Source organism: Variovorax sp. Soil_C_26 (genome assembly GCF_057657075.1).
In genome coordinates this window covers 825,790-881,899 of the sequence record NZ_JBDGJC010000001.1, presented here as the reverse complement: position 1 = coordinate 881,899, position 56,110 = coordinate 825,790, and the positions used below count along the sequence as shown (strand labels likewise).

General features: G+C 68.7%; 51 protein-coding genes (2 of these 51 running past the window's edge). 27 read left to right on the top strand and 24 right to left on the bottom strand.

What is annotated here, in order from left to right; translation table 11 throughout:
* The 5 genes from AC3A6G_RS04230 to AC3A6G_RS04210 all read right to left on the bottom strand — a co-directional run.
* Positions 1-474, bottom strand: partial view of an alpha/beta fold hydrolase gene (locus AC3A6G_RS04230; protein WP_487858381.1) — the 5' portion only. It extends 411 nt beyond the left edge of the window; the window shows 474 of its 885 coding nt (coding positions 1-474); it begins with the start codon at positions 472-474; its stop codon lies beyond the left edge, outside the window.
* 61 nt (positions 475-535) lie between these two features.
* Positions 536-1,762, bottom strand: coding sequence for a M20 family metallopeptidase (locus AC3A6G_RS04225; RefSeq protein ID WP_487873144.1), 1,227 nt, complete (start codon positions 1,760-1,762; stop codon positions 536-538).
* Positions 1,763-1,782: 20 nt separating this feature from the next.
* A complete protein-coding gene (gene uraD, locus AC3A6G_RS04220; RefSeq protein ID WP_487873256.1) occupies positions 1,783-3,561 on the bottom strand; it encodes a 2-oxo-4-hydroxy-4-carboxy-5-ureidoimidazoline decarboxylase in 1,779 nt (592 codons plus the stop codon).
* Positions 3,561-4,511: an allantoinase PuuE gene (puuE, locus tag AC3A6G_RS04215; RefSeq protein WP_487864132.1), complete on the bottom strand. Its 951-nt coding sequence runs from the start codon at positions 4,509-4,511 to the stop codon at positions 3,561-3,563. The genes uraD and puuE overlap by 1 nt, the downstream gene beginning before the upstream one ends.
* On the bottom strand, positions 4,508-5,173 hold the full coding sequence (locus AC3A6G_RS04210; protein ID WP_487873143.1) for a GntR family transcriptional regulator: 666 nt from the start codon (positions 5,171-5,173) through the stop codon (positions 4,508-4,510). Before AC3A6G_RS04210 ends, puuE begins: the two co-directional genes overlap by 4 nt.
* A gap of 86 nt (positions 5,174-5,259) precedes the next feature.
* Here AC3A6G_RS04210 and uraH point away from each other — a divergent pair, with 86 nt between their 5' ends.
* On the top strand, positions 5,260-5,610 hold the full coding sequence (uraH, locus tag AC3A6G_RS04205) for a hydroxyisourate hydrolase (protein WP_487858377.1): 351 nt from the start codon (positions 5,260-5,262) through the stop codon (positions 5,608-5,610).
* Between the two features lie 125 nt (positions 5,611-5,735).
* Here uraH and AC3A6G_RS04200 read toward each other — a convergent pair whose 3' ends face one another.
* Entirely contained in the window at positions 5,736-6,233 is a 498-nt protein-coding gene (locus AC3A6G_RS04200; RefSeq protein ID WP_487873142.1) for a hypothetical protein, read from the bottom strand.
* A 53-nt stretch (positions 6,234-6,286) separates the two neighbouring features.
* On the opposite strand from AC3A6G_RS04200, the gene xdhC reads away from it, so the two are divergent.
* From xdhC to AC3A6G_RS04180, 4 genes are all read left to right on the top strand, one after another.
* On the top strand, positions 6,287-7,093 hold the full coding sequence (gene xdhC, locus AC3A6G_RS04195) for a xanthine dehydrogenase accessory protein XdhC (RefSeq protein WP_487873141.1): 807 nt from the start codon (positions 6,287-6,289) through the stop codon (positions 7,091-7,093).
* Positions 7,094-7,314: 221 nt separating this feature from the next.
* Positions 7,315-8,523 (top strand): urate hydroxylase PuuD, encoded by a 1,209-nt coding sequence (locus AC3A6G_RS04190; protein WP_487873140.1) that lies wholly within the window; start codon positions 7,315-7,317, stop codon positions 8,521-8,523.
* A 78-nt stretch (positions 8,524-8,601) separates the two neighbouring features.
* Positions 8,602-9,936, top strand: a complete 1,335-nt coding sequence (locus AC3A6G_RS04185) for a glycerate kinase type-2 family protein (RefSeq protein WP_487873139.1) — start codon at positions 8,602-8,604, stop codon at positions 9,934-9,936.
* Positions 9,937-10,096: 160 nt separating this feature from the next.
* A complete protein-coding gene (locus AC3A6G_RS04180; protein ID WP_487873138.1) occupies positions 10,097-11,539 on the top strand; it encodes an NAD-dependent succinate-semialdehyde dehydrogenase in 1,443 nt (480 codons plus the stop codon).
* A gap of 85 nt (positions 11,540-11,624) precedes the next feature.
* On the opposite strand, the gene AC3A6G_RS04175 is transcribed toward AC3A6G_RS04180, so the two are convergent.
* From AC3A6G_RS04175 to AC3A6G_RS04145, 7 genes are all read right to left on the bottom strand, one after another.
* On the bottom strand, positions 11,625-11,876 hold the full coding sequence (locus tag AC3A6G_RS04175) for a hypothetical protein (RefSeq protein ID WP_487858371.1): 252 nt from the start codon (positions 11,874-11,876) through the stop codon (positions 11,625-11,627).
* Positions 11,877-12,188: 312 nt separating this feature from the next.
* Positions 12,189-12,401 (bottom strand): hypothetical protein, encoded by a 213-nt coding sequence (locus AC3A6G_RS04170; RefSeq protein ID WP_487864128.1) that lies wholly within the window; start codon positions 12,399-12,401, stop codon positions 12,189-12,191.
* 9 nt (positions 12,402-12,410) lie between these two features.
* Positions 12,411-12,860, bottom strand: coding sequence for an acyl-CoA thioesterase (locus tag AC3A6G_RS04165; RefSeq protein WP_487858369.1), 450 nt, complete (start codon positions 12,858-12,860; stop codon positions 12,411-12,413).
* Entirely contained in the window at positions 12,857-14,035 is a 1,179-nt protein-coding gene (locus tag AC3A6G_RS04160; protein WP_487873137.1) for an alpha-hydroxy acid oxidase, read from the bottom strand. Before AC3A6G_RS04160 ends, AC3A6G_RS04165 begins: the two co-directional genes overlap by 4 nt.
* A complete protein-coding gene (locus tag AC3A6G_RS04155) occupies positions 14,035-15,018 on the bottom strand; it encodes a Bug family tripartite tricarboxylate transporter substrate binding protein (RefSeq protein WP_487873136.1) in 984 nt (327 codons plus the stop codon). The genes AC3A6G_RS04160 and AC3A6G_RS04155 overlap by 1 nt, the downstream gene beginning before the upstream one ends.
* Positions 15,019-15,041: 23 nt before the next feature.
* Complete coding sequence (locus AC3A6G_RS04150; RefSeq protein ID WP_487873135.1) at positions 15,042-16,652, bottom strand: indolepyruvate oxidoreductase subunit beta family protein; 1,611 nt, start codon at positions 16,650-16,652, stop codon at positions 15,042-15,044.
* Between the two features lie 11 nt (positions 16,653-16,663).
* The gene (locus tag AC3A6G_RS04145) at positions 16,664-18,823 is read right to left on the bottom strand and encodes a thiamine pyrophosphate-dependent enzyme (protein WP_487873134.1); all 2,160 of its coding nucleotides are present in this window, start codon (positions 18,821-18,823) and stop codon (positions 16,664-16,666) included.
* 127 nt (positions 18,824-18,950) lie between these two features.
* Here AC3A6G_RS04145 and AC3A6G_RS04140 point away from each other — a divergent pair, with 127 nt between their 5' ends.
* Positions 18,951-19,856: a LysR family transcriptional regulator gene (locus AC3A6G_RS04140; protein ID WP_487873133.1), complete on the top strand. Its 906-nt coding sequence runs from the start codon at positions 18,951-18,953 to the stop codon at positions 19,854-19,856.
* 10 nt (positions 19,857-19,866) lie between these two features.
* Here AC3A6G_RS04140 and AC3A6G_RS04135 read toward each other — a convergent pair whose 3' ends face one another.
* Entirely contained in the window at positions 19,867-20,607 is a 741-nt protein-coding gene (locus AC3A6G_RS04135; RefSeq protein ID WP_487858363.1) for a FadR/GntR family transcriptional regulator, read from the bottom strand.
* A 121-nt stretch (positions 20,608-20,728) separates the two neighbouring features.
* On the opposite strand from AC3A6G_RS04135, the gene AC3A6G_RS04130 reads away from it, so the two are divergent.
* The 3 genes from AC3A6G_RS04130 to araD are packed head-to-tail and all read left to right on the top strand — an operon-like array spanning position 20,729 to position 24,361.
* On the top strand, positions 20,729-21,724 hold the full coding sequence (locus AC3A6G_RS04130; protein WP_487858362.1) for a Bug family tripartite tricarboxylate transporter substrate binding protein: 996 nt from the start codon (positions 20,729-20,731) through the stop codon (positions 21,722-21,724).
* 23 nt (positions 21,725-21,747) lie between these two features.
* The gene (locus AC3A6G_RS04125; RefSeq protein WP_487858628.1) at positions 21,748-22,566 is read left to right on the top strand and encodes an HpcH/HpaI aldolase family protein; all 819 of its coding nucleotides are present in this window, start codon (positions 21,748-21,750) and stop codon (positions 22,564-22,566) included.
* Between the two features lie 16 nt (positions 22,567-22,582).
* Positions 22,583-24,361, top strand: a complete 1,779-nt coding sequence (araD, locus tag AC3A6G_RS04120) for an L-arabinonate dehydratase (RefSeq protein ID WP_487858361.1) — start codon at positions 22,583-22,585, stop codon at positions 24,359-24,361.
* A gap of 111 nt (positions 24,362-24,472) precedes the next feature.
* Here araD and AC3A6G_RS04115 read toward each other — a convergent pair whose 3' ends face one another.
* The 8 genes from AC3A6G_RS04115 to AC3A6G_RS04080 all read right to left on the bottom strand — a co-directional run bounded on the left by AC3A6G_RS04115 (position 24,473) and on the right by AC3A6G_RS04080 (position 32,589).
* The gene (locus AC3A6G_RS04115) at positions 24,473-25,525 is read right to left on the bottom strand and encodes a tagatose 1,6-diphosphate aldolase (protein WP_487858360.1); all 1,053 of its coding nucleotides are present in this window, start codon (positions 25,523-25,525) and stop codon (positions 24,473-24,475) included.
* A gap of 8 nt (positions 25,526-25,533) precedes the next feature.
* The gene (locus tag AC3A6G_RS04110) at positions 25,534-26,460 is read right to left on the bottom strand and encodes a PfkB family carbohydrate kinase (protein ID WP_487873132.1); all 927 of its coding nucleotides are present in this window, start codon (positions 26,458-26,460) and stop codon (positions 25,534-25,536) included.
* 300 nt (positions 26,461-26,760) lie between these two features.
* Positions 26,761-27,825 carry an ABC transporter ATP-binding protein gene (locus AC3A6G_RS04105; RefSeq protein WP_487858358.1) on the bottom strand — a complete coding sequence of 355 codons (1,065 nt, stop codon included), beginning with the start codon at positions 27,823-27,825 and terminating at the stop codon, positions 26,761-26,763.
* A gap of 13 nt (positions 27,826-27,838) precedes the next feature.
* The gene (locus AC3A6G_RS04100) at positions 27,839-28,813 is read right to left on the bottom strand and encodes an alcohol dehydrogenase catalytic domain-containing protein (protein ID WP_487873131.1); all 975 of its coding nucleotides are present in this window, start codon (positions 28,811-28,813) and stop codon (positions 27,839-27,841) included.
* Between the two features lie 10 nt (positions 28,814-28,823).
* Entirely contained in the window at positions 28,824-29,636 is an 813-nt protein-coding gene (locus tag AC3A6G_RS04095) for a carbohydrate ABC transporter permease (protein WP_487864119.1), read from the bottom strand.
* A gap of 16 nt (positions 29,637-29,652) precedes the next feature.
* Positions 29,653-30,522 (bottom strand): carbohydrate ABC transporter permease, encoded by an 870-nt coding sequence (locus tag AC3A6G_RS04090; protein ID WP_487873130.1) that lies wholly within the window; start codon positions 30,520-30,522, stop codon positions 29,653-29,655.
* Between the two features lie 4 nt (positions 30,523-30,526).
* Positions 30,527-31,270, bottom strand: coding sequence for an SDR family NAD(P)-dependent oxidoreductase (locus tag AC3A6G_RS04085; protein WP_487873129.1), 744 nt, complete (start codon positions 31,268-31,270; stop codon positions 30,527-30,529).
* The gene (locus AC3A6G_RS04080; protein ID WP_487873128.1) at positions 31,270-32,589 is read right to left on the bottom strand and encodes an ABC transporter substrate-binding protein; all 1,320 of its coding nucleotides are present in this window, start codon (positions 32,587-32,589) and stop codon (positions 31,270-31,272) included. The genes AC3A6G_RS04085 and AC3A6G_RS04080 overlap by 1 nt, the downstream gene beginning before the upstream one ends.
* Before the next feature lie 196 nt (positions 32,590-32,785).
* Here AC3A6G_RS04080 and AC3A6G_RS04075 point away from each other — a divergent pair, with 196 nt between their 5' ends.
* The 10 genes from AC3A6G_RS04075 to AC3A6G_RS04030 all read left to right on the top strand — a co-directional run bounded on the left by AC3A6G_RS04075 (position 32,786) and on the right by AC3A6G_RS04030 (position 46,451).
* Complete coding sequence (locus tag AC3A6G_RS04075) at positions 32,786-33,808, top strand: LacI family DNA-binding transcriptional regulator (RefSeq protein WP_487864116.1); 1,023 nt, start codon at positions 32,786-32,788, stop codon at positions 33,806-33,808.
* A gap of 182 nt (positions 33,809-33,990) precedes the next feature.
* The gene (xdhA, locus tag AC3A6G_RS04070; RefSeq protein ID WP_487873127.1) at positions 33,991-35,601 is read left to right on the top strand and encodes a xanthine dehydrogenase small subunit; all 1,611 of its coding nucleotides are present in this window, start codon (positions 33,991-33,993) and stop codon (positions 35,599-35,601) included.
* 2 nt (positions 35,602-35,603) lie between these two features.
* Positions 35,604-38,072 carry a xanthine dehydrogenase molybdopterin binding subunit gene (gene xdhB, locus AC3A6G_RS04065; RefSeq protein WP_487873126.1) on the top strand — a complete coding sequence of 823 codons (2,469 nt, stop codon included), beginning with the start codon at positions 35,604-35,606 and terminating at the stop codon, positions 38,070-38,072.
* Between the two features lie 63 nt (positions 38,073-38,135).
* Entirely contained in the window at positions 38,136-39,095 is a 960-nt protein-coding gene (locus tag AC3A6G_RS04060; RefSeq protein WP_487858349.1) for a LysR family transcriptional regulator, read from the top strand.
* Positions 39,096-39,183: 88 nt separating this feature from the next.
* Positions 39,184-40,563, top strand: coding sequence for an NCS2 family permease (locus AC3A6G_RS04055; protein WP_487858348.1), 1,380 nt, complete (start codon positions 39,184-39,186; stop codon positions 40,561-40,563).
* 104 nt (positions 40,564-40,667) lie between these two features.
* Positions 40,668-42,200 carry an ABC transporter ATP-binding protein gene (locus tag AC3A6G_RS04050; RefSeq protein ID WP_487873125.1) on the top strand — a complete coding sequence of 511 codons (1,533 nt, stop codon included), beginning with the start codon at positions 40,668-40,670 and terminating at the stop codon, positions 42,198-42,200.
* Complete coding sequence (locus tag AC3A6G_RS04045) at positions 42,187-43,335, top strand: ABC transporter permease (RefSeq protein WP_487858346.1); 1,149 nt, start codon at positions 42,187-42,189, stop codon at positions 43,333-43,335. Before AC3A6G_RS04050 ends, AC3A6G_RS04045 begins: the two co-directional genes overlap by 14 nt.
* Before the next feature lie 123 nt (positions 43,336-43,458).
* Positions 43,459-44,382: an ABC transporter permease gene (locus tag AC3A6G_RS04040; RefSeq protein WP_487873124.1), complete on the top strand. Its 924-nt coding sequence runs from the start codon at positions 43,459-43,461 to the stop codon at positions 44,380-44,382.
* Between the two features lie 49 nt (positions 44,383-44,431).
* Entirely contained in the window at positions 44,432-45,604 is a 1,173-nt protein-coding gene (locus AC3A6G_RS04035; protein WP_487858344.1) for a BMP family ABC transporter substrate-binding protein, read from the top strand.
* Between the two features lie 82 nt (positions 45,605-45,686).
* Positions 45,687-46,451, top strand: a complete 765-nt coding sequence (locus tag AC3A6G_RS04030; RefSeq protein WP_487873123.1) for a hypothetical protein — start codon at positions 45,687-45,689, stop codon at positions 46,449-46,451.
* A gap of 60 nt (positions 46,452-46,511) precedes the next feature.
* On the opposite strand, the gene AC3A6G_RS04025 is transcribed toward AC3A6G_RS04030, so the two are convergent.
* Positions 46,512-46,850, bottom strand: coding sequence for a hypothetical protein (locus AC3A6G_RS04025; protein ID WP_487858342.1), 339 nt, complete (start codon positions 46,848-46,850; stop codon positions 46,512-46,514).
* A gap of 200 nt (positions 46,851-47,050) precedes the next feature.
* Here AC3A6G_RS04025 and AC3A6G_RS04020 point away from each other — a divergent pair, with 200 nt between their 5' ends.
* The 7 genes from AC3A6G_RS04020 to AC3A6G_RS03990 all read left to right on the top strand — a co-directional run bounded on the left by AC3A6G_RS04020 (position 47,051) and on the right by AC3A6G_RS03990 (position 54,461).
* Complete coding sequence (locus AC3A6G_RS04020; RefSeq protein ID WP_487873122.1) at positions 47,051-48,124, top strand: adenosine deaminase; 1,074 nt, start codon at positions 47,051-47,053, stop codon at positions 48,122-48,124.
* A 12-nt stretch (positions 48,125-48,136) separates the two neighbouring features.
* Positions 48,137-48,529, top strand: coding sequence for a carboxymuconolactone decarboxylase family protein (locus AC3A6G_RS04015; protein ID WP_487873121.1), 393 nt, complete (start codon positions 48,137-48,139; stop codon positions 48,527-48,529).
* 109 nt (positions 48,530-48,638) lie between these two features.
* Positions 48,639-49,745, top strand: coding sequence for a BMP family ABC transporter substrate-binding protein (locus tag AC3A6G_RS04010; protein WP_487873120.1), 1,107 nt, complete (start codon positions 48,639-48,641; stop codon positions 49,743-49,745).
* 115 nt (positions 49,746-49,860) lie between these two features.
* Positions 49,861-51,150 (top strand): guanine deaminase, encoded by a 1,290-nt coding sequence (gene guaD, locus AC3A6G_RS04005; protein ID WP_487873119.1) that lies wholly within the window; start codon positions 49,861-49,863, stop codon positions 51,148-51,150.
* Positions 51,151-51,307: 157 nt separating this feature from the next.
* The gene (gene dcd, locus AC3A6G_RS04000; RefSeq protein WP_487858337.1) at positions 51,308-51,874 is read left to right on the top strand and encodes a dCTP deaminase; all 567 of its coding nucleotides are present in this window, start codon (positions 51,308-51,310) and stop codon (positions 51,872-51,874) included.
* A 100-nt stretch (positions 51,875-51,974) separates the two neighbouring features.
* Positions 51,975-52,859, top strand: a complete 885-nt coding sequence (gene ypfJ / locus AC3A6G_RS03995; RefSeq protein ID WP_487864108.1) for a KPN_02809 family neutral zinc metallopeptidase — start codon at positions 51,975-51,977, stop codon at positions 52,857-52,859.
* A gap of 129 nt (positions 52,860-52,988) precedes the next feature.
* On the top strand, positions 52,989-54,461 hold the full coding sequence (locus AC3A6G_RS03990; protein WP_487858335.1) for a DEAD/DEAH box helicase: 1,473 nt from the start codon (positions 52,989-52,991) through the stop codon (positions 54,459-54,461).
* A 27-nt stretch (positions 54,462-54,488) separates the two neighbouring features.
* On the opposite strand, the gene AC3A6G_RS03985 is transcribed toward AC3A6G_RS03990, so the two are convergent.
* Complete coding sequence (locus AC3A6G_RS03985) at positions 54,489-55,331, bottom strand: symmetrical bis(5'-nucleosyl)-tetraphosphatase (protein WP_487873118.1); 843 nt, start codon at positions 55,329-55,331, stop codon at positions 54,489-54,491.
* A gap of 23 nt (positions 55,332-55,354) precedes the next feature.
* Between AC3A6G_RS03985 and AC3A6G_RS03980 the strand changes: the two genes are divergently transcribed.
* Positions 55,355-56,110, top strand: partial view of a hemolysin family protein gene (locus AC3A6G_RS03980; protein WP_487858333.1) — the 5' portion only. The gene runs 543 nt beyond the window's last position; 756 of the gene's 1,299 nt are visible here — the first part of the coding sequence; it begins with the start codon at positions 55,355-55,357; its stop codon lies beyond the right edge, outside the window.

Genomic DNA, 56,110 nt, shown 5'->3' with positions numbered 1-56,110 from the left:
CTCGGGCGAGGGGTCGCGCCAGAACGCCTGGATGGCCTCGTACTTGGGGCCGAGCGTGTCTTCGTAGATGTCGCCGTTCTGGATGAGCAGCCCCCTGATGCGCGCGGGGTCGCGGATCGCAAGGCGCAGGCCGATCTGGGAGCCGTAGTCGTGCAGCCAAATCGCATGGTGGTCGATGCCGAGCCGGTCACGGAAGGCGTCGAGGAAGGCCGCATACGCATCGAAGTCGTAGCCGAAGCTGCGGGCGTCGGGCGTGTCGCTGAGCCCGAAGCCGGGAAAGTCGGGCGCCACCAGTCGCCGGCGGTCGGCCAGCGCCGGCATGAGGCGGCGGAACTGAAACGACGAGCACGGGTAGCCGTGCGGCAGCAGCAGCACCGGCGCGTCGCGCGGGCCAGCCTCGCGGTAGAAGATCCGCATGCCGTTCACCTCGGTGAAGCGGTGTGCGACCGGATGCGTGTCGGCGTGTTCGGTCATGCAGCCATGCTGCATGCCGGTGCGGGCGCGGTTGTAGGCGGTGTTTGACGCGCCGCGTCGGTCAGGCCAGAAGGTCGGCGAGCGTCCGCGCGATCACCTTGGTGGCGCGGCGCAGGTCCTCGAGCACCACGCGCTCGTCGCTGCGCTTGGCGTGCGATTCGAGCACCGTGCGCGGACCGGCGCCGTAGATCACGCCCGGGATGCCGGCCTCGCCGTAGAGGCGCACGTCGGTGTAGAGCGGCGTGCCCATGGCCCTGACCAGCTCACCGAACAGTTCGCCGCCGTGCTTCTGGATCGCGTCGACCAGCGGCTTGTTGCCCGCGAGCGGCTTCATCGAATTGGCGAGCAGCAGGCGCTTGATCTCGACCGTGATGCCTTCGCTCTCGGCCGCGGCATCGGCGATGACCTTGCGGATCGCGGCCTCGACCTCGACCGGGTTCTCTTCGGGGATCATGCGGCGGTCGAGCTTGAAGACCACCTTGCCGGGCACGACGTTGGTGTTGGTGCCGCCTTCGATGCGCCCGACATTGAGGTACGGGTGCGTGATGCCCTCGACCTTCGACGTGACCTGGCGGTAGAGCGCGTTCTGCGCGTAGAGCGCGTTGAGGATCTTCACGGCGCCCTGCAGCGCGTCGACGCCGGTGGCCGGAATGGCCGCATGGGCCATCTTGCCGTGCACCGTCACTTCCATCTGCAGGCAGCCGTTGTGGGCCGTGACCACTTCGTAGCTGAAGCCGGCCGCGATCATCAGGTCGGGCTTGGTGAGGCCGTTCTTGAGCAGCCAGCCCGGGCCGAGGATGCCGCCGAATTCCTCGTCGTAGGTGAAGTGCAGCTCGACGCTGCCCTTGGCGGGCCGGGCCACCGCCTCGAGGGCGCGCAGCGCGAAGGTGAAGCTCGCGAAGTCGCTCTTGCTGACCGCGGCGGCGCGGCCGTAGAGCGCGCCGCCTTCGATCTCGCCGCCGTAGGGGTCGTGCGTCCAGCCTTCGCCCGGCGGCACCACGTCGCCGTGCGCATTGAGCGCCACGGTGCGGCCACCGTCGCCGTAACGCCGGCGCACGATCAGGTTGGTGATCGATTCGAGGCCGTAGTCCTTCACTTCCTGCGCCGGCACGGCATGCTTCTCGGCCGCGAGGCCGAAGCCCTCGAGCAGCTCGGCGGTGCGCTCGGCATGCGGCGCGTTGTTGCCGGGTGGGGTGTCGGTCGGTACCTGCACCAGTTGCTGGAGGAACTTCACTTCCTCGTCGAAGTGGGCGTCGATCCAGGCGTCGAGCTTGGCGTAGTCGGTCATGTCGGTTCTTCTTCGGTGAATCAGTGGGGCTGTTCGGCGGCGAGGTTGTCCAGCAGGTTCTGGAACGCCCGCACGGCCAGCTCGATGTCGTCGTTGGTGCTCGATTCGAGCGGGTTGTGGCTGATGCCCGAATTGATGCCGCGCACGAACAGCATGGCCTGCGGCATCACCTCGTGCAGCTTCATCGCATCGTGGCCGGCGCCGCTGGGCATGCGGTAGAGCGGCACGCCGAGCGCAGCCACGGCCTCTTCCCAGCGCCGCTGCCATTCGGGCGCGCTCGGGGCGGCGGCGGCACGCATCGCCTCCTCGAGCGTGTAGCGCACGCCGCGGCGTTCGGCCACCTGCTGCAGCGCGTCGAGCACGTCGCGCACCACGGCGTCGCGCTGCGGGTCGTTGGGCGCGCGGATGTCGAGGCTGAACTTGCAGCGTCCGGGCACCACGTTGATCGAGCCGCCGGGCACCTCGAGCATGCCGACCGTGGCGACCGAGTCGCCGTCCTTCGCAGCGCGCTCCTCGGCGCGCAGGATCAGCTCGGCCACCGCGGCCGCGGCATCGTGGCGGCGGTCCATCGGCGTGGTGCCGGCGTGGCTGGCGGTGCCGATCACCTCGCCGACGTAGCGCACGCCGCCGTTGATCGAGGTGACGATGCCCAGCGGGATGTCGAGCTCGTTGAGCACCGGCCCCTGCTCGATGTGCACCTCGACGAAGCCGAGGTACTTCGAGGCATCGCGCCGGATCTTCGGGATGTCTTCCTCGCGCAGGCCCGCATGCAGGCGCGCCTCGCGCATCGTGATGCCGTCGGCGTCCTTCTGGTCGAGCCAGGCCGCATCGAAGTGGCCGATGAGCGCGCCCGAGCCGAGGAAGGTGGCCTTGTAGCGCTGGCCTTCCTCCTCGGCGAAGCCCACCACTTCAAAAGCGAACGGCAGGCGGCGGTTCTGGCGCTTGAGCTCGCGCACGCAGGCCATCGGCACGAAGATGCCGAGCCGGCCGTCGTACTTGCCGCCGTTGCGCACCGTGTCGTAGTGCGAGCCGGTCAGCAACGCCTTGGCGCCCGGGGTTGCGCCTTCGTAGCGGCCGACCACGTTGCCGACCGCGTCGATCTCGACCGAGTCGAAGCCGCAGTCGCGCATCTCGCGCGCGATCTGCGCGGCGCAGGCGCGGTGCGCGTCGGTCAGGTAGGTGACGGTGAGCTGGCCCTTCTCGGCATAGCCCGGATCGCTGTGCACTGCCAGCGCTTCGTGCCAGTCCCACACCATGTTGCCGATCTGGGGCTCGGTTGCGAACTTGTCGTTGAGCCGGATCTCGGCGATGCGGTGAATGTTGCGCAGCGCCTCGGCGAGTTCGAAGCCCGGATGGTTGTGCAGCCGGCGCTCGAAGGTCTCGATGATCTCGCGCTTGCCGAGGCCGGTGCCACGTGGGCCGCGCACCGCCAGGATGAACGGAAAGCCGAACTTGGTGTTGTAGTCGGCATTGAGCTGCTGGATCCTTGCGAACTCTTCGGGCGTGCAGTCGGTGAGCCCGGCCTTGCCTTGTTCGTTCGTCGATTCAGCGGTGAGCGTCTTGCTCACCATCGCCTTTCCGGCCAGCTCGGGGTGGGCGCGCACGAGGCCCAGCTTCTCGTCGCGCGTGGCACCGTTCACTGCCTGCGCGAGCGCATGCTTCAGGTGCGCGAGCGAGCGGAACGGCCGCGCCGCCATGGCCATGCGCGCGATCCACGGCGAATGCTCGTAGGTGCCGTCCAGCAGTGCGACGGCTTCGTCGGCCGTGGCCGCGTTGAGTTGGTCGATGGTGAGGCTCATCATGATGCGGCTCCGGATTCGAAGGGGTGCGCCTCTTTCCAGTGGCGCGCGATGTCGATGCGGCGGCAGACCCAGACGCGGTCGTGCTGCGCGATGTGGTCGAGAAAACGCTGCAGCGCCACGATGCGGCCCGGCCGGCCGAGCAGGCGGCAGTGCATGCCGATGCTCATCATCTTCGGCGCCTCGTCGCCTTCGGCATAGAGCGCGTCGAAGCTGTCCTTCAGGTATTGGAAGAACGGGTCGGCATGCGAATAGCCCTGCGGCAGCGCGAAGCGCATGTCGTTGCAGTCGAGCGTGTAGGGCACGATGAGTTGCGGCACCACGCTGCCGTCGGTCTTCTGCACCTTCATCCAGAACGGCAGGTCGTCGCCGTAGTAGTCGCTGTCGTACTCGAAGCCGCCGTAGTCGGCCACCAGGCGGCGCGTGCGCGGGCTGTCGCGGCCGGTGTACCAACCCAGGGCCCGCTCGCCCGTGAGCTTCTCGATCGCTTCCATGCCCAGGCGCATGTGTTCGCGCTCGGTGGCCTCGTCGATGTTCTGGTAATGGATCCAGCGCCAGCCGTGGCAGGCGATCTCGTGGCCCAGTTCCTTAAAGGCCGCGGTCAGCTCGGGGAAACGCTCGAGCGCCATGCCCACGCCGAACACCGTGAGCGGCAGGCCGCGCTTCTCGAACTCGCGCAGGATGCGCCACACGCCCACGCGCGAGCCGTACTCGTAGATGCCTTCCATGCTGATGTGGCGGTCCGGAAAGCTCGCCGGATTGAACATCTCGGAGAGGAACTGCTCGGAGCCCGCATCGCCGTGCAGCGTGGCGTTCTCGCCGCCTTCCTCGTAGTTGAGGACGAACTGCACCGCGACGCGCGCCTGGCCCGGCCATTGGGCGTGCGGCGGGTTGCGGCCATAGCCGACGAGGTCGCGCGGATAGGGCAGGGTGGTGTCGTAGACGGTCATGTGAGGGCGAGGGAAATGTCGTTGGTGGGAACCTTGCGGTCGAAGGTGAGGTTGGCCTCGACGTGCTCCAGGTGCTCGGTCATGAGGCGCACCGCGCGCTCCTCGTCGCGCGCGGCCAGCGCCTTCACGATGTCGGCATGCTCGTCGTTCGAATGGGCGGCCGCGCTGGTGCTCTGGTACATCAGCGTGATGAGCGCGCAGCGCGAGATCAGCTCGCCGAGGATCTGCGCCAGCACCTGGTTGCCCATGAGCTCGGCCATGCGCACGTGGAAGTCGCCGAGCAGCTCGTTGCGGCCCGAGACGTCATCGCCCGAGACGGCCGATTTCTCGAGCGCCACGTGTTCCTTGAGCGCCTTGATCTTGGCCGGCGTGACGGTGCGCACGAACTCGCGCGTCATCTCGGCCTCGAGCATGCGCCGCACCTTGAAGACCTGCCGCGCCTCGTCGACCGCGGGCGCGGCCACGAAGGCGCCGCGCGCGGGCTCGAGGCGGATCAGCTTGTTCTGCGACAGCTGGAACAGCGCCTGGCGCACCAGCGTGCGCGACACGCCGAAATGGTCGGCCAGCTTCTGCTCGGCCAGCTTGGTGCCGGGCTGCAGCCGGTGCTCGACGATCGCCTTGGTCAGCGCGTTGACGATCGAGCGGGTGGTGGAGGACTCCATGTTTTCATGATAGACCCAAAGACATTAACTGTATACACTTTTGTCCACCGGAATTTCCCGCAGCCTTTCTTTCCAAGGAGCCCCTCATGGGCCTGAGCACCCACGTACTGGACACGATGCACGGCGGCCCCGCGGCCGGGATGGACGTGGCGCTCTACACCACCGACGGCGACACCGCCACGCTGGTGAAGCGCTTCACGCTGAATTCGGACGGTCGCAGCGACGGTCCGCTCTACGACAACCAGTCGCTCCGGGCCGGCACCTACCGGCTGGTGTTCGACGTGGCGGGGTATTTCAAGGCGCGCGGCGTGCAGCTGCCCGAGCCGAACTTCCTCAACAAGGTGTCGCTGGACTTCGGCGTGGCGCATGCCGACCAGCACTACCACGTGCCGCTGCTGGTGAGCCCGTGGAGCTATTCCACCTACCGCGGCTCGTGAGTGCTTGTCTTTCTCCTTCCCCCGCTGGGGGAAGGCTGGGATGGGGGCAGCCCCGGCGCCCGATGGAAGCGCCGCGTGCCCCCACCCCAACCCTCCCTCGGAAGGGTTGGGAGCAAGGCCCGCAGCTACTGCGCGAGCTGGCCTTCGGTCAAAGTGTCGAGTTGGAAGCGCCCGCTCTTGTCCCACAGCCAGGTGTCGGTCCAGGTCACCGCGCCCAGGCGCGTGGCGGCCGGGAAGGGCGCGGCCTGGAGCACGGCGCGCTCGATCTCGGCGATGACCTCGGGTGCATGCTTCGGCGCGCGCAGCCAGTGCATCGAAACCACCTTGCCGCCGGCATCGAGGTTCACCTGCAGCGTGCCGACCGCATACAGCAGCGGCGGCAACTGGCCGCCGTAGACGCGCGAACGGTTGATCTCGTAGATGTGGCGCGCGGCGTCGCGGCGGTAGTCGCGCGCGCTCGATGCGCCCGATGCGCGCGGCGCGGGGCCGCCAGCGCTGCGCTCGGCGGTGGCGCTGCTCAACTGGCCAGGCACCGATCCGGTGGTGCCGCATCCGGCCAGCCAAAGGGCGCAAAGGGACGAGGCGAGCAGGGCAAGGCGGCGCGGCGTAAGCTGAAGATTCATCGCCGGGGTTATACCGTGACTCCCGCGGTGCCCCGCAACCGAAGGTATTTGCCATGAGCGGTACGCTCGATCCCCTGCTGGCCCGTCTTCAGCGCGAGGACGCGGTGCTCGTGCGGGTCGAATCGACGCAAGGCTCGGCGCCGCGCGAGGCCGGCACCTGGATGGCGGTCTGGGCCGACGCGATCGCGGGCACCATCGGCGGCGGGCAGCTCGAGTTCCAGGCGATCCAGGCCGCGCGCGACATGCTGGCCGGCGGGCCATCGATCGACGGCATCCGGCGCTATCCGCTCGGCCCGAGCCTGGGACAGTGCTGCGGCGGCGTGATGTTCCTGTCGTACCGCCGCATCACGGCGGCCGATGCGCCGGCCCTGCAGCGCGAACTCGTGGCGCAGATGCATCCGGTGGCGCTGTTCGGCGGCGGCCACGTGGGCGCCGCGCTCGCGCGGCTGCTCGCAGGCCTGCCGTTCCGGGTGCGCTGGATCGACAGCCGCGACGGCGTGTTTCCCGAGGCGCTGCCCGCGCAGGTCGAGACCGAGCATTCCGACCCGGTGCAGGATGCGGTGGCCGGGCTCGCGCCGGACAGCCGCGTGCTGATCATGAGTTTCAGCCATGCCGAGGACCTCGACATCGTGATCGCCTGCCTCAAGCGCCTGCGCGAACGCGGCGACCTGCCCTATGTCGGGCTGATCGGCAGCAAGACGAAATGGGCCACGTTTCGCCACCGGCTCGAGGCGCGCGGCTTCGGACCCGACGAACTCGCGCGCATCACCTGCCCGATCGGCGTGCCCGGCATCACCGGCAAGGAGCCCGAGGTGATCGCGGTGGCGGTGGCGGCACAGTTGTTGCAATCGCTCGGATGAACAGGGTTTTCCCGGCAGCGGGGCCCTCAAAAAATCGACCCGCCATCCGTCAAAACTGTATACACTTTCGGTCCACAAGTCCCCGCCGCAGCGGAGCGAGGCCCATCCGGAGCCTGCGTTCGCGGCACTTTCTCTGCTTACAGCGCCCGCAGTGGTGAGCAGGCTGAAGAAGAAACCCGTGCCCGGCGTGCCCCCGCGCCGAACGGGCTGAGAGAGCACCCATGGAAAGCTACTACCTCGACTGGGCCAACCTGCTGCTGCGCTGGGTCCACGTCATCACGGCCATCGCGTGGATCGGCGCGTCGTTCTACTTCGTGATGCTGGACAACAGCCTCGAGAAGCCGCAGGACGCCGAATCGCTCGACAAGGGCGTGGGCGGCGAGCAATGGGCCGTGCACGGCGGCGGCTTCTACAACATGCAGAAGTACGCGCTGGCACCGAAGAAGCTGCCGGACCACCTGCACTGGTCCTACTGGGAGAGCTACAGCACGTGGATCACGGGCTTCGCGCTCTTCACCATGTCGTACCTCTGGAACGCCAGCACCTACCTGATCGACAAGTCGAAGATGGACTGGCAGCCCGGCGCGGCCATCGGCGTGGCGCTGGCCTTCTTCGTCGTGTTCTGGATGGTCTACGACGGCATCTGCCAGGTCTTCGGCCGCCGCAAGAACGGCGACACCATCGTCGGCGTGCTGATCGCGCTGTTCATCGTGTTCGCGACCTGGCTCGCATGCCAGTGGTTCGCGGGCCGCGCGGCCTTCCTGCTGGTGGGCGCGATGATGGCCACCACGATGAGCGGCAACGTGTTCTTCTGGATCATCCCGGGCCAGCGCAAGAACGTCCAGGCGCTGCGCGAAGGCCGCCCGGTCGACCCGGTGCACGGCCAGCGCGGCAAGCAGCGCAGCGTGCACAACACCTACTTCACGCTGCCGGTGCTGTTCGCGATGCTGAGCAACCACTACAGCTTCACCTACACGCACGAGCACAACTGGATCGTGCTGCTGCTCATCATGCTGGGCGGCGCGGCGATTCGGCAGTTCTTCGTGGTGCGCCACCGCTTCAAGCTCGGCAATGCGCGCAACCCGCTGCCCTATGCGCTGATCGGCATCGTGGTGCTCGGCCTCACGATCGTGTGGATGAAGCCCAAGCCGGCGGCCGCCCCTGCCGCGGGCGCGGCCGCTGCGCCGGCCGTGGCGTTCCAGGACGTGCAGAAGGTGCTCGAGCAGCGCTGCTACATGTGCCACGGCGCCGGCGTGCAGATGAAGAACGTGCGCGTCGATACGCCCGACCAGGTGACCGCGCATGCGCAGGCGATCTACCAGCAGGTGACGGTCACGAAGATCATGCCGATGAACAACGCCACGGGCATGACCGACGAGGAGCGCGCGCTGATCGGCCGCTGGTTCCAGGCCGGCGCAAAAACCAAGTAAGCAGAAAAACGGCGAGCGCGGTCAAGAGCCCGGTTCGTGGTTCGCCGCACAATCACAGGCAGGAGACACAAGCCAAGCATGACCGCATCGACCCTGCCTGCCGCCCCCGATCCGCGCCAAGAACCGCGCGCCTTTCTTGAACATCTTTATCGCGTGGCCGTCGACCGCGCGCTGCCGCTGTCAACGCTCGGCGCGCACCTGCCGAAGCCGCCCAAGGGCCGAACGCTGGTGCTCGGCGCGGGCAAGGCCGGCGCCTCGATGGTGCAGGCGCTCGAGGCGCTGTGGCCGGCCGATGCTCCGCTCGCGGGCCTGGTCGTCACGCGCTATGGCCACATTCCGCCGCGCCCCGAAGGCGTGCCCGAGCGCATCGAGATCGTCGAGGCCGCGCACCCCGTGCCCGATGCGGCCGGGCAGCAGGCCGCGGCGCGCATCCTCGCGCTCGCCGAAGGGCTCACGGCCGACGACCTGGTGTTGTGCCTGATCTCGGGTGGCGGTTCGTCGCTGCTGGTGCTGCCGGCCGAGGGCCTCACGCTCGAGGACAAGCAGCGCATCAACAAGCAGCTGCTCGACAGCGGCGCGCACATCGGCGAGATGAACTGCGTGCGCAAGCACCTGTCGCGCATCAAGGGCGGGCGGCTGGCCGCGGCCTGCGCGCCGGCGCGCGTCGTCACGCTCACGATCAGCGACGTGCCCGGCGACGATCCGGCCGTGATCGCGAGCGGCCCCACCGTGCCCGACGCCACCACCTGCGCCGAGGCGCTGGCGATCCTCGACCGCTACCGCATCGAGGTGCCGCCGCCCGTGCGCGCACAGCTCGAAAGCGGCGAACTCGAGACGCCGAAGCCGGGCGACACGGTGTTCGCGGGCCACGAGGTCCACATGATCGCCACGCCGCAACAGTCGCTCGAAGCGGCCGCCGCGGCCGCGCGCGCGGCCGGCATAGAGGCCCACATCCTCAGCGACGAAATCGAGGGCGAATCGCGCGAGGTCGGCAAGGTGCATGCGGCACTGGCGCGCGCCGTGGCGCACCGCGGCCAGCCGTTCGCCCGGCCCTGCGTGCTGCTCTCGGGCGGCGAGACCACGGTCACGGTGCGTGCGCGCCAGCCCGGCCAGGCCAAGGGCCGCGGTGGGCGCGCGGGCGAACTCTGCATGGGGCTGGCCGGCGCGCTCATGGGCCAGCAACAGGTCTGGGCGCTGGCGGCCGACACCGACGGCATCGACGGCGTGGAGGACAACGCCGGCGCCTTCGTCACGCCCGACACGCTGGCGCGCGCAGCGGCGGCCGGCCGCAAGCTGTCGGACCACCTCGACCGCAACGACGCCTACGGCTACTTCGACGCCATCGGCGACCTGTTCGTCACCGGGCCGACGAACACCAACGTGAACGACTTCCGGGCGCTGCTCATTCTTTAAGCAGTGCGACCGCGCGGCCGGCGAGGTCGGCGAACTCGGGTTAATCTACGCCCTGGCGGTGCATTGCCGCCGCCGCCGCTGGCGCACCACGATGGTGCCGCATCGCGTATCCAGATTCATCCCCCGTTTTCATCATCCCGTCCCGAAGGAATAGCTCGTCATGACCGCCACCTACACCGACACCCGCCTGCTGATCGACAACGAATGGGTCGATGCCACCGGCGGCAAGACGCTGGACGTCGTGAACCCTGCCACCGGCAAGGCCATCGGCAAGGTGGCGCATGCCAGCATCGCCGACCTCGACCGCGCACTGGCTGCTGCACAGCGCGGCTTCGAAGCCTGGCGCAACACGCCGGCCCACGAGCGCGCCGCCGTCATGCGCCGCGCCGCCGGCCTGATTCGCGAGCGCGCCGGCGACATCGCCAAGCTGTTGACGCAGGAGCAGGGCAAGCCGCTCGCCGAAGCCAAGGGCGAGACCCTGGCCGCGGCCGACATCATCGAATGGTTCGCCGACGAAGGCCGCCGCGTCTACGGCCGCATCGTGCCCTCGCGCAACCTGGCCGCGCAGCAGCTCGTGATCAAGGAGCCGCTGGGCCCGGTCGCCGCGTTCACGCCGTGGAACTTCCCGATCAACCAGGTGGTGCGCAAGCTCGGCGCCGCGCTGGCCACCGGCTGCTCGTTCCTCGTGAAGGCACCCGAGGAAACCCCGGCCTCGCCCGCCGAACTGCTGCGCGCCTTCGTCGACGCCGGCATTCCGCCCGGCACCGTGGGCCTGGTGTTCGGCAACCCGGCCGAGATCTCGAACTACCTGATCGCGCACCCGATCATCCGCAAGGTCACCTTCACCGGCTCCACCCCGGTCGGCAAGCAGCTCGCCGCGCTGGCGGGCTCGCACATGAAGCGCGTGACGATGGAGCTGGGCGGCCATGCCCCCGTGATCGTGGCCGAGGACGCCGACGTGGCCCTGGCCGTCAAGGCCGCCGGTGCCGCCAAGTTCCGCAACGCGGGCCAGGTCTGCATCTCGCCCACGCGCTTCCTGGTGCACAACAGCGTGCGCGAGGAATTCGCCAAGGCCATGGTCAAGCATGCCGAGGGCCTGAAGCTCGGCGACGGCCTCGCCGAGGGCACCACGCTCGGCCCGCTCGCCAACGCACGCCGCCTCACTGCCATGGCCCACGTGCTCGAAGATGCGCGCAAGAAGGGCGCCACCGTGGCGACCGGCGGCGAACGCGTCGGCGACTCGGGCAACTTCTTCGCCCCCACGGTGCTGACTGACGTGCCGCTCGATGCCGACGTGTTCAATAACGAACCCTTCGGCCCGATCGCGGCGATCCGCGGCTTCGACACGCTCGACGAAGCCATCGCCGAAGCCAACCGCCTGCCGTTCGGCCTGGCCGGCTACGCCTTCACCAAGTCGATCAAGAACGCGCACCTGCTGAGCCAGAAGCTCGAGCTCGGCATGCTCTGGATCAACCAGCCGGCCACCCCGTCGCCCGAAATGCCGTTCGGCGGCGTGAAGGATTCGGGCTATGGCTCGGAAGGCGGCCCCGAGGCACTCGAGGCCTATCTCAACACCAAGGCGGTGTCGATCCTCGGCGTCTGAGACGCCGGCGCGGCATCCGTGCCGCGCTGAAAAAAAAAGCGGCACCGCTGTAACGCGGTGCCGCTTTTTCTATGGCATCTGGCACTCAGCGCTCGGAAGGCCCAGGCGAAGCATCGACCAGGCGCAGGTAGCTGCGGATGCGCCGCGTGGTCCACAGCGCGGCGGCCTGGTCCAGCGCGCCGCCCGCAGAGGGCGCCTCGCTGCCGGGAGGGGGCGCGGCACGACCTGGCGCACGCAGCTCTGCCGCCTGCACGTGCGGCCGCACCTGCTGCACGGCTTGTTGTTGTTGCTGCTGCTCTTGTTGCTGCTGCAACGGACGACGGTAAAACTGACGCATGACAAGGCTCCTTCGCGAAGAGGGAAACCTCGTGGCATGACCACGCAAGCTGACTTGAAACGTCAGCGACGAGAACGGGCGAAATCGGGGGGAGCCGCTTGCCATGAAAGGCAAGGGGCGCGCTGCGGGCACACAGGCTGCAGCGCGGGAGAAGCCTGCGCTAGAGAGCCGGGTGTGTCACGCCTGCCGAGGCACGCGTCTTGTCACTGATCCAACTGGCACTGTCCACGCACGAGGCTCCGAAGTGAAGATTTCACAATTGTTGCATTGCATCATGGGTGCGTCAACCCGAAGACCGGACATGAACGAAGGTCAGTCGCGCGTGCACTCGAACCGCACGCCCTGCTCGGCCTGCGCCCTGCCGAGCCATTTCGGCGTGGCGTTTCGCGCGCGGCAGTAGTCGTCGGCCTGCACATACGTCATGGCGCGCAAGACCCCGTCGCCAAGCGGCACCACTTCGTTGGGGGCCGCGCAACCGGCGGCGGCGAGCAATGCGAGCGGAAGGAGAAGAATGCGCCAGGTCATCCGGCCATTCTAAGCAGCCGGGGTGCCGGGCGCCTCGCACAGCGCCCGGATCTGCGGCGGGATCGGCACCGCGCGAATGCCGCCACCCTCGCGCTTCGCCGCAAAGATGCGCACTTCCTCGCACTCGAGGATCAGGTCGTCGCCGCGCGTCACGCGGTAGGCCTGCACGAAGCTCTTCTCGCGCCATTCGGTCACGCGCACCGCCACCTGCAGCGTGTCGCCGTAGCTCGCGGCCTTGACGAAGCGCGTGTGCGTGTCGACCAGCGGCGTGCCGATCACGCCGAGCGTCTTGGCGGTGTCTTCCCAGCGCGGCACGCCGCATTCGGCAAAGAAATGGCGCGAGGCCGCATCGATCCAGCGGAAGAAGTTGGGAAACCAGACGATGCCGGCGGGGTCGCAGTCGCCGAATTCGACGCGCACGGTGTAGACGATGGAGGGTGCGTTGCTGCTTGTTGTCATGCGGTCATTTTCGTTGGGAGCAAACGGGGCGCTGGCTCGGGCTTGTCGACGTGCCGCAGGCCGAGTTCGGCCACGCAGGCGGCGCCCACGAGGGTCATCGTCCGCTCGGTTTCGGCCGCGAGCAGCTGCAGCACGGCGCGCGCACCGTCTTCGCCGCCGCTCGCAAGGCCGAACAGCGGCGCCCGGCCCACCAGCGCCGCGCGCGCACCGAGCGCGAGCGCCTTCACGACGTCGCTGCCGCGCCGGATGCCGCCGTCCACCAGCACCGGGATGCGTCCGCCCACGGCGTCGAGGATGGCGGGCAGTGCGCCGATGCTGGCCGGGGCCGCATCGAGCTGGCGCCCGCCGTGGTTCGACACCACGATGCCGTCCGCGCCGTGTTGCAGCGCCCGCCGCGCATCCGCGGCACCCAGCAGGCCCTTGACCAGCAGCGGCCCGTCCCAGAGGCTGCGCAGCCAGCCCAGGCTTTCCCAGGTGAGGCCGCGGTCCATCGTGCGCGAGAGCAGCGCGGCCTGGGCCTGGGCGTCGACCGGCGCATCGCCGTCGGGCAGCAGGTTGACGAACTGCGGCGTGCCGCCGCGCGCCTGCCGCAGCAGCCACGCGGGGTGCAGCGCCATGTCGGCGAGCGTGCGCGGCGTCAGGCGCATCGGCACGCGAAATCCGTGGCGCAGGTCGCGCTCGCGCAGCCCGCCCACCGGCACGTCGACGGTGAGCACCAGTGCCTCGAAACCGGCCGCGCGGGCACGCCGCACCACGCGCTCGGCGATCGCGCGCTCGCCCATCACGTAGAGCTGCATCCAGAGCATGGCGTCGGGTGCGGCCGCGCGCACGTCCTCGATGCGGGTGTTCGACGCGGTCGAGAGGATGAAGGGCACGCCCGCGGCCTGCGCGGCGCGCGCCATCAGCGCATCCGCGCGCGGGCGCACCAGCCCCGCAAGGCCGATCGGCGCAACCGCGAAGGGCGCCTGCCATCGGCGCTCGAAGAGTTCGATGCCGATGTCCATCGCGCGGGTGTCGCGCAGGCATTCGGGCACCAGCGGCAGCGCCGCGAGCGCGTCGAGGTTGCGCTGCATGCAGCGTTCGTCTTCCGCGCCGCCGTCGACATAGTCGAACACCAGGCGCGGCAGCACCCGGCGCGCGCGGCGCCGGTGGTCGTCCACATTGAGCAGGGCCATCAGTCGGAGACGATCTTCCGCTCGCGGATCACTGCGCCGAAGCGCTCGGAATCGGCCGCGGCGCGTTGCTGGAACGCGGCCGGCGAACCGGGCAGCGCCTCGCCGCCGAGCGCCGCGATGCGCTCCTGCACGGCCGGCATCGCCAGTGTGCGGTTGATCTGCGTGTTGAGCAGCGCCACCACCTCGGGCGGCGTGCCGGCCGGCGCGTAGAAACCGAACACGGTGTCCGCGTCGAAGCCGCGCAGGCCGGCCTCGTCGAGCGTGGGCACCTGCGGGAAGAGCGCCGAGCGCTTGGGGCTGCCCACGGCGAGCAGCCGGAGCTTGCCCGCGCGCACCTGCCCGAGCGCGATGCCGGGGTCGAAGACATAGTCGATCTGCCCGGCCAGCAGGTCCTGCAGCGCCGGTGCGGCGCCGCGGTAGGGCACGTGCAGCGCGAATACGCCCGCCTGGCTCTTGAACATCTCGCCCGCGAGGTGCGGCGAGCTGCCGTTGCCGGGCGAGCCGTACGACAGCTTGCCGGGGTTGGCTTTCAGGTGCGCGATGAACTGCGCCACGTCCGTCGGCGGCAACGAGGGCCGCGCGACCAGGAACACCAGCACGCGCGCGGCCGCGGCCACCGGCGTCAGGTCCTTCGCCGGGTCGAAGCTCATGCGCTGGTAGATGTGCGGGTTCACCGACACCATGCCGCCCGAGCTCATGAGCAGCGTGTAGCCGTCGGCCGGCGCGCGCGCGACCACCTCGCCGCCGAGGTTGCCGTTGGCGCCGCCGCGGTTCTCGATCACCACGGGCTGCTTCAACAGCTCCTGCAGCGGCTGCGAGACGGCCCGCGCGATCTGGTCGGCCGCACCGCCGGCCGGGAAGTTGACGATCACCTTGATCGGCTTGGCCGGCCAGTCGGCGGCATGGGCCGGCGCCAACAGCGCGGCGGCGGCGAGCCACGGCAGGCCAAGGCGCCGCAGCAGGGGAGTGGGGTTGATGAACATCGTGTGTCTCCTTTTTTTTGGAATCAAACCTTGAGCGTCGGCGGGCGCTTCATCCAGCGGATGGGCTGCGCCTGCACCGGCCGCGGCGCCGCGCCATGGCGCACCAGCGCCGCGTCGAGCGCCTTGCCGCCCTCGTCCGCGAGCGCCGCTTCACGGGCCGCGGCAATGGCCTCGGCGCGGGCCGCAGCGGGCAGGCCCGGGCGGCCCGCGAGTTCGTCGATCACGTGCAGCAGGTTGTGCTTGCCGCGTTCGTTGGTGCTGCCGTAGCCCTTGATGAGCCGCCCGCACAGTGCCAGCTCGCGCCCGAGCGTCCAGCCCTCGCGCGTGCCGCGTTCCACGGCCGCGAGCCAGCGCTCGATCAGCGCCTGCTCCTCGGCGAAGCGGCTGCCGCGGCGGCGCAGCCACTTGAGCGAGGACAAGAGGCGCAGCGACGCCATGCCGAGCACCGAGTGGCTGCCGACCTTGAGCGGCATCGACCACGGTTCGCGCCCTCGCGCCTGCCGCTTCCGGTCCCACGCCGCCACGCGGCGCGCGAGCGCGGGCGGCAGCAGCGCCGCGAACTCGGCCGAGCCGGGCTTGAAGTGGTCGTAGACCTTCAGGATGTCGTCGCTGCCCGCACGCACCTCGGCGCGCACGCGCTCGGCGCGGCTCGCGCGGCCCTTGAGCGCCGCGACCCGAACGATGTCGTCGAAGGCCATCCACAGCGCGAGCCAGCGCGCGACCTCGCGCGTGATCGCGAAGCCCTGCGCGCCCGACGGATCGGCCGCGCGTTCGGCATCGAGCAGCTTCGCGAGCCGGTCGGCGTAGAGCGCTGCGTAGGCGGCGTCCTGGTAGTCGCACACGCGCGCGTGGCCGAGCGCGAGCATGTCGTGCACCGCGGGCGGAAAGCGCTGCGCGAGGTCGGCCGGCAGCGCGCGTGCCGGCGGTGGCGCCTCGCTGCCCTCGGCGGCGAGCACGCTGCTCACGAACGCAGCCTGCGCACGCGGCGCATGCACGGCGCCGAAGGCGGCAGCGAATCCGCGCAGGCTGGCGGCGGCCATCCTGCCGAGCTTCTCGGGTGCGCTGCCCCCGCGCACCACGTGCTCGTAGGCCTCGCGCGGAAACGGGAACAGTCCGCTGCCCGCGACGGCGCCGAGCATCACCGCGCTGACCACGGTGCCGGCTTCGCGCGCGATGGCGTTCATGTCGAACACATGGTGCTCGCGGCTGAAGGCCTTGACCACGTCGACCAGGCGCTCGGCGTCGGCGCGGCCGTCGCCGGGCACCATGCGCTCGGCCGTGGTGAGGATGCGCGCCGACGAGCTGATGACCAGCGTGCGCAGCGGCGCGCTCATGCCGTTGCCGATCTGGCGCGCGGTCTCGAGCAGCTCCGAGGAGACGATCGCATCGAGCGCGCCCGGCACCGGGCTCAGGCTGAACACCGGGCGCCGCCCGCCGAGCTGCGCGAGCGGCACAGGAAAGACCTCGATGTAGTAGGTGGTGGCACCGGTGCGCTGCGCGACGCCGGGAATCGAGGTGCTCTGCGCCGCGTAGCCCGCGTGGCGCGCGGTCTCGACCAGCCATTCGGTCAGCACGCCGCCGCCTTCGCCGCCGAGGGCGCAGACGAGCAGGGTGATGGGTTGTGCGTTGTTCATCGTCATGTCCTTCAGGCCGGTTGCAGCGCGCGCACCAAGGCACCGCGCACGCCGTGCAGCAGCCGCTCGTGCCACTTCGGGTTCTGCACCACCTCGGCGCGGTAGAAGCTCGGGCACAGCGTGGCCGCATGGGCGTTCTCGCCGCACAGGCCGCAGCCCACGCAGCCGTCGATCACCGTGGCCACCGGGTCGACCTTGAGCGGATCGGGGTTGTCCTTCAGCGTGAGCGTCGGGCAGCCCGACAGGCGGATGCAGGCGTGGTCGCCGTTGCACACGTCCTCGTCCACGCCGTACTTCACGCGCACCACCCGCTCGCCTTTCTTGAGCAAGCTCGCGATCCAGGGCTTGATGCGCCGCTGGCGCTCGAGCTGGCACTCGCCCTCGGCGATCACCACCTTCAGGCCGTTGAAGTCGCTCGTGAGCGCATCGGTCAGCGTCTTGCGCATGCGCTCCACTTCGTAGGTGGTGACGGTGCGCAGCCACTGCACGCCCAGGCCCTTGAGCGTGGACTCGATGGTCTGGTTCTTGTCGACCAGGCTCTGCTGCTTGTCGACCGCGCGTTCCTTCATCTCGTCGTCGGGCGTAGAGATGATGTCCTGCGTGCCGGTGGCCGAGGTGTAGCCGTTCTTGAAGATGACGAGCACCGCGTCGTCGCCGTTGAACAGCGCGCTCTGCACGCCCGTGAGCAGGCCGTTGTGCCAGAAGCCGCCGTCGCCCATGATCGACAGCGTGCGCCGGTTCATCATCGGCGCCACGCCGGCGCGGCTCGCGAGGCTCATGCCGTAGCCGAGGATCGAATGCCCCATCGAGAACGGCTCGAAGGTGCCGAAGGCATGGCAGCCGATGTCGGCAGCAATGTGCACTGGCCCCGTCTCCTGCTGCGCGAGCTTGAGGGCCGAGAACACCGGCCGCTCGGGGCAGCCCACGCAGAAGCTCGGCGGCCGCGCGGGCAGCGCCACCTCGAGCTGGCGCGCCACGGCCTCGCGGCGCTCGCGGTTGCCGGCCAGCCAGGCCTCGGCCGACGAAGCGACGTCGCTGGTGCCGAGGTACCGGGCCGCAAAGGTGCCAATGCCGCCCGACAGCACCTCGACGCCGTACTCGCCCGCCGCGGGCAGCATGTCCTTGCCGTGCAGCGGCGTCTGGATGTCCCGCCGGCGCAGCAGCGTCGCGATGTCCTGCTCGATGTACTCGGGCTGGCCTTCCTCGACCACCAGCACCGCGCGCTTGCCGACGCAGAAGTCGGCCACCTGCTCGGGCACCAGCGGATAGGTCACGTTGAGCACCAGGATCGGGATGTCGGTCTCGCCGAAGGCATCGGCCAGCCCCTGTTGCTGAAGGCTGCGCACCAGCGCGTTGTAGAGCCCGCCCTGCACCACGATGCCGAGGTCGGCATGGCGCCGGCCCGGCATCAGCTCGTTCAGGCCGCGCTCGACGATCTGCCGGCGCGCGGCCGGAATGCGTTCGTCGCCCTTGAGCTTCTCGTGGCGGAAGGTCACGGGCGGGTGCGCGAGGCGCATGTAGTCGAAGCCCGCGGGCTCGCTCATCAATGCGCGCGTCGAAATGGCGGGCGCGATGTTGTCCTTGCAGTCGAAGCTGCCGCGCACATGGCAGGTGCGGATGCGCAACTCCATGAGGCAGGGCATGTTCGAGGCCTCGGATAGAAGGAAGCCCTCTTCGACCATCCGCACCATCACGCCGAGGTCGGGCCGCGGGTCGACGAGGCACATGCTCGACTTGAGCGCATAGGCGTGCGTGCGCTCCTGGATCACGCTGGCGCCTTCGCCGTAGTCCTCGCCCACCACGACCAGCACGCCGCCCGTGACGCCCGGCGACGAGAGGTTGGACAGCGCATCGGCCGCCACGTTGGTGCCGACGATCGACTTCCACGTCACCGCGCCGCGCAGCGGATAGTGGATCGACGCGCCGAGCATCGCGGCGGCCGAGGCCTCGTTGGAGCAGGCCTCGACGTGGACGCCGAGCTCTTCCATGTAGTCCTTGCCCTGCACCATCACGTCCAGCAGGTGCGACACGGGCGCGCCCTGGTAGCCGCCGACATAGGAAACGCCCGACTGCAGCAGGCCCTTGGTGATCGCGAGGATGCCCTCGCCGTGGAAGGTGTCGCCGGCGCCCAGGCGCAGCATCTGCACTTCCTTGCTGAATGAAACTTCCAAGTGAATGACTCCGTGGGGTTGTCTGGCTTGTTCTGATCTCCGCCGGTGGCTTCGCGCGGCAGGCGCCAGTGTGCAAAGACACTGGCATCTCTTCAATAAAATGAGACAGCTAAGTAATATGCATGCCATGCATATTGAATCGATGGACCTGAACCTGCTGCGGCTGTTCGACGCGGTGTACCGCGCGCGCAGCGTGAGCCGCGCAGCCGAAGCGCTGGGCCTCACGCAGCCGGCCGCGAGCCACGGCCTCGGGCGCCTGCGCCTGCTGCTGAAGGACGCGCTCTTCACGCGGGCGCCGGGCGGCGTGGCGCCGACGCCGCGCGCCGACCGGCTGGCGGCGGCAGTGCAGGCCGCGCTCGGCACCCTCGAGGAAGCGCTCAGCGAACCCGACCGCTTCGAGCCGGCGGCCTCGCGAAAGTTGTTTCGCATCCACATGAGCGACATCGGCGAAGGCCGTTTCCTGCCCGCGCTGATGGCACGCCTGGGCGAACTGGCGCCCGGCGTGCGGCTGGAGACGCTGCCGCTTGCACTGGGCGACATCGCGCCCGCGCTCGACAGCGGCCGCATCGACTTCGCCTTCGGTTTTCTGCCCAAGGTGCGCGACACCCAGCGCAGGCACCTGCTCAAGGACCGCTACATCGTGCTGCTTCGCAAGGGCCATCCGTTCGCGCGCGGGCGGCGCAGCAGCCAGGCGTTGATCGAGGCGCTGCAGACGCTCGAGTACGTGGCGGTGCGCACGCATGCCGAGACGCTGCGCATCCTGCAGCTGCTCAACCTCGAAGAGCGCGTGCGGCTCACCACCGAGCACTTCATGGTGCTGCCGGCGATCGTGCGCGCCACCGATCTGGCCGTGGTGATGCCGCGCAACATCGCGCGCGGCTTTGCGGAGGAGGGCGGCTACGCCATCGTCGAGCCGGCGTTTCCGCTGCGCGACTTCACGGTCTCGCTGCACTGGAGCCGGCGCTTCGAGGCCGATCCGGCGAACCGGTGGCTGCGCGAGGTCATCACGGGGCTGTTCACCGAAGGCAGCTGAGGCGCTCCGATCAGCCGGGCGGTTTCGCGCCGCCGCGCTCGATGTTCGATTCGGTGATGCCGAGCAGCTCCTCCATCGCCCGCCGCGCCTGGGCAGGCTTGCGCGCCCAGATGGCCTCGAGCACTGCGCGGTGCAGCGGCAGGCTCTTGCGCGGCGCGCCGGGCTGGCGCGTCGAGAGCTCGAACGAGATGCGCAGCGCCGCTTCGATGGTGGCGCCGAACGCGACGAGGAACGGGTTGCCCGTGGCGTTCAGGATCGCGCGGTGGAATTCGAGGTCGGGGCCGGCGTAGGCGACGGCATCCATGCCGGCCGCGTCCATGCCGCGGTAGGCGCGCTCGATGGCGGCGATCGCGGCATCGGGTGCCGAAGCCGCCGCAAGCTCGCAGGCCGCGGGCTCGACGATGCGGCGCAGCTGCATCAGGTGCTGCGCCATCTGCACGCGGTCCTGGCCCGACCAGGTCCAGCGCAGCACGTCCTCGTCGAGCATGTTCCATTGGGTGCGCGGCAGCACGCGCGTGCCGGCCTTCTGGCGCGAAGCGACGAGCCCCTTGGCCTTGAGCCGCGTCAGCGCCTCGCGCACCGACGTGCGCGCCACGCCGAGCGCCTCGGCCAGTTCGAGCTCGGTCGGGAGCGCCGAGCCGTCGTCCCATTCGCCCGCGATCACGCGGCGCGCGAGCGCCTCGGTCACGGCCATCGGGCCGCGCTTGGTCGAGGCGGGCGGGGTTACTTCAGGATTTTTCAAGTCGGACATATTTATTGTTGCATCGAGCCTATCTGAGTGAAGAGCGCGAAAAAGCAAGGGTTTTCCAGAAGACATTTTGATTTATATGTCTGTCATATTCGCCAGAACACCCGAACCAGGAGACACCTCGATGAAATCCGTACTGCGACGCGCCGCACTCACCTTCGCAACGGCCGCATTGGCCGCCGTTCCCGCACTGGCGCAGGCCCAGCCCGCGGCGGCCACCTATCCGCAAAAGCCTGTCGTGCTCGTGGTGCCGCAGCCGCCGGGCGGCGCGGCCGACCAGTTCGCGCGCCCCTTCGCTCAGCTGCTGTCCCAGCGGCTGGGTCAGCCGGTGGTGGTCGACAACCGGCCCGGCGCCAACGGCAACATCGCGGCCGCGTACGTTGCGCGCAACCAGCCGGCCGACGGCTACACGGTCTTCTTCGGCTCGGTCAGCACGCTGGCCGTGAACCCGCACCTCTACAAGTCCACCGGCTTCGATCCGCTGAAGGACTTCCAGCCGATCACGCTGACCAACCAGACGCCCAACGTGCTGGTGGTGGGCGCGGGCACCCCGTACAAGACCGTGGCCGACGTGGTCGCTGCCGCGAAGAAGGAACCCGGCGCGCTGAGCTTCGGCTCGGCGGGCAACGGCAACACGATGCACCTCACGGGCCTGCAGTTCGAAGCCGCCACCGGCACCCAGCTGATCCACGTGCCGTACAAGGGCGGCCCGGCCGCGCTCAACGACGTGATGGGCGGGCAGATCCCGATGATGTTCCACAACCTCTCGGCCGTGCTGGCGCAGGAGAAGGGCGGCCGCGTGCGCGTGCTGGCCGTGGCCGACACGCAGCGCTCGAAGCTGCTGCCGAACGTGCCGACCATGGCCGAGGCCGGCGCGCCCGGCGTGGTGCAGCTCGCCTGGAGCGGCATGCTCGTGCGTGCGGGCACGCCCGCGCCGGTGGTCGAGCGGCTGCACAAGGAGATGCTCGATATCCTCAAGGACCCGGCATTCCGCAAGCCGCTCGAGGCGCAGGGCTTCGATATGCTGTCGTCGACGCCGCAGGGCTTCACGGACCGGCTGAAGGCCGACTACGCCAGGATGGGCGAAGTCATCAAGGCCGGCAAGGTGCAGATCGATTGAATGTCTCCCTCCCCACCATCAACATGCCCGCACGCAACACCTTCAAGCACGCCCTCGCGGCGAAGATCCCGCAGATCGGCATCTGGTCGACGCTGCCTGACCCGTACATCTCCGAGCTGCTCGCGGGCGCCGGCTTCGACTGGATGCTGCTCGACGCCGAGCACACGCCCGGCGACCCGACCACGATGCTGCGCCAGCTGCAGGCGGTGCAGGCCGAGCGCGACCGGCCCACCAGCGCCGTGGTGCGCCCGCCGTGGAACGACCCGGTGCTGATCAAGCAATACCTCGACATCGGCGCGCAGACGCTGCTGCTGCCTTTCGTGCAGACGCGCGAGGAGGCCGAGGCGGCCGTGGCCGCCACGCGTTATCCGCCGCACGGCATCCGCGGCATGGGCGGCACGGTGCGCGCCTCGCGCTTCGGCCGCGACACCAAGTACGTGGCCGAGGCCTCGAACGAGATCTGCGTGCTGGTGCAGGTGGAAACCGCCGAGGCGCTCGAGCAGCTCGAAGCGATCGCCAACGTCGACGGCATCGACGGCGTCTTCATCGGCCCCGGCGACCTGTCGGCCAGCATGGGCGTGGCGGGCCAGGTCAACCATCCCACGGTGCGCGCCGCGATCGACAAGGCCGTCGCGCGCATCCTGGCCTGCGGCAAGGCGCCCGGCATCCTCATGAACGACGAGCCGCGCGCGCAGGAACTGCTCGACCTCGGCGCGCTGTTCGTGGCCGTGGCCAACGACCAGCTGCTGCTGCGCAAGACCGCCGACGAGGTGGCCGCGCGCTTCCGCCAGCGTGGTGCGCCGCCTGCACCTTCCGCGCCGCCCGCCCCCGCGACCTACTGAAAAGAAACCCACCCGCATGTCCACCGAGAGCGCCCGCCCCCCGAAGAAGCACAACAAGACCATCGACGAACTGCGCAGCCAGCGTTGGTTCGCGAGCGACGACATCCGCGGCTTCGCGCACCGTCAGCGCATGCAGCAACAGGGCCTCGCGCGCGAGGCGTTCATGGGCCGCCCCGTGATCGGCATCATCAACACCTGGAGCGATCTCTCGCCCTGCCATGCGCATTTTCGCGAGCGCGCCGAGGCCGTGAAGCGCGGCGTGCTGCAGGCCGGGGGCTATCCGCTCGAACTGCCGGCGCTGAGCCTCGGCGAGGTGATGGTCAAGCCCACCACCATGATCTACCGCAACCTGCTGGCGATCGAATGCGAGGAGCTGCTGCGCAGCCTGCCGATCGACGGCGCCGTGCTCATGGGCGGCTGCGACAAGACCACGCCCGCGCTCATCATGGGCGCGCTGTCGATGGACATCCCGGCCATCTACATGCCCGCCGGCCCGATGCTCAACGACCGCTACAAGGGCCAGGCCGTGGGCGCGGGCACGCACACCAAGAAGTTCTGGGCCGAGCGCACCATCGGCAACGTGGGCGAGGCCGAGTGGATCCAGCTCGAATCGCACATGACGCGCACGCCCGGCACCTGCAACACCATGGGCACGGCCAGCACCATGACGGCCATCGCCGAGGCCATGGGCTTTTCGCTGCCGGGTGCGATGAGCATTCCGGCGGTCGATTCGGCGCACAGCCGCATGGCGTGGCGCACGGGCGAGCGCATCGTCTCCATGGTGTGGGAAGACTGGAAGCCCTCGCGCTTCGTCACCAAGGCCTCGTTCCTGAACGCCGTGGCCGCCTACATGGCGCTCGGCGGCTCGACCAATGCCGCGGTGCACCTGCCGGCCATGGCGGGGCGCGCGGGGCTCGCGCTCACCATCGACGAGCTCGACGCGATCGCGCGGCGCGTGCCGGTCATCGCCAACCTGTATCCCTCGGGCGAGAAGCTGATGGAAGACTTCCACTACGCGGGTGGCCTGCCGGCAGTGCTGAACAAGATCGCAGCGCACCTCGACCTGTCGGCGCGCACCGTCACCGGCCGCACGCTCGGCGAGGACATCGCGGGCCGCGTGGGCGAGGACGACGGCACCATCCTCGACCCGGCCACGCCCCTCAAGCAGGGCACGCCCGAATGCCCGGAAGCGGGTATTGCACTGGCCGTGCTGCGCGGCAACCTGTGCCCCGACGGCGCGGTCATCAAGCCCTCGGCCGCCACACCTGAACTGCTGCGCCACACCGGGCGCGCGCTGGTGTTCGACTCGAATGCAGAGATGCTCGCGGCCATGGCCGACGAGAACCTCGACTGCGACGCCTCGACCGTGCTGGTGCTGCGCAACGGCGGCCCGGTGGGCGGCCCCGGCATGCCCGAGTGGGGCAACCTGCCGATCCCGAAGAAGCTGCTGCGCGAGGGCGTGCGCGACATGCTGCGCATTTCCGATTCGCGCATGAGCGGCACGCACTACGGCACCTGCGTGCTGCACGTGTCGCCCGAATCGGCCGTCGGCGGGCCGCTGGCGCTGCTGAAGACCGGCGACACGGTGCAGCTCGACATCGGTGCGCGCAGCCTCGACATGCTCGTGAGCGACGAAGAACTGGCCGCACGCCGCGCCGCCTGGCAGCCACCGGCGCCGGCCTATGCGCGCGGCTACACGAAGATCTTCCAGCACGAGGTGACGCAGGCGCACCTCGGTTGTGATTTCGCGAGCCTGGCAGGCAACGCTGCGACGCCAGAGCCGCAAATTTACTGACGCCCCCCGAAGCGCCTTCGGCGCCTCCCCCCACTGGGGGGCGCACCCAGCGGCCCGGCCAAGCCGGTTCCGCGGGTGCCCACGGCTGAGCCTGTGGTTACCTGAAGGGCTTCAGGCGTAGGAAGAACAGAGTTCGCCTTCGGCCTTCATCGCGTCGAAAGCGCTGTAGTCGGCCTGCCAGGCATTGCCTTCGCGCAGCGTGAGCGCTTCGAGGTCGGCCAGCGTGGCCGCGCCGTCCTTCTTCAGTTGTTCGGCGCACTTGTCCAGGTCCGGAAAGTTCTGCAGCGCCTGCCACCACACCGCACGCCCGGCCAAAAAGCCGTGCGCGCCAGCGGCGTAGGCGTATTCCATCACGCGCAAAAACTGCTGCGAGGTCACGCCGGCCGAGAGCATCACCCACGGAATGTTCGCTCCCTTGCAGATCGCGCCCATCTGGTCGAACCAGCCTTGCGCAGCGGTGTGCGCGGCGCCGCCGTCGCGCGCGGGCAGCGTGGCGCCGGGCAGCGGGCTTTCGAGCTTGAACAGATCGACGCCGTACTCGGGCTTGGCGAACTCGCGCACGCTCTCGATGACGAGCTCGGGCATCTTCTCGGGCGACTCAATGTAGTCCACCGTGTGGCGCTCGCTCTTGGGAAACGGATAGACCAGAAGCTCGAGCACGAGCGGGATGTCCCACTGGCGGCACTCTTCACCGATCTTGCGCACGTAGTCCTTCTGGTGCGCGAGCACGTCGGGCTCGGCATCGGGGCGGTACCAGGCCAGCACTTTTACGCCGTCGCCGCCGGCGCGCTTGATCTTCTCGACGCTCCAGTCGTCGATGGAGTGCGACAGGCGGCCGCCGGGCGTGTCGCGGAAGCGATGGTCCTCGAGCGTCACCACGAGGCCGGTGTGCGCGGGCAGCTTCTGCAGCGCGGCGGGAAAGGCGTAGTTGGGGTCGAACAGCATCGCGCTGGCATGCGTGCCGAGCGTGTCGACGAGCGTGCGCTTGACGGCGACCATGTCTGCAAAGCTGACGTCGGCGGGCGCAATGCCGCGCTTGGCGCCGATCAGCTGCGCGATGGGCGGGCGCTGGTCGAGAGCGACCATGGTGAAGTGGCCCTGGGGCGTGGCCATGCGGCGCAGGCCCCAGTTCTTGCCGAGGTGGAGGGGGGGCTTCGTTGTCATGAGAGGGTTCACTCCTGAATGGAATCGACGAGAGACATCGCGGTGGCGAAATCGGGCACCCCGGCGCGTCCGCCGAGTCGTGTGCACTTGAGGGCCGCCACCGCGGCGGAAAACTGGAAGGCGCGGCGCACGGGCCAGCCAGCGCCGATGGCGAACGCGAACGCGCCATGGAACACGTCGCCGGCACCGGTGGTGTCGACGGCCTGCACTTCGAAAGCCGGCAGGGCATGCAGGCCGCCGGCATCGGCCCAGCGCAACCCGTGCTCGCCGAGCGTGACGGCCGCGAGGCGGCAGCCGCGCGAGAGCGCGAAGTTCAGCTGGTCGTCGACGGTGCGCGCATCGGGGGCATAGCCTGCGAGGCCGGGTTCGGAAAAAATGGCGTGGTCGGTGTGCGGCAGCAGCATGTCGAACACGGCGGCTTCGGCGACGTCGCCGTCGAGCACGGTGGGCAGCGCGTGCTGGCGCGCGGCGCCGAAGAGCGCCAGCGCGCCTTCGGGCCAGCGCGGGTCGGCGAGCACGGCGTCCGTGTCGGCCAGCGCGTCGAGCGGCAGCCAGGTCGGATCGGCCGGCAGGTCGGCGCCGCGAAAGTTGACGATCATGCGTTCGCCGCGCGCATCGACGACGATGCCCGAGACCGACGAGCGGCCGCCCGCGAACAGACGGAAGCGCGAGACGTCGACGCCCAAAGCGGTGAGCTGCGCCTTCATTTCATGGCCTGCGCTGTCTTCGCCCGCGCGGCCCCAGAACTGCACGGACGCGCCGAGCTTGGCCGCGGCGGCGGCTGCATTGGCCGCCATGCCGCCGCCGCCTTCTCGCAGGTCGCTGGCGCGCGTCTTGCCGCCGCCGTGGGGCAGCGTGTCGACCTGCCAGGTGACGTCGAGTGCGGAGAGGCCCAGGCAGACGATGCGGGGGGTGGGGCGTTGGCTTGTGTTCATTGCGAAGTCGAGTTTTTGTCCAGGGCGCGTGCACAGGCCACCGGGTACTCCCCTCCGCGAATGTCCCCCGGCCTGCGGCCTCCTCCTTTAATTCGCTGCGGGGAGCACCCGATACCCTGCGCACGCCAAGCGCAGCGCTTGTGCGGGCGGTGCGAGCGCTCTGGTTCCCGAGCACGCCGATGAGGTGCCTTGCGCAGCGAAATAAAGGGGGAGGGCGAAGCCCGGAGGACATTCGCGGAGCAAGGTACCCCGTCGGCGTGATCGCACCCCGAAGAGTGCCCAAAACAAAGACGTCCCATCTCAACCACGCAGCACGGCCCCATCGTTCTTGTCGAACAGATGGCATTTGTCCATGTCGAAGTCCAGTGTGACCGTGTCCTTCGGCCGCACCTGCAGCTCGGGCGCCACGCGCGCCACATGCCGCGTGCCGGCGCGGTCGAAGTACACCAGCGTGTCCGAGCCCAGCGGTTCCACCACGCTCACCTGCACGCGCAGGCCCGGTGCGTCGGGCGGTAGCACTCGCATGTGCTCGGGGCGCACGCCCAGCACCGCCGCGCCGGCCACGCCGCCGCAGCGCGGCGGCATGGCGAACAGCGTGCCGTCGTCCATGCGCACGTTGGTGCCTTCCGCGGTCACGTCGAAGAAGTTCATCGTCGGCGAGCCGATGAAGCCCGCCACGAACTGGTTCGCGGGCGACTTGTAGACCTCTTCGGGCGTGCCGAACTGCTGCACCACGCCGGCCTTCAGCACCACGATCCGGTCGGCCATGGTCATGGCCTCGACCTGGTCGTGCGTGACGAAGATCATCGTCGTCTTGAGCTGCTGCGACAGCGCCTTGATCTCGGTGCGCACCTCGCCGCGCAGCTTGGCGTCGAGGTTCGACAACGGCTCGTCGAACAGGAACACCTTCGGGTTGCGCACCATCGCGCGGCCCATGGCCACGCGCTGGCGCTGGCCGCCCGACAGCGCCTTGGGCTTGCGGTCGAGGTAGGGCTCGATGCGCAGCATGCCGGCGGCGCGGTCGACGCGGCGCGCGATCTCGTCCTTGGGCGTGTTGCGCATCTCCAGGCCGAAGCCCATGTTGTCGCGCACCGTCATGTGCGGATAGAGCGCGTAGTCCTGAAACACCATCGCGATGTCGCGCTGCGCCGGCGGCATGTCGTTCACGCGCGTGTCGCCGATGAAGAGATCGCCGCCGTCGATGGGCTCCAGGCCCGCGATGATGCGCAGCAGCGTCGACTTGCCGCAGCCCGAGGGGCCGACGAAGACCACGAACTCCTCGTCGCGGATCTCGAGGTCGAGCGAGGGGATCACGGCCACGTCGCCGAAGCGCTTGACCAGGCCGTTGATTCGAATGGAAGCCATGCGTCTTGATCCTTCAGGCGAACGCAAGCAATGGCTTGACCAGCTCGCCGGCCACGAAGCGGCCGAACATCTCGGGCAGCTGGTCGATGCCGAACTGCGCATCGACCAGCTTGCGGTAGCGCGCCTTCTCGGCGCGCAGCAGCTCGACGTTGAGCGCGAAGTCGCTCTTCGGGAAGTAGAAGGTGCGCACCATGTAGAAGTCCTTGCGACGGATCGCCTTGTTCTCCTGCACCGGCCAGGGCTTGTCGCTCTCGCCGATGAGGATGAGCACGCCGCGCGGCAGCACGATCTCCATGCCCAGGCTGCGCGCGGCATGCGCCCCGCTGCATTCGACGATGAGCTTGAAGCGCTTGCTCGCATCGCCCACGGGGTGCCGCTTGGCGCCGAACGACTCGGCCAGCTGCAGCCGCTCTTCCTTCAGGTCGGACACGTACACGTCGGTGTAGCCGATGTTCTGCAGCGCGATCAGCGCGCCGATGCCGACCGGGCCCGCGCCCGTCACCAGCACCGCGCCGGTGGTCTCGGGCGGCACCAGCGGCTTGACGAAGCGGATGCCGTGCGCGGCCGTGCCGATGGTGTCGAGCAGCAGCGGGGCGAGTTCGTCCTCGATGTCGTCTGGCACCGGCAGCAGGCACTGCTCGGGCACCGTGAGGTACTCGGCATAGCCGCCGGGGCGGTTCCAGCCGACCAGCACCGATTCGTTCAGGCACATCTGCGTGTCGCCCGCGCGGCAGGCGTCGCAGTGGCCGCAGTGCACCGGGATGTAGACCAGGCAGCGCCGGCCGTCGAGCGCATGGCCCGGCTGCTGCACCACGCCGAAGATCTCGTGGCCGGGCGTGAAGCTCGCGCCGTTGAACCACAGCTTGGTGTCGGAGCCGCAGAGCGCGGTGCGGCGCACGCGCAGCAGCACCTCGCCGGGGCCCGCGACGGGCATCGGAACCTCGCCGATGGTGATGTTCTTGTCGCCGTGAAAAGTGGCAGCTTGCATGGGATGTCTCCTAGCCTTTGACCGCACCCATCGCCAGCCCCGACACGAGCCGGCGCTGGACGATGAATGCAAGGATGAGCGGCGGCAGCGCGATCAACGTGGCGGCCGCCATCAGCGCGCCCCAGTTCGAGGCGCCTTCGCCGATGAAATTGAACGACGCCGCGATCAGCGTCTTGGTGTCGCCGTTCGACAGGACGAGCGCGAACAGGAAGTAGTTCCACGAGAAAACGAACGACAGGATCGACGCCACCACCACGCCCGGCATCACGAGCGGCAGCGCGATGCGCCACAGGATGCGCGGCACGCTGCAGCCGTCGACCTGCGCGCTTTCGAGCACGCTGCGCGGAATGTTGTCGAAGAAGGGCAGCAGCACCCAGATCACGATCGGCATGGTGATGGCCGCGTGCGTGAGGATCAGCGCCCAGTAGCTGCCGATCATTCCGGCCTCGCGGAACATCACGTACCACGGCAGCAGGAACAGCGTGCCCGGTGCCATGCGCGCGAGCAGCGTCACGGTGGCGGGCCAGGTGATGCGCGTCCACGAGACCGCGAACGCGGCCGGAATGCCCAGCAGCAGGCCGATGGCGGTCGAGCCCACGGTGATGACCGTGCTGTTCCAGGTGTACTGCAGGAACGGCGTGGTGCCGAAGAGCGTGCGGTAGTTCTCCAGCGTGGGCGAGAAGAACAGCTTGGGCGGGTAGGCCGTGACCTCGGCCGAGGGCTTGAAGGACGCGAGCGCCATCCAGGCAATGGGCAGCAAAATCAAGAGCGCCACGAAGGCGATCTGCAGCAGGTTCAGGCGTTGCACGAGCTTGTCGTTCATGGCTTGCATGCCTCCTTCACCACGCCACACGCTTGCGCGCCTGGGTGAGCACCATCACCGCGCCGAGCACGATGGCCGAGAGCGTGATCATCAGCGCGCTCGCATAGCCGATCTCGAACAGCTCGAAGCCCTTGCGGAAGCCGTAGATGTTGAGCGTGTTCGAGGCATTGCCCGGACCGCCCTGCGTGGTGATGTAGATGATGTCGAAGAAGCGCAGCAGGTCGACGCTGCGCAGGATGGCCGCCGTGACCAGCGTGGGCGCGAGCAGCGGCAGCGTGATGCGCCAGAAGGTCTTCCAGCGCGAGGCGCCGTCGATCTGCGCGGCCTCGTAGACGTTGGGCGGCAGCGACTGCAGGCCGCCCAGCACGATCAGCGCGACATACGGCGTCCATTGCCAGGTGTCGATCATCGCCACCGTGGGGATCACCCACATCGGCGACGCGAGCCAGTCGGAGCGCGGCAGCCCCGCGGAGGTCAGCAGGTAGTTGGCCGCACCGATGGACGGGTCGAGCACCACCAGCCACATCATGCCGACCACCACCGGCGGCAGCACGAAGGGCGAGATCATCAGCGTGCGCACGATGCCCGACAGCTTCTTGGAGCCGTGCAGCAGCAGCGCCACCCAGGTGCCCAGCACCAGCTGCAGCACCAGCGAGAGCACGTAGAGCACCAGCGTGATCCGGAGGCCGTTCCAGAACTCGCCGTCGCCGACCATCTCGACGTAATTCATGCCCCAGTTGAGCTTGGGTTTGCCGCCGAAGCTGAACTCGTGCAGGCTGAACCACACGGTGTAGGCGAACGGAAAGGCGATCATCGCGGTCGTGAAGATCACGGCCGGGAGCGAGAGAAACGCGAGCTGGCCGCGTGTGCCGATCGATTGGCTCATGGGTTCACCCTGCGAGAAAGCCGCCATCGACGGCCAGAACGGTGCCAGTGACGTAGTGCGCGGCGGGCGAGGCGAGGAACACCGCGCTGCCCGCGATGTCGCCGGGCTGCGCCCACTGGCCGAGCGGAATGCGCGAGCGGATGCGCTCGTAGTGCGCCGTGTCCTGCCGGCCGGCCGCGTTGATGGCGGTTTCCACATAGCCCGGCGCGATGGCGTTCACGCGCACCTTCTTCTCGGCCCAGGCCAGCGCGAGCGACTTGGTCAGCATGACCACGCCGCCCTTGCTGGCGCAGTAGGCCGGAATGAAGGGCAGCGCGACGAAGGCGTTCATCGAGGCCACGTTGACGATGCTGCCCCGGCTTTTTTCCAGCAGCGGCAGGCTCGCGTTGCACAGGCGGAAGGTGCCGGTGAGATTGACGTCGAGCACGCGCTGGAAGGTTTCTGTCTCGAACTCCTTGAAGCGCGAGAGGATGCCGGCGCAGTTGACCAGCGTGTCGAGCCCCTCGAGGTCGCCGACGAAGCCGGCGACCTGCGCATCGTCGGTCACGTCGAGCGTGCGCAGCGCGAGCCGGGGCGAGGACGCGCGCAACGGCGCGAGCGAACTGGCCGCGAGCGCGGCCTCGTCGACGCCGGTTGCAATGACCTCGCAGCCCATATCGAGGAACGACCGCGAGATCGCGGCGCCGATGTCGCCGGCGCCACCGACCACCAGCACGCGGTGGCCAGCGGGAAAGTCGAACACCGCCATCAGTCTTTGGCGATGAGGGCGTCGAGCTTCTTGTCCGCGTCGGCGCAGGCCTCGGCGGGCGACTTCTGGCCCAGCAGCAGCTCGGTCACGGCCTGGCCGATGTGGTCGCGCGATGCGGGGTTGGCCACGATCGGATAGCCCACTTCGGAGGTGCCGGTGCGCGCCAGTTCGTTGACCGCCGCGACCCATTCGACACGCACCGGCTGCTCGTCCATCCAGGCCTTGTAGCCGGGCGACTTGGCGACGGCCGAGCGCGGCGGCGCCACGCCGTCGAGCGCGAGCTTGGCCTGCACGGCCGGGCTGGTGGCCCACTGCACGAAGTACCAGGCGGCTTCCTTGTTCTTGCTGTGCGCCGAGACCGACATGGTCCAGCCGATCACCGTGGGGTGCGAGCCGCCGGGGCCGGCGGGCAGCACGGCCACGGCGGTGTCCTTCAGGCGCGCGCCGCCGTCCATCACGTTGCGCAGCTCGTTCGACGACTCGAACGCCATCGCCGCCTTGCCTTCGCGGTAGAGCGAGGAGATCTGATAGAAGCTGTAGTTCACCACGCCGGGCGGGCCGTAGTCCTTGAGCAGCTTGGCGTAGAGGCCCATCGAGGCCTGGCCTTCCTTGCTGCACAGCTGCGACTTGCCGTCCTTCATGTACTGCCCGCCCATGTTGTGCAGGAACACGCTGTAGGTGAAGGGCAGGGCGGGCTTCAGGCCGCGCGAGACGAAGGGCGTGACGCCCGGCTCGCAGGCCTTGAGCTTGGCGGCCACGGCCTCCAGCTCGGGCAGGTTCTTGGGCAGCGATACGCCGCACTTCTGGAACAGGTCCTTGCGGTAGTACAGCACCGGGCCCTCGACGTTCATCGGGATACCGGTGAGCTGCTTCTCGTAGGTGGCGTCCTTGAGCATGCCGGCGCTCAGGTCGGCGAAGTCGTAGTCGGTCGCGCTGGCGGTCTTCACCAGGCCCGACAGGTCGGCGTACCAGCCGGCCTTGGCGAACTGCATGCCCTCGCGCGAGGGCAGCGACATGAACACGTCGATCTCGTCGCTGCGCGAATTCATCACCGTGACCAGGCGCTGGCGCATCTGCTGTTCCTGATACGAGTCGACCTTGAGCTTCATGCCGGTCTGCTGCTCGAAGTCGTCCTTGTGCTTGAGCAGCGCATTCGCGACCGGGTTGTTGTTGGCCAGGAAGGTCACGGTCTTGCCCTGGTGCTTCTTCCAGTCGAAGGCCTGGGCAGCTGCCGTGCCGGCGCAGGCGGCGGCGGCGACGAGCACCGCGATGGCGCGAACGTGCGGGCGAAGGGCGGGGCGGCGGAAGGGGGTGTGCATGTCTTGTGTCTCCTTTGACGTGTTGAAGGCGGGGTCACCGAGGTCGGCGATTCGCTTGTAACCGTTTACAGGATTTTCGGAATCGTGCGCCGCGGTGTCAACCCGAAAAGAACGCTTCAGCAGGGAAAAGGCTAGGGGATTTCCCCGAAAAATTGCTGTGATCGGCAACGTATCGTTTCCTGTAAACTGTTTCATCATGAAGCCGAAATCCGTGGGAATCCGTGACGTCGCCAAGCATGTGGGCGTGTCCACGGCCTCGATTTCGCGCACGATCAACAACCCCGAATCGGTGCGCCCCGACCTGCGCAAGCGCATCGATGCGGCGATCGCCGAGCTCGGCTACATCCCCGACGCCGCGGCGCGCGCGCTCTCCTCGCGCCGCACGCGCACGATCGGCGCGATCATCCCGACGGTGGACAACGCCATGTTCGCGCGCGGCATCGAGGCGCTGCAGAGCTACCTGTCGCTGCAGGGCTACCTGCTGCTGCTGTCCACCAGCGGCTACGACCCCGAGACCGAGGCGCGGCAGGCGCAGAACATGGCGAGCCGCGGCATCGACGGGCTGATCCTGCGCGGCGACACCCACACCGACGCACTGCGCCGGCTCTTGGCCTCGCAGCGCATCCCGTTCGTGAACGTGGGCGTGTACCACCCCGACAAGCCCTATGCCTCGGTGGGCGGCAACAACGAGGCCGCGGCCTACCGCGCTTGCCGCTACCTGATCGAGCTGGGCCACACGCGCATCGGCATGGTGGCGGCCATCTCGTCGAACAACGACCGCGCCACGGCGCGCGTCTCGGGTGTGCGGCGCGCGCTGGCCGAGAGCGGCCTCGCGCTCAGGCCCGAGTGGTACATCGAGGTGCCCTACCACCTCGACGATGCGCGGCAGGGCGCGCGGGTGCTGCTGTCGCCGCCGTGCGAACAGTGGCCCACGGCCGTGGTCTGCGGCAACGACGTGATCGCCTACGGCGTGCTGCTCGAGGCCGAGCGCCGCGGCCTGCACGTGCCCGGCGACCTGTCGGTGATGGGCTTCGACGACCTCGAATGGAGCCGCCACCTGCGCCCCAGCCTCACCACCATGCATGTGCCGACCGACGAGGTCTGGACGCGGGCCGGCGAATACCTCGTGAAGTCGCTCGCGGGCAAGGCCGCCGCGCTGCACCACGAGGTCGACGTGTCGCTGGTGGTGCGCGAATCGACCGGGCGGCCGCGCGCATAGAAGCTCGTCGGGCGCGCCGCCTCCCCGATGGCGCGAGAATTGCTCAGCCCGCCCAAGGGTTTCCCCGTACGCGCCATACCGGCGCCCGCATACGCGTTATGGGCGCCCCCGTATGCAACCTCGCGGACAAGCCGCTAACGTCCATGACTGGCCCGCCACGGGCCGCCCACGAGCCAAAAAGCATGAGCACCGACAGCAGCCACAGCAGCCAGATTCGTCCGATCCGCTTCTTCCACCGCGGCAAGATCGTGGAGGTGAGCGGCGTCCACCCGACCCGTTCGGTGCTCGACTGGCTGCGCGAGGACGCGCACTGCACCGGCACCAAGGAAGGCTGCAACGAAGGCGACTGCGGCGCCTGCACGGTGGTGGTCGGCGAACTGGCCGAGGGCGACGACGCCCAGGCGCCCGGCACGATCGGCGGGCTCCGGCTGCAGACGGTCAATGCCTGCATCCAGTTCTTGCCGACGCTGCATGGCAAGGCGCTGTTCACCGTCGAGGACCTGAAGTCGCAGTGCGCGACCGCGGCGCCACCCAAGGGTGTCAAGCACCCCGTCCACACGCTGCACCCGGTGCAGCAGGCGCTGGTCGACTGCCACGGCTCGCAGTGCGGCTTCTGCACGCCGGGCTTCGTGATGTCGCTGTGGTCGAGCTACGAGCACCATCAGGCCCGCGGCACGCAGCCCACGCGCCAGCAACTGGCCGACGAACTGTCGGGCAACCTGTGCCGCTGCACCGGCTACCGGCCGATCCTCGACGCGGGCCAGCGCATGTTCGACCTGCCCGGCGTGCGGCTCGACACCAAGCCGGTGGTGGCCGCGCTCGCTTCGCTGCAGGACGGCGACGGGCTCGAATATGCCGCGCCGCTCGGTGCGCGCACCGACCGCTTCCATGCGCCGAAGACGCTGGCGCAACTGGCCACGCTGCGTGAGCGCAAGCCCGGTGCACAGCTGCTCGCGGGCTCGACCGATGTCGGCCTCTGGGTCAACAAGCAGTTCCGCGACCTCGGCGACATCATCTACGTGGGCGACGTGGCCGAACTCAAGACGATCGAAGTGCGCGAGGACGCGCTCTACATCGGCGCCGGCGCCTCGCTCGAAGCCGCCTTCGCGGCGCTGGTGCAGCGCGTGCCGAGCCTGGAGGACGTGTGGCTGCGCTTTGCCTCGCCGCCGATCCGCCATGCCGGCACCATGGGCGGCAACGTGGCCAACGGCTCGCCGATCGGCGATTCGCCGCCGGTGCTGATGGCGCTCGACGCCGAGATCGAACTGCGCCGCGGCGAGGCGGTGCGCCGCATGCCGCTCGCGGACTTCTACGTCGACTACATGAAGAACCAGCTGCAGCCCGGCGAGTTCGTGCAGGGGCTGGCCGTTCCGCTCGCGGCCATGCGCCGCCAGGTGCGCGCCTACAAGATCAGCAAGCGCTTCGACTGCGACATCTCGGCGCTGTGCGCGGGCTTCGCGCTCGAGCTCGAGGCCGATGGCGAGACCGTGAAGGCCGTGCGCCTCGCCTTCGGCGGCATGGCCGCGACCGTCAGGCGTGCCGCGAAAGCCGAGGCCGCGCTCGTCGGCCGGCCCTGGCGCCAGGCCAGCGTCGAGGCCGCCAAGCGCGCACTCGCCGAAGACTTCAAGCCGCTCTCCGACATGCGCGCGTCGGCCGACTACCGCATGCAGGTGGCGCAGAACCTGATCCAGCGCCTGTGGCTCGAAACGCGTGCCGACGATCCGCTCGCGACCGAAGAAACCAGCGTCTGGAGCGTGATGCCGCATGCGGCTGCCGCCGCGGAAGGATCCTGACCATGAACAAACCGATCGACCCCCGGCTGCTGCAACCCGCAGAGGCCTTCGCGAACTACCTGAAGAACACGGCCGCGCGCATCGACCAGGGCGCCGAGAAGCAGGCGCACGCGCAGGGCGCGCGCGTCGGCATCAGCCGTCCGCACGAGTCGGCGCACCTGCATGTGGCCGGCGAAGCGACCTACATCGACGACATTCCCGAGCTCGTGGGCACGCTGCATTGCGCGCTGGGCCTGTCGCCGGCGGCCAGCGGCCGCATCACGGCGCTGTCGCTCGATGCGATCCGCGCGATGCCCGGCGTGGTGGCCGTGCTCTCGGCCGACGACATCCCGGGCAGCAACGACTGCGGCTCGATCGTGCATGACGACCCGATCCTGCTGCCGGTGAACGCGGGCGGCGAGATCCGCTACCTCGGCCAACCCGTGTTCGCGGTGATCGCCGAGACGCGCGATGCCGCGCGCCGCGCCGCGGCCAGGGCGAAGGATGCGATCACGCTCGAGGCCGAGCCGCCGGTCCTCACGCCGCAAGAAGCGCATGCGCGCGGCCAGTACGTGGTGCCGCCGATGCACATCGTGCGCAGCAGCGGCGCGGCCAACGAAGGCGACGAGGCCGCGGTACGCGCGGCCATTGCCGGTGCACCGCACCGCCACAAGGCGAGCTTCGACGTCGGCGGCCAGGAGCAGTTCTACCTCGAAGGCCAGATCAGCTACGCCATTCCCAAGGAAGGCGGCGCGCTGCACATCCACTGCTCGACCCAGCACCCGAGCGAGATGCAGCACCTGGTGGCGCATGCGCTGCACCTGCAGTCGAACGAGGTGCATGTCGAATGCCGGCGCATGGGCGGCGGCTTCGGCGGCAAGGAATCGCAGTCGGCGCTCTTTGCCTGCGTGGCCGCCATCGCGGCGCGGCAGCTGCAGCGCCCCGTGAAGCTGCGGCTCGACCGCGACGACGATTTCATGATCACCGGCCGACGCCACTGCTTCTGGTACGAGTACGACGTGGGTTACGACGACGAGGGCCGCATTCTCGGCGCGGAGATCACCATGGTCTCGCGCGCCGGCCATTCGGCCGACCTCTCGGGCCCGGTGATGACGCGCGCGCTGTGCCACTTCGACAACGCCTACTGGCTGCCGAACGTGGCGATGCACGGCTACTCGGGCAAGACCAACACGCAGAGCAACACCGCGTTCCGCGGCTTCGGCGGGCCGCAGGGCGCGATCGCGGTCGAGAACATCCTCGACTCGGTGGCGCGTGCGCTGGGCCGCGATCCGCTCGACGTGCGGCGCGTCAACTTCTACGGCAAGACGGAGAACAACGTCACGCCCTACCGCCAGACCGTGACCGACAACATCGTGCACGAGCTCGTCGCCGAACTCGAAGCCACCAGCGACTACCGCGCGCGGCGCGAGGAGATCGCCGCCTTCAACGCGAAGAGCCCGGTGCTCAAGCGCGGCCTGGCGCTGGCGCCGCTGAAGTTCGGCATCTCCTTCAACGTGAAGCACTTCAACCAGGCCGGCGCGCTGGTGCATGTGTACACCGACGGCTCCATCCTCGTGAACCACGGCGGCACGGAAATGGGACAGGGCCTCAACACCAAGGTGGCGCAGGTGGTGGCGCACGAGCTGGGCGTGAGCTTCGATCGCGTGCGCGTGACGGCCACCGACACCACCAAGGTGGCCAACACCTCGGCCACGGCCGCCTCGACGGGCGCCGACCTCAACGGCAAGGCCGCGCAGGACGCCGCGCGCCAGATCCGCGAGCGCCTGGCGGCGTGCGCGGCCGAGCGCCACGGCGGCGACGCGGCCGCGGTGCGCTTCGCGAACGACCAGGTCGAGGTCAACGGCCGCACGCTGGCCTTCAGCACCGTGGTGGGCGAGGCCTACCTCGACCGCAAGCAGCTCTGGTCGGACGGCTTCTACGCCACGCCGGGCCTGAGCTGGGACAAGGACAGGATGCAGGGCCGCCCGTTCTACTACTTCGCCTATGGCGCGGCGGTGAGCGAGGTGGTGGTGGACACGCTCACCGGCGAATGGAAGCTCCTGCGCGCCGACATCCTGCACGACGCGGGCAAGTCGCTCAACCCGGCCGTGGACATCGGCCAGGTCGAAGGTGCTTTCATCCAGGGCATGGGCTGGCTCACCACCGAGGAACTCGTGTGGCATCCGCAGAGCGGCAAGCTCACCACGCATGCGCCGAGCACCTACAAGATCCCCACCGCCAACGACTGCCCGCCGGTGTTCAACGTGCGCCTGTTCGACGGCCAGAACGCGGAAGATTCCATCCACCGCAGCAAGGCCGTGGGCGAGCCGCCGCTGTTGCTGCCGTTCTCGGTGTTCTTCGCGATCCGCGACGCGGTGTCGGCCGCGGGCGGGCACCGCGTCGATCCGCCGCTCAAGGCGCCCGCGACGAGCGAGGCGATCCTGCGCGCGGTCACGGCAGTGACCGCCGCGACCGCTGCGCAGGCGGGATGACCGCCGGCGCCTCGATCCCCGGCGTATAACCGCTCGCACCGTCCACTACCGTACGAGCGGCCCATGCGCGACCAGGCTCTTTTCGACAAGATCGATCTTCACCTCATCCGGGTGCTCCACACCGTGCTGACCGACCGCAGCGTCTCGCGCGCCGCCATCCGCCTGGGCATGTACCAGCCGGCCGTGTCGGCGGCGCTCAAGCGGCTGCGCGAGCTCTCGGGCGATCCGCTCCTGGTGCGCTCGGGCTCGGGCATGGTGCCCACCGACGCGGGGCTGCGCATGATCGAACCGGCCGCGAGCATCCTGCGCGCCGCCGAGATGCTGTTCTCCGATGCGCGCGGCTTCGAGCCGCAGTCGGCGGCCACCACCTTCCGGATCGCCGCGAGCGACTACATGGACCCGCTGTTCCTGCCGATGCTCGTGGCGCAGGTCAAGCGCGAGGCGCCGTTGTGCCACATCGAGATCCACGCGCTCTCGCCCGACTCCGACTACCACGGCCATCTGTCGCTCGGCCAGGTCGACCTGGTGATCGGCAACTGGCTGAAGCCGCCCGAAGACCTGCACATGGCGCGGCTCTTCGGCGACGAGGTGGTGTCGCTCGTCAACCAGGACCACCCGGCGGTGCGCCGCGGCTGGGACCTCGAAACCTGGCTCGCGGCCGAGCACATCGCGCCCACGCCGATGCATCCCGGCGGGCGCGGCATCATCGACCAGATGCTCGACGAGCTCGGGCGGCAGCGCAATATCACGGCGCGTTGCGCGCACTTCGGGCTCATCCCCGACATGGTCGCCTCCAGCCTGCTGGTGCTGACCACGGGCCGCCAGTACTGCGAGCGCTTCGCGGCGCGGCTGCCGGTGAAGATCCTCGACTGCCCGGTGGCCCTGCCGCGGCTCATGTACTACCAGCTCTGGCACGAGCGCACCCATTCGTCGAGTTCCGCGCGCTGGCTGCGCGACTGCATCAAGGGCGTGGCGGCATCGCTGCGGCCCCCGCACGCCCCCGACAGCCCCGATCCGCCCTGAGCGGTGAGCCCCCGGTCGCGCCGGCGTCGCGCCCGGAAAGGCACGATGAAACAACGACCGCCCAATACAACAGCTGGAGACAAGCGAAATGAACAGGTTTGAAGAGGTGCCCAAGCTCACCGATCCCGCCGCACCGGTGGCGGCCGCGCGCGGCGTGCCGCACGGCGGAGGCTGGCTCGAGCGCATGTTCGGCCTGGCCGAGCACAACACGACGGTGCGCACCGAGGTCATCGCCGGCCTCACCACCTTCCTGACGATGGCCTACATCATCTTCGTCAACCCGTCGATCCTCGGCGACGCGGGCATGCCGAAGGGCGCGGTGTTCGTGGCCACCTGCCTGATCGCGGCGCTGGGCACGCTGATCATGGGCCTGTATGCCAACTACCCGATCGCGATGGCGCCGGGCATGGGGCTGAACGCCTACTTCTCGTACGTGGTGGTGCTGGGCATGGGCTACACGTGGCAGGTGGCGCTCGGCGCGGTGTTCATCTCGGGCTGCCTGTTCCTCGTGGTGACGGTCACGGGGCTGCGGGAGCTGTTCATCCGGGGCATACCGCAGTCGCTCAGAACCGCGATCACGGTGGGCATCGGCATGTTCCTCGCGCTCATCGCGCTCAAGAGCGCCGGCGTGGTGGCCGCCTCGCCCGCCACCTTCGTGACGCTCGGCAACCTGCATTCGCCGCCGGTGATCCTGGCCACGCTGGGTTTCCTGATCATCGTGGTGCTCGACCGGCTCAAGGTTCGCGGCGCGATCCTGGTCGGCATCATGGTGGTGACGGTACTGTCGTTCTTCTTCGGCGGCAACAAGTTCAACGGCATCTTCGCCGCGCCGCCGTCGGTCATGCCCACCTTCCTCGAGCTCGACATCATGGGCGCGCTCCAGGGCGGCATCCTCAACGTGGTGCTGGTGTTCTTCCTGGTCGAGATGTTCGACGCCACCGGCACGCTGATGGGCGTGGCCAAGCGCGCCGGGCTGCTGGTGCCCGGCAAGATGGAGCGGATGAACAAGGCGCTCCTGGCCGACAGCGGCGCGATCTTCGCGGGCTCGCTGCTCGGCACCTCGAGCACCACGGCCTACGTCGAGAGCGCGGCCGGCGTGCAGGCGGGCGGGCGCACCGGCCTCACCGCGGTGGTGGTCGCCGTGCTGTTCCTGGCCTGCCTCATGATCTCGCCGCTCGCGGGCTCGGTGCCGGCCTATGCCACCGCGCCGGCGCTTCTGTTCGTGGGCTGCCTGATGCTGCGCGACCTGGTCGAGCTCGACTGGGAAGACACCACCGAGGTGATCCCCGCGGTGGTCACCGCGCTGGCGATGCCCTTCACCTATTCGATCGCCAACGGGCTGGCCTTCGGCTTCATCACGTATGCGGTGCTCAAGCTGTTCACCGGCCGGGCACGGGAAGTGCATGTGATGGTCTGGGTGATCGCGGCGATCTTCCTGTTCAAGTTCGCCTACATCGGCGGGCACTGACCGGGAGCGCCCGCCGGGGGCGCCGATTTCGGGCGGGGCGCTATTAAACTAATAGCTGCCCCGCTTTGTTTGCTGTTGAACGAGACAAACCCACGAAACCCGGCATGACCACTCCCAGACTCCAGCTCGCCAACATCACGAAGCGCTATCCGGCGGTGGTGGCGAACAGCGACATCTCGCTGGCCGTCGCCCCCGGCGAGATCCATGCCGTGCTCGGCGAGAACGGCGCCGGCAAGTCGACGCTGATGAAGATCATCTACGGCTCGGTCAAGCCCGACGAGGGCACCGTGGGTTTCGACGGCGAGCCCGTGCAACTGCGCAACCCGCAGCAGGCGAGGGCGCTGGGCATCAGCATGGTGTTTCAGCACTTCAGTCTGTTCGACACGCTCACCGTGGCCGAGAACGTGTGGCTCGGCCTGGACAAGTCGCTGGCGCTCGCCGAAGTGGCGCGCAGCATCTCGGCCAAGGCGAGCGAGTACGGCCTGGACATCGACCCTTCGCGGCCGGTGCACACGCTGTCGGTCGGTGAGATGCAGCGCGTGGAGATCATCCGCGCGCTGCTCACCAACCCCCGGCTCCTGATCCTCGACGAGCCGACCTCGGTGCTCACGCCGCAGGCGGTGGGCAAGTTGTTCGCAGTGCTCAACAAGCTGGCGTCCGAAGGCTGCAGCATCCTCTACATCAGCCACAAGCTGCACGAGATCCGCGAACTCTGCACCGCCTGCACGGTGCTGCGCGGCGGCAAGGTCACGGGCGTGTGCGACCCGCGGCAGGAAAGCAACGAGTCGCTGTCGCGGCTGATGATCGGCTCCGAGCCGCCGCCGCTCACGCACCGGCCGGTGCATGCGGGCGCGGTGGCGCTCGCCGTCGAGCGCCTCACGCTGGCGCGCGAGGACCAGTTCGGCGTCGACCTCGACGCAATCTCGTTCGAGGTGCGCGCGGGCGAGGTGGTCGGCATCGCGGGCGTCTCGGGCAATGGCCAGAAGGAGCTGCTCTACGCGCTCTCGGGCGAGGACGTGCGCGCCGGCGCCGCCATGGTGCGGGTGTTCGACCGGCCCGCCGGACGGCTTGCGCCGCGCGCGCGGCGGGCGCTCGGCCTGCATTTCGTGCCCGAGGAGCGGCTGGGCCGCGGCGCGGTGCCCACGCTCGGGCTCGCGCACAACCTGCTGCTCACGCGCGGCAATGCCGTGGGCCGGGGCGGCTGGATCCGCACCGCGGCGCTCGAGAAGCATGCCAAGGCCATCATTGCGCGCTTCAACGTCAAGGCCGGCGGCCCGCATGCGGCGGCGCGCTCGCTGTCGGGCGGCAACCTGCAGAAATACATCGTCGGGCGCGAGATCGATGCCGACCCGAAGCTCTTCATCGTCTCGCAGCCGACCTGGGGCGTGGACGTGGGCGCCGCCGCGCTGATCCGCGGCGAGATCCTCGCGCTGCGCGACGCGGGCTGCGCGGTGCTGGTGGTCAGTGAAGAACTCGACGAGCTGTTCGACATCAGCGATCGCCTGCACGTGATCGCCAAGGGGCGGCTGTCGCCCTCGGTCGACCGCGCGGCAGCCACGCTGCCGCAGATCGGCGAATGGATGAGCGGGCTCTGGCAGGCGAACGGCGGCAAGGAGGCGGCGCATGCTCAAGCTTGAAGCGCGTCCGGAGCTTTCGCGCTTCTGGACTTTTGCCTCGCCGATCCTGGCGCTGCTGGTCACCGTGCTGATCGGCGTGGCGCTGTTCGCCGCGCTCGGCAAGGACCCCGTCAAGGGCCTGCTGGTGTTCTTCTACGAGCCCATCAAGAACGGCTACGCGATCGGCGAACTCACGATCAAGGCCACGCCGCTGCTGATCATCGCGCTCGGCCTGGCGGTGTGCTTCCGTTCGAACGTCTGGAACATCGGCGCCGAGGGCCAGTTCGTGTTCGGCGCCATCGCAGCGGGCGGCGTGGCGCTGATGGCCGACAAGACCACCGGTTCGTGGATCGTCGGGGCGATTCTCGTGGCGGGCACGCTCGGCGGCATGGTGTGGGCCGGCATCGTGGCGTTCCTGCGCGACCGCTTCAACGCCAATGAAATTCTCGTGAGCCTGATGCTGGTGTACGTGGCGACGCTGCTCTTGAGCTACATGGTGTTCGGCCCCTGGAAAGATCCGCAGGGCTACAACTTCCCGCAGTCGAAGACCTTCGAGGCCGTGACGCAGATTCCGCGGCTCTTCAAGGGCTCGCGCGTGAGCATCGGGCTGATCATCGCGCTGGTAGGCGTGGGCGTGCTCTGGGTCTTTCTTTTCCGCACGCGTGCCGGTTTCGCACAGCAGGTCGGCGGACTGGCACCGGCGGCGGCGCGCTACGCGGGCTTCTCGGCGCGGCGCGCGGTGTGGACAGCGCTGCTGGTCTCGGGCGGCGCGGCGGGCCTAGCCGGTGCGCTCGAAGTCGCCGGCCCGCTGGGCCAACTGACGCCGTACGTGCCCGCAGGCTACGGCTTCGCCGCGATCATCGTGGCCTTCGTGGGGCGACTGCATCCGGTCGGCATGGTGTTCTCGGCCATCCTCATGAGCATGTTCTATATCGGCGGTGAGCTCGCGCAGTCGCGCCTGGGCCTGCCCAAGTCGCTCACGGGCGTGTTCCAGGGGCTGCTGCTGTTCACGCTGCTGGCCTGCGACACGTTGATCGCCTACCGCATCCGCCGAAAGGCCGCTGCGAAAGCGGCGGGGCCCACGTTGACGACAGGCTCGCTGCAAGCCAGCACGCCTTTGACCGCGCCGATCGTGCGTTCCACGGAGTCCACATGAAGCACACGATGAATTCACTTCCAGGAACACCGCGGAACCGGCTTTGCCGGGCCGCTGGTGTTGCCCCCGGTAGGGGGTTGGCGGAGCGGACACGCAGTGCCGCGCAGCTTGGGGGCGAGCAACATGTTTGACAGCTACGCACTCCTTTTGGGCTCCACACTTAGCGCCGGCACCGTGCTCGCGATCGCGGCGCTGGGCCTCTTGATCAACGAGAAGGCCGGCATCGTCAACCTCGGCGCCGAGGGCATGATGCTCTGCGCCGCCATCGCAGGCTTCGCGACCGTCGTCACCACCCACAACCCCTGGCTCGGCTTCCTGGCCGGCATGGCCGCCGGCGCACTGCTCGCGGCCTTCTTCGGTGTGCTGGTGATCTGGCTCAACACCAACCAGTACGCCACCGGGCTCGCGCTGAGCCTGTTCGGCGTCGGCTTTTCGGCCTTCGTCGGCATCAACTTCGTGCAGGCGCGGCTGCCGGAGAGCGTGTCGTACGCCATACCGTGGCTCAGCGAGATTCCCCTCGTCGGCCCCGCGCTGTTCCGCCACCACCCGATGGTGTACATCGCGGTGTTGTTGACGGTCGGGCTCATCTGGTTTCTCTACCGCACGCGCGCCGGCCTCGTGCTGCGCTCGGTCGGCGAATCGCCTGAATCGGCGCATGCGCTCGGCTACCCGGTGCGCCGCATCCGCTTCATGGCCGTGGTCGCTGGCGGTGCTCTCTGCGGGCTTGCGGGCGCGTACCTCTCGACCGTCTACACGCCGCTGTGGGTCGAGGGCATGGTCGCGGGCCGCGGCTGGATCGCGCTCGCGCTCACCACCTTCGCCACCTGGCGGCCCATGCGCGTGCTGCTGGGCGCCTACCTGTTCGGCGGCGTGTCGATGCTGGGCTTCCATTTGCAGAGCAGCGGCGTCGACGTGCCCGCCCAGTTCCTCAGCATGCTGCAGTACATCGCGCCCATCGTGGTGCTGGCGCTGATCTCGCGCAATCCGGCGTTCATCCGCATCAACATGCCGGCCTCGATCGGAAAGCCGTTCTACCCCGGCTCATAATCTCGCTTTTCGTTTTTCCGCCAACCGTCCTTTTTTTAGGATTCCGACAATGAATGACCTGAACAAGCGCTCCCTGCTCAAGCTCGCCGCCCTGACCGCGGTGGCTTCGGCGGCCCTGATCGGCTGCGGCAAGACGGAGGAGCCGGCTGCACCCGCCGCGGCGCCGACGCCCGCACCGGCGCCCGCCGCCGCGGCACCGGCACCCGCAGCGCCGCTCAACATCGCGTTCGCCTACATCGGTCCGGTCGGCGATGGCGGCTGGACCTTTGCGCACGACAACGGCCGCAAGGCGCTCGAGAAGGAGTTCGGCGACAAGATCAAGACCACCTTCGTGGAGAGCGTGCCCGAGGGCGCCGACGCCGAGCGCGTGTTCCGCGACCTGGTCGGCCAGGGCAACAAGCTGATCTTCGGTACCACCTTCGGCTACATGGAGCCGATGCTCAAGGTGGCCAACGACAGCAAGGACGTCAAGTTCGAGCATGCCACCGGCTACAAGACGGCCGAGAACATGCGCACCTACGACAGCCGCACCTACGAAGGCGCGTACATGGCCGGCATCATTGCCGGCGCCATGACCAAGAGCAACACGCTCGGCGTGGTGGGCTCGGTGCCGATCCCCGAGGTGCTGCGCAACATCAACAGCTTCACCATGGGCGCGCAGTCGGTCAACCCGAAGATCACCACCAAGGTCGTGTGGGTCAACGAATGGTTCAGCCCGCCCAAGGAGACCGAGGCCGCCACCGCCCTCATCAACGGCGGCGCCGACGTCCTGTTCCAGAACACCGACTCGCCGGCCGTGCTCAAGACCGCGCAGGAAAAAGGCAAGCGCGCCTTCGGCTGGGATTCGGACATGACCGCCTACGGCCCCAAGGCCCACCTCGCGTCGGCCACCATCAACTGGGCGCCGTACTACATCAAGGCCACGCAGGACGCGATCGACGGCAAGTGGACCACCGGCCAGAGCTGGTGGGGCGTGAAGGAAGGCGCGATCGACATCGTCTCGATCGCCGAAGACGTGCCGGCTGAAACCAAGGCCAAGGTCGAGGAAGTGAAGAAGGGCCTGAAGGACGGCAGCTTCTCGATCTGGAAAGGCCCCATCCTGGGCCAGGACGGCAAGGAACTGGTCGCCAAGGACGCGGTGGCCGACGACAAGTTCCTGTCGGGCGTGAACTTCTACGTCAAGGGCGTGGAAGGCAAGGTGCCGGGCGGGGACAAGAAGTAAGACACAGCGCCGGATCATCAACGGGCCATGCCTTCAGGGGCATGGCCCGTTGTCGTTTCATCCGTTTCAACTGGAGCCATCGATGCGCAACCCACTCGACTTCACCTCCTGGCAAGGCCTTGTCTCCACGCTCCTCGGACTGGTGCTGGTCTCGATCGTGGCGGTCGGCATCCGCATCGTGGTGATGCTCAGCGTGCAGCAACGGCGGGAGCGGCAGAACCGGCAGATCAATGAGCGGCTGAAGACGTTGATCGCGGCCTACAAGGTGCTCGGCGGGTCGTTCACCGGTGAACTGGCGGTGGACCCGAGCCACTTGCGCGACCTGCGGGAACGGCGGTCTCAGGCGCGGGCCGGCGGGCAAGCCGCGATTGCAGGTGAAGCCACCGAGGGCGCGGACGAGGACGGACTTCCGGCATCGGACCGGCGCCGCCGCATCCGCGACGCGGTCGAGGGCGCGCTGTCCGACGTGATCCTGCTGGGCACCGAGGCGCAGGTCCGGCTGGCGGCGCAGGCGGCCAGCGACATGGCGGCGGGACGCAGCGTGGAAACGGCCGAACTGGTGGTCTCGCTGCGCACCTTCATCCGCGAGGTGCTCGACCTGGCACCGGTGCCGCCGGAACTCGGCATTCCGAAGCAGGGACCGCTGCGCACCAAGGGCACGCCGACACGCAGCGACCGCGCGGGTGGCGGCGCGGGCGGAGGCGGCGGCGCGAGAGGTGGTGGCAGCGGTGCGGGCATGGGCATGGGCGCCGGACTCGGCGCCGGCGTCGGCGTCGGCCTGCACCATGGCGCGGCCGATGCAAGCCCGGCGCCCGCGGCGGGGCTGCCGCGCGACACGGAACCCTGACTCTTCGTGGCTCACGGCCCGCGCCACAATCGCCCGCGCGGCCGCGCTGCCCTGGACGTGCTATTGGTCGACGCTCGAAAACGCCTTGAGCACGGCCACGCCCCTGAAGGCCCGCCAGAGTCCGAAGGGCACCAGCAGCGCGCCGGCCAGCCGATGCAGCGGCGGCTCCAGGGACAGCGCGGCCCAGATACCGAGCGCGGCGATGAGCAGGCCACCGACGATGTTCACCACGCCGCCGCTGAGCCACTGCAACTGGAGGATCCGCGCCGTCAGCGACAGCATGCGATCGGCCACCTTGAGTCCGAGGCGGTCGGCCAGCACATAGAGCCCGAGCAGCAGCAGCGGCGCCACGGCGATGCCGATCAGGAGATACGCCGCGATGCTGATCAAGGTGTGCATGCTTGCCAGCTTATCAAGCGGGCCGCCGGCTCAGGCGAATCGATCGAGCAGTCTGTACGAGGCCACGCCCGCCGCGATGTAGAAGCGCTGCAATCCAGGCCATACGGTTTTGCGCATCGCGGTGGCGTCGCGAGCCTTTATGCTGTGCGCGAACACGCTGCCACTTTTCGCATTCCCACATCCCCGCGCAAGACCCCGCCATGACCGACTTCCGCCCCACCTTCGACCAGCGCTTCGATAGCATCCCGGCCGCGCGCCTGCCCGAACTGCTGTGCGCCATGCCCAAGGCCGAGCTGCACATGCACATCGAAGGCTCGCTCGAACCCGAGCTGATCTTCGCGCTCGCCGGGCGCAACGGCGTGGCCCTTCCCTACGCGAGCGTGGAGGAACTGCGCCGCGCCTACGCCTTCACCAACCTGCAGAGCTTCCTCGACATCTACTACGCCGGCGCGAGCGTGCTGCTGAAGGCGCAGGACTTCCACGACATGGCCTGGGCTTACCTAGAGCGCGCCGCGGCCGACAACGTGGTCCACACCGAGATGTTCTTCGACCCTCAGACGCACACCGCGCGCGGCGTGGCGATGGAGACCGTCATCGAGGGCCTGTACAGCGCCTGCACCGCGGCGGGGCCGAAGCTCGGCGTGAGTGCATCGCTGATCCTGTGCTTCCTGCGCCACCTGAGCGAGGAAGAGGCTTTCGAGACGCTCGAACAGGCGCTGCCTTTTCGCGACAAGTTCATCGGCGTGGGGCTCGACTCGAGCGAGGTGGGCCATCCGCCCGAGAAGTTCGCGCGCGTGTTCGCGCGCTGCCGCGAGCTGGGATTGCATCTGGTCGCGCATGCCGGCGAGGAGGGCCCGCCCGAGTACGTCTGGAGTGCGCTCGACGTGCTGAAGGTCGAGCGCGTCGACCATGGCGTGCAGAGCGTGAAGGATCCGGCGCTGATGCAGCGGCTCGCGCAAGACCGCATTCCGCTCACCGTGTGCCCGCTGTCGAACCTCAAGCTCTGCGTGTTCCCCGACCTCGCGCAGCACAACCTCGGCGCGCTGCTCGATGCGGGGCTGGTCGCCACCGTCAACTCGGACGACCCGGCCTACTTCGGCGGCTACATGAACCAGAACTTCCTGCAGACCTTCGCGGCCACGGGGCTCGGCGTGCGGCATGCGTGGCAGCTCGCGGCCAACAGCTTCGAGGGCAGCTTCATCGACGAAGCGGCCAGGCGCGACTACCTGACGCGGCTCGACGCCGTCTTCGCGCGCTTCTCTGCCGACGCCTGAACTGGAGCCCCCATGAAACCCCAACCGATCGACTACGCGGACGCGCCCGACGAGGTGAAGGCCGTGTTCGACGACATCAAGGCCGTGCGCAACGTGCCCGACGTCAACAACTTCTGGAAGTACCTCGCGAACGATCCTGCGACGCTGCGGCGCACCTGGGCCAGCCTCAAGGAGGTGATGGCGCCGGGTGCGCTCGATCCGGTGGTCAAGGAGATGGTGTACCTCGCGGTGAGCGTGAGCAACGGCTGCGGCTATTGCACCGCAAGCCATCACGCGGGCGCCGAGAAGGCCGGCATGACGCCCGCGATGTTCGCCGAGCTGATGGCGGTCGTCGGCATGGCCAACGAGACGAACCGGCTCGTCAACGGCTACAGGGTGCCAATCGATCCCGCCTTCGACGCGTAAGGCAAGCCCGACAAGCCCGACAGCCTCCTAGGTAGAATCCCCAGCCCCGCAGCCGGCGTCCCGGCGGCTGCGGGGCTTTTGTTTTTCCGGGGCCATGTAGAGGAACACCATGTACAAAAACCTCGCGGGCCGCGCCGTTCTGGCGTGGGCAGCCGCTTGCTTTTTATCTCCCGCCTTCTCGCAACAGCCGCAGGCGCCGAAAGGGCCGCCGTTGAAGATCGGCTTCGTCTACGTCACGCCCGTCACCGACGCCGGCTGGGTGCGCCAGCACGAAGAGGGCCGCAAGGCCGTCGAAGCGGCGCTGGGCGACAGGGTCAAGACCAGCTTCGTCGAGAACGTGCCCGAAGGCGCCGATGCCGAGCGCGTGATCCGGGATCTGGCGCAACAGGGCCATGGGCTGATCTTCACGCCGAGCTTCGGCTACATGGAGCCCACGCTCAAGGTGGCGCGCGACTTTCCGGACGTGAAGTTCGAGTCGGTCACGGGCTACAAGACCGCGCCCAATGTCGCGACATCGAACGCGCGCTACTACGAAGGGCGCTACCTTGCGGGCATTGCCGCAGGCCGCATGACGAAGACGAACATCGCCGGCTACGTGGCGGGCTTTCCGATCCCGGAGGTGCTGCAGGGCATCAATGCCTTCACGCTCGGCTTGCGCTCGGTGAACCCGCAGGCAAAAGTGGCGGTGGTGTGGCTCAACGAATGGTTCGATCCGCCGAAGGAGCGCGACGCCGCGATGGCGCTCTTCAACCAGAACGCCGACGTGCTGGCCTTCCACACCGGCTCGACCGCAGTGATGGCCGCGGCGCAGGAGCGCGGCAAGATGGCCGTGGCCTACCACTCCGACATGCGCAAGACGGCCCCCGACGCGCAGATCGTCGCCGTCACGCACCAGTGGGGCGGCTATTACACCGCCCGGGCCAAGGCCGTGCTCGACGGCACCTGGAAGAGCGGCAATCTCTGGGGCGGTGTGAAGGAAGGCCTGATCCGCGTCGGCGACTTCGGCGCGAAGGTGCCCAAGGCGGTGCAGGACGAAGTGCTGGCGCGGCAGAAGGACATCGCGTCGGGCAAGCTGCAGCCGTTTCGCGCGGTGGCCGCCGACGTGCGCGACAACGAAGGACGCACCGTCATTGCCAAGGGCGCGCAGCTGACCGACGAGCAGATCCTCAAGATGAACTGGCTCGCCGAGGGCGTGCAGGGGCGGGTGGGGCGCTGAGGCACTGGGCCGTGGGAGCGCCGACGCGCCGGCGCGCGAGTGGCCTGGGCATATAGCATTCATACACGCAGGGAAATTGCGCCGGCGCAGGGCTGGTTTACCCTCCGCAGCCACGATGAAAAAAGCCTACCGCGCCTCCCTCCTGCGTTTCGACGCTGCCGGCCAGCCCGTTTTCGACGAGGACGGCCTGCTGGTCGTCGCGCCCGATGGGGCCGGCCGACAGCGCGTGCTCGACGCGGGCAGCCATGCGGCCGTGTCGCCGCGCCATCCCGACGCCGAACTCACCACACTGCCGGGCCGCATCCTCGCGCCGGGCTTCGTGGACATGCACATCCACTTTCCGCAGACCGACATCATCGGCTCGCCGTCGCCGGGCCTCTTGCCCTGGCTCGAGAACTACACCTTCCCCGCGGAAGCGAAGTTCGCCGACCCCGCGCATTCGAACGAAGTCGCCGAGGTGTTCTTCGACGAGCTGCTGCGCAACGGCGTGACGACGGCGCTGACCTTCGCGACCTCGCACGTGGCCTCGGTCGATGCTTTCTTCGAGGCCGCGCAGCAACGGGGCCTGCGCATGATCTCGGGCAAGGTGCTGCAGGACCGCCATTCGCCCGACGGCGTGCGCGATGAGACCGCGCAGAGCCTGGTCGATTCCGAGGCCCTGATCCGCAAGTGGCACGGCACCGATCGCCTGGGCTACGCGATCACGCCGCGCTTCGCGCCCGCGAGCACCGACGCCCAGATGCGCGGCGCCGGCGAGCTGGCCGCGAAGTACTCCGACACCTGGATCCAGTCGCACGTGGCCGAGAACCGCGACGAGGTGGCCTGGGTGCGCGAGCTCTATCCGCAATCGCGTTCCTACCTCGACGTGTACGCGGGTTTCGGCCTGATGCGCGAGCGGGCCGTGTACGCGCACTGCATCTACCTCGACGACACCGACCGCGCGCTGATGCGCGACACGAAGACCGCGGCCGCCGTGAGCCCGACCAGCAACCTGTTCCTCGGCAGCGGCTTCTTCGACTTCGGGGCGGCCGACCGCACCGGGTTTCCGTACGGCCTCGCGAGCGACGTGGGCGGCGGCACCAGCTTCAGCCCCTTCCACACGATGATGGCGGCCTACTACGTCGGCCGCGAGGGCCAGACCAAGCCCGGCCTGAGCATTGCGCCGTCCGAGCTCTGGTGGCGCCACACCGGCGGCGCGGCGCGCGCCCTGGGGCTCGACGGCGTGATCGGCAACCTGCAGCCCGGCTGCGAGGCCGACTTCCTGGTGCTCAACCCGCAGCAGGCCACGCCGCTGCTCGCGCGCAAGGCCGTGCGCGCCGAGAACCTCGAGGAACTGCTGTTCGCGATGATCGTGCTTGGCGACGACCGGCTGATCGAGCGCACGGTGATTTCGCAGGCGGGGTGAGCGGACGCGCAGTTCGCCCATGCCACAATCGCCGACCTAGCGGCGCAGCGGGTACCTTCGGGAAACGCCGCGGAACCGGCTTTGCCGGGCCGCTGGTGTTGCCCCCTTGAGGGGGTTGGCGAAGCGACACGAAGTGCGCGAAGACTGGGGGTGTTTTATGTCTATCAAGAGCGACAAATGGATTCGGCGCATGGCCGAGCAGCACGGCATGATCGAGCCCTTCGAGCCCGGGCAGGTGCGCGAGGCCGCGGGCCACAGGATCATCAGCTACGGCACCTCGAGCTACGGCTACGACATCCGCTGCGCGCCTGAATTCAAGGTTTTCACCAACATCCACAGCACCGTGGTCGACCCGAAGAACTTCGACGAGAAGAGCTTCGTCGACATGCACGGCGATTACTGCATCATCCCGCCCAACAGCTTCGCGCTGGCGCGCACGGTCGAGTACTTCCGCATCCCGCGCAACGTGCTCACCATCTGCCTCGGCAAGAGCACCTACGCGCGCTGCGGGATCATCGTGAACGTGACGCCCTTCGAGCCCGAATGGGAAGGCTACGTGACGCTCGAGTTCAGCAACACCACGCCGCTGCCCGCCAAGATCTATGCGGGCGAGGGCTGTGCCCAGGTGCTGTTCTTCGAGAGCGACGAGGTCTGCGAGACCAGCTACAAGGACCGCGGCGGCAAGTACCAGGGCCAGCGCGGCGTCACACTGCCCAAGACCTGAGGCCTTCGGCGCGCTGACCCCCGGTTACGCAGCCAGCGGCCGGGCCCATTACCATCCGCTCACGATCCGGCCCACTTCGACAGCCGGCAAGGAGCGCGCGATGAGATGGGAAGGCAACGAACAATCCGACAACGTCGAAGACCGCCGCAGCGGCGGGGGCGGTGGCGGCGGCTTCATCGGTGGGCGGAGCATCGGCATCGGCACCATCGCGGTCGCGCTGATCGCGGGCTGGATCTTCGGCATCAACCCGCTCACGGTGCTGAGCCTGCTGAGCGGGGGCGGCCCGGAACAGGCGCAGGTGCAGCAACAGCAACAAGGCCCCGCGCCGAAGCCGCCGGCCGCCGACCGCGAGGCGGCCTTCGTCTCGACCGTGCTGCGCAACACCGAGGTGGTGTGGAGCGACATCTTCCGCCAGAACGGCGGCACCTACCAGGCGCCGCGGCTGGTGCTGTTCCGCGGCGCCACGCCCACCGCCTGCGGCACTGGCGAGTCGGCCATGGGCCCGTTCTACTGCCCCGGCGACAAGAAGGTCTACATCGACCTGTCGTTCTACGACACGCTCAAGAATCAGCTCGGCGCGCCGGGCGAATTTGCGCAGGCCTACGTGATCGCGCATGAGGTCGGCCACCACGTGCAGGACGAGCTCGGCATCACCGCCAAGGTCGACGGCATGCGGCGGCGAATGAGCCAGTCGCAGAACAACGCCCTGAGCGTGCGCGTCGAGCTGCAGGCCGACTGTTTCGCGGGCATCTGGGCCCACCATTCGCAAGAGTCGAAGAAGTGGCTCGATCCCGGCGACATCGAGGCCGCGATGAACGCTGCGCAGAAGATCGGCGACGACGCGCTGCAGCGCTCGGCGGGCCGCGCGGTGGTGCCCGACAGCTTCACGCACGGCTCCAGCGCGCAGCGCCAGAAGTGGTTCGGCACCGGTTTCCAGACCGGTGATGTGAAGTCGTGCGACACCTTCAATGCCCGGACGCTTTGATCGAAGCGGCGTAAAGGTGCATCAACACTTGGTATAACGCTATGAAATAAATAGCAACGCGCGCCTTGCGGGCGTTGTCACCGAGTCTTCACTGCCATTTTTTGCGGCAATGCGACAATAGCGGGCTTAATGACAAGCTCCTTCTCCAACCTCATGCTGGCGGATTCGCTGGCGCGCGCCGTAGCCGAAATGGGCTACGAGACCATGACCCCGATCCAGGAACAGGCCATTCCGGTCGTGCTTTCAGGCCAGGACGTGATGGGTGCTGCGCAAACCGGCACCGGCAAGACCGCTGCGTTCACGCTGCCCTTGCTGCAGCGCATGCTCAAGCACGAGAACGCGTCCACCTCGCCCGCACGGCATCCGGTGCGTGCGCTGGTGCTGCTGCCCACGCGCGAACTCGCCGACCAGGTGGCCCAGCAGGTCAAGCTGTACGCCAAGTACACCAACCTGCGCAGCACGGTGGTGTTCGGCGGCATCGACATGAAGCCGCAGACGCTCGAGCTCAAGAAGGGCGTCGAGGTGCTGGTGGCCACGCCGGGCCGGTTGCTCGACCACATCGAGGCCAAGAACACGGTGCTCAACCAGGTCGAGTACGTGGTGCTCGACGAGGCCGACCGCATGCTCGACATCGGCTTTCTGCCCGACCTGCAGCGCATCCTGAGCTACCTGCCCAAGCAGCGCACCACGCTGCTGTTCTCGGCCACCTTCTCGCCCGAGATCAAGCGGCTCGCCGGCAGCTACCTGCAGAACCCCGTCACCATCGAGGTGGCGCGGCCGAACGAAACAGCGTCGACCGTCGAGCAGCGCTTCTTCAGCGTGAGCGACGACGACAAGCGCCGCGCGCTCAAGCAGATCGTGAAGCAGCGCGGCATCACGCAGGCCTTCGTGTTCGTCAACAGCAAGCTCGGCTGTGCGCGCCTGGCCCGTTCGCTCGAACGCGATGGCCTTCGCACCACCGCGCTGCACGGCGACAAGAGCCAGGACGAGCGCCTGAAGGCGCTGGCTTCGTTCAAGGCCGGCGAGGTCGACCTGCTGGTGTGCACCGACGTCGCGGCGCGCGGCCTCGACATCAAGGACGTGCCGGCGGTGTTCAACTTCGACATCCCGTTCAACGCCGAAGACTACGTGCACCGCATCGGCCGCACCGGCCGTGCCGGCGCGTCGGGCCTGGCAGTCAGCTTTGCAAGCGGCGGCAACGATGCGCGCCTGGTGGCCGACATCGAGAAGCTGATCAAGAAGAAGATCGAACTCGAGGCGATGGAGTTCGAGGAAGACCATCCACGCGGCCGCATCAACGACGGCCGCCGCCACTGGCGCGAAGAGGGCGAGGCCGGCGATGCACGCGACGTGCTCGACCAGCCGCGCGAACAACGCAGCAGCACCCTCGGAGGCGATGCACGCCGCGGCGGCGCTGGCCGTCCGCACCGCGCGTCTGCACCGCGCGATCCGTTCTTCGACAAGCCCTACGAACCGGGCGAGCGCGAGGCCGCACCCGCCTGGGAAGCGGCCGCCAAGGCCGCACCGTCGCGCGGCATCTCGAGCAACATCAAGTCCAAGCGCAAGGTGCCGGCGCTGTTCAAGAGCGCCGAGCCGAGCTGAGCGCGAGCAGCCGGCCCCGCTGCCGGCTCAACCGGGCTTCTGCGCCTGTTCGCACTTCACCTGGATCAGCTCGCGCTCGTCCAGCGTGGCACCGATCCGCACCGCGCTGAGGCAGCCGCCCCAGACGCAGCCGGTGTCGGTGGAAAGCAGGTCGGGTCGCGACAGCCAGCCCAGCGTCGACCAATGGCCGAATGCGATCGTCACATCGGCGGTCTTGCGCCCCGGCACGTCGAACCACGGCATGAGGCCCTCGGGCGCGGAGGCCGCGTTGTCGGCGCTCTCGAAATCCATCATGCCGTCGGCCGAGCAGAAACGCAGCCGCGTGAGCGCATTCACCACCACGCGCAGCCGGGCGTTGCCCGTGAGCGCATCGCGCCAATGGTCGGGCGCGTTGCCGTACATGTCGAGCAGGAACTCGCCGAGCGCGGGCCCCCGCAGCACCGATTCGAGTTCGGCCGCGAGCGCCAGCGTGTCGCCGACGGTCCACTGCGGCAGCACGCCCGCATGCACCATGAGCAGCTCGCCGCCGCCGATCTGCATGTGCAGCGCCATGTGCTGGCGGCGCAGCCAGTCGAGCATTGCCTCGCTGTCGGGCGAAGCGAGCAGGCCGGCCAGCGTGTCCTTGCGGCCGGGCTTGCGCGCGCCGTGCGCCACGCCGAGCAGGTGCAGGTCGTGGTTGCCGAGCAGGCTCAGCGCGGAGGCGCCGTAGCCCTGCACCCGCCGCAGCACGGCGGCCGAGTCGGGGCCGCGGTTGACCAGGTCGCCCAGCAGCACGAGGGTGTCGCGGCTCGGGGAAAAGCCGATCTTGTCGAGCAGCCGCTGGAGGGCGTCGTCGCAGCCCTGTATATCGCCGATCAAGTAAAGTGCCATTTCCTCATTTTCACCCCCTGTACATGGATGTCTTGCTCCTGGCCATGCTGACGACGCTGAATGCGTTGTTCGCCATGTCCGAAATGGCCCTTTCCACCAGCCGGCGCGCGCGCCTCGCGGCGTTGGCCGAAACAGGGGATGCCGGCGCCGAGGCAGCGCTTCGGCTGATGGAGGAACCGACCCACTTTCTCTCGACGGTGCAGATCGGCATCACGTCGATAGGCATGCTCAGCGGCATCGTGGGCGAGGCCGCGTTCGCGGCGCCGCTCGCTGTGTGGCTCGCAGAACTCGGCATGGGCGAAGGCACGGCCAGCGTGGTGTCGACCGCGCTGGTGGTGACCGGCATCACCTTCTTCACCATCATCTTCGGCGAGCTGGTGCCCAAGCGCATCGGCCAGCTCTACCCCGAGCCGGTGGCACGCTGGGTGTCGCGGCCGATGCGCGGGCTCGCCAAGGGCGCGAAGCCCTTCGTGTGGTTGCTCGCGGGCGCCACGGCCACGGTGCTGAAGCTGCTGCGCATCGACGCCAATGCCGCGCGCTCGATGACCGAGGAAGAAATCTCCGCCAGCCTCGAGGAGGGCGTGGACGCCGGCGTGATCGAGCACCACGAGCACCAGATGGTGCGCAACGTGTTCCACCTCGACGACCGCCGGCTCTCGTCGCTGATGATCCCGCGCGCCGACATCGAATGGCTCGATGCCGCCGACACGGTGGCCGAGGCACTGCAGAAGGTGGCCGACGCGGGCGCGCTCAACCTCGTGCATTCGTGGTACCCGGTG

Excerpts from the sequence above, each read along its gene's own strand:
- AC3A6G_RS04210 (WP_487873143.1), bottom strand. The coding sequence starts at position 5,173 with ATGGAGTCCTCCACCACCCGCTCGATCGTCAACGCGCTGACCAAGGCG.
- ypfJ (WP_487864108.1), top strand. The coding sequence starts at position 51,975 with ATGAGATGGGAAGGCAACGAACAATCCGACAACGTCGAAGACCGCCGC.
- AC3A6G_RS04085 (WP_487873129.1), bottom strand. The coding sequence starts at position 31,270 with ATGGCGGTGTTCGACTTTCCCGCTGGCCACCGCGTGCTGGTGGTCGGT.
- AC3A6G_RS04075 (WP_487864116.1), top strand. The coding sequence starts at position 32,786 with ATGAAGCCGAAATCCGTGGGAATCCGTGACGTCGCCAAGCATGTGGGC.
- AC3A6G_RS04080 (WP_487873128.1), bottom strand. The coding sequence starts at position 32,589 with ATGCACACCCCCTTCCGCCGCCCCGCCCTTCGCCCGCACGTTCGCGCC.
- AC3A6G_RS04185 (WP_487873139.1), top strand. The coding sequence starts at position 8,602 with ATGACCGCATCGACCCTGCCTGCCGCCCCCGATCCGCGCCAAGAACCG.
- AC3A6G_RS04160 (WP_487873137.1), bottom strand. The coding sequence starts at position 14,035 with ATGGCCCTGCTCAATGTGGACGACCACCGGCGCCGCGCGCGCCGGGTG.
- AC3A6G_RS04190 (WP_487873140.1), top strand. The coding sequence starts at position 7,315 with ATGGAAAGCTACTACCTCGACTGGGCCAACCTGCTGCTGCGCTGGGTC.
- AC3A6G_RS04175 (WP_487858371.1), bottom strand. The coding sequence starts at position 11,876 with ATGCGTCAGTTTTACCGTCGTCCGTTGCAGCAGCAACAAGAGCAGCAG.
- AC3A6G_RS04180 (WP_487873138.1), top strand. The coding sequence starts at position 10,097 with ATGACCGCCACCTACACCGACACCCGCCTGCTGATCGACAACGAATGG.
- xdhA (WP_487873127.1), top strand. The coding sequence starts at position 33,991 with ATGAGCACCGACAGCAGCCACAGCAGCCAGATTCGTCCGATCCGCTTC.
- AC3A6G_RS04040 (WP_487873124.1), top strand. The coding sequence starts at position 43,459 with ATGTTTGACAGCTACGCACTCCTTTTGGGCTCCACACTTAGCGCCGGC.
- xdhC (WP_487873141.1), top strand. The coding sequence starts at position 6,287 with ATGAGCGGTACGCTCGATCCCCTGCTGGCCCGTCTTCAGCGCGAGGAC.
- AC3A6G_RS04155 (WP_487873136.1), bottom strand. The coding sequence starts at position 15,018 with ATGTTCATCAACCCCACTCCCCTGCTGCGGCGCCTTGGCCTGCCGTGG.
- AC3A6G_RS04130 (WP_487858362.1), top strand. The coding sequence starts at position 20,729 with ATGAAATCCGTACTGCGACGCGCCGCACTCACCTTCGCAACGGCCGCA.
- AC3A6G_RS04125 (WP_487858628.1), top strand. The coding sequence starts at position 21,748 with ATGCCCGCACGCAACACCTTCAAGCACGCCCTCGCGGCGAAGATCCCG.
- AC3A6G_RS04115 (WP_487858360.1), bottom strand. The coding sequence starts at position 25,525 with ATGACAACGAAGCCCCCCCTCCACCTCGGCAAGAACTGGGGCCTGCGC.
- puuE (WP_487864132.1), bottom strand. The coding sequence starts at position 4,511 with ATGACCGTCTACGACACCACCCTGCCCTATCCGCGCGACCTCGTCGGC.
- AC3A6G_RS04150 (WP_487873135.1), bottom strand. The coding sequence starts at position 16,652 with ATGAACAACGCACAACCCATCACCCTGCTCGTCTGCGCCCTCGGCGGC.
- AC3A6G_RS04050 (WP_487873125.1), top strand. The coding sequence starts at position 40,668 with ATGACCACTCCCAGACTCCAGCTCGCCAACATCACGAAGCGCTATCCG.
- AC3A6G_RS04105 (WP_487858358.1), bottom strand. The coding sequence starts at position 27,825 with ATGGCTTCCATTCGAATCAACGGCCTGGTCAAGCGCTTCGGCGACGTG.
- AC3A6G_RS04010 (WP_487873120.1), top strand. The coding sequence starts at position 48,639 with ATGTACAAAAACCTCGCGGGCCGCGCCGTTCTGGCGTGGGCAGCCGCT.
- xdhB (WP_487873126.1), top strand. The coding sequence starts at position 35,604 with ATGAACAAACCGATCGACCCCCGGCTGCTGCAACCCGCAGAGGCCTTC.
- araD (WP_487858361.1), top strand. The coding sequence starts at position 22,583 with ATGTCCACCGAGAGCGCCCGCCCCCCGAAGAAGCACAACAAGACCATC.
- AC3A6G_RS04200 (WP_487873142.1), bottom strand. The coding sequence starts at position 6,233 with ATGAATCTTCAGCTTACGCCGCGCCGCCTTGCCCTGCTCGCCTCGTCC.
- AC3A6G_RS04025 (WP_487858342.1), bottom strand. The coding sequence starts at position 46,850 with ATGCACACCTTGATCAGCATCGCGGCGTATCTCCTGATCGGCATCGCC.
- AC3A6G_RS04225 (WP_487873144.1), bottom strand. The coding sequence starts at position 1,762 with ATGACCGACTACGCCAAGCTCGACGCCTGGATCGACGCCCACTTCGAC.
- AC3A6G_RS04055 (WP_487858348.1), top strand. The coding sequence starts at position 39,184 with ATGAACAGGTTTGAAGAGGTGCCCAAGCTCACCGATCCCGCCGCACCG.
- AC3A6G_RS04170 (WP_487864128.1), bottom strand. The coding sequence starts at position 12,401 with ATGACCTGGCGCATTCTTCTCCTTCCGCTCGCATTGCTCGCCGCCGCC.
- AC3A6G_RS04140 (WP_487873133.1), top strand. The coding sequence starts at position 18,951 with ATGCATATTGAATCGATGGACCTGAACCTGCTGCGGCTGTTCGACGCG.
- AC3A6G_RS04060 (WP_487858349.1), top strand. The coding sequence starts at position 38,136 with ATGCGCGACCAGGCTCTTTTCGACAAGATCGATCTTCACCTCATCCGG.
- AC3A6G_RS04100 (WP_487873131.1), bottom strand. The coding sequence starts at position 28,813 with ATGCAAGCTGCCACTTTTCACGGCGACAAGAACATCACCATCGGCGAG.
- AC3A6G_RS04030 (WP_487873123.1), top strand. The coding sequence starts at position 45,687 with ATGCGCAACCCACTCGACTTCACCTCCTGGCAAGGCCTTGTCTCCACG.
- AC3A6G_RS04095 (WP_487864119.1), bottom strand. The coding sequence starts at position 29,636 with ATGAACGACAAGCTCGTGCAACGCCTGAACCTGCTGCAGATCGCCTTC.
- AC3A6G_RS04015 (WP_487873121.1), top strand. The coding sequence starts at position 48,137 with ATGAAACCCCAACCGATCGACTACGCGGACGCGCCCGACGAGGTGAAG.
- AC3A6G_RS04045 (WP_487858346.1), top strand. The coding sequence starts at position 42,187 with ATGCTCAAGCTTGAAGCGCGTCCGGAGCTTTCGCGCTTCTGGACTTTT.
- AC3A6G_RS04020 (WP_487873122.1), top strand. The coding sequence starts at position 47,051 with ATGACCGACTTCCGCCCCACCTTCGACCAGCGCTTCGATAGCATCCCG.
- AC3A6G_RS04090 (WP_487873130.1), bottom strand. The coding sequence starts at position 30,522 with ATGAGCCAATCGATCGGCACACGCGGCCAGCTCGCGTTTCTCTCGCTC.
- AC3A6G_RS03985 (WP_487873118.1), bottom strand. The coding sequence starts at position 55,331 with ATGGCACTTTACTTGATCGGCGATATACAGGGCTGCGACGACGCCCTC.
- AC3A6G_RS03990 (WP_487858335.1), top strand. The coding sequence starts at position 52,989 with ATGACAAGCTCCTTCTCCAACCTCATGCTGGCGGATTCGCTGGCGCGC.
- AC3A6G_RS04110 (WP_487873132.1), bottom strand. The coding sequence starts at position 26,460 with ATGAACACAAGCCAACGCCCCACCCCCCGCATCGTCTGCCTGGGCCTC.
- dcd (WP_487858337.1), top strand. The coding sequence starts at position 51,308 with ATGTCTATCAAGAGCGACAAATGGATTCGGCGCATGGCCGAGCAGCAC.
- uraD (WP_487873256.1), bottom strand. The coding sequence starts at position 3,561 with ATGAGCCTCACCATCGACCAACTCAACGCGGCCACGGCCGACGAAGCC.
- AC3A6G_RS04035 (WP_487858344.1), top strand. The coding sequence starts at position 44,432 with ATGAATGACCTGAACAAGCGCTCCCTGCTCAAGCTCGCCGCCCTGACC.
- uraH (WP_487858377.1), top strand. The coding sequence starts at position 5,260 with ATGGGCCTGAGCACCCACGTACTGGACACGATGCACGGCGGCCCCGCG.
- AC3A6G_RS04165 (WP_487858369.1), bottom strand. The coding sequence starts at position 12,860 with ATGACAACAAGCAGCAACGCACCCTCCATCGTCTACACCGTGCGCGTC.
- AC3A6G_RS04135 (WP_487858363.1), bottom strand. The coding sequence starts at position 20,607 with ATGTCCGACTTGAAAAATCCTGAAGTAACCCCGCCCGCCTCGACCAAG.
- guaD (WP_487873119.1), top strand. The coding sequence starts at position 49,861 with ATGAAAAAAGCCTACCGCGCCTCCCTCCTGCGTTTCGACGCTGCCGGC.